Raw genomic sequence first — 56,771 nt, forward strand, 5'->3', positions numbered from 1 at the left:
CCAGATCGGTCACCGGCGCGCGGACATAGCGCGCCAATATCGGATCCCCGCGGGTCACGATGCTGAAGATTTCCTCGAGATTCAGGTCCCGCACGGTCTGCGCGTCGACGGCCAGGGCCGCCCGGCTGCCCGCAGGCCACAGGATGCTGCCGAATCGAGACATCGATGCCCCCTCGCTCATCGTCGGTGATCAGCCGCTTATATCACCTAACTCATTTGCTTTACGGGCATATTTACGGCATCTTTACGGGTAGGTGCGCCGGGAAGTCTGGTCGGCAAACCCGGCCCGCGCACGCGGGGCGGGTCGATCGACGTTGGGAGACACCGATGTTCACCACGCTTCGCGACGAAAACGGCGCCGCCCTCGATTACGTGACGATGGCGCTCGGCTGGGATCCGGTCCGCGCGGGCCGCTGGTTCGGCGCCCCCGGCAAAGACATCGACCTCAACGCATCGGCGCTGCTCTTCGCCGGCGATCAAATCGCCGATGTCGTCTACCACGAACAGTTGAGCTCGCGCGACGGCGCGGTGCGCCATCTCGGCGACAGCACGACCGGCGAGGGCAAGGGCGACAACGAGATCATCACCGTCGATCTGACCAGGATGACGCCCGAGATCACCGCCGCGGTCTTCATCGTGACCTGCTACACGGGCCAGACCTTCGAGCAGATCGAGAATGCGTTCTGCCGCCTGATCGACAGCGTGTCCGGCATCGAACTCGCCCGCTTCGACCTGAGCGCCGGTGGCTCGCACACCGGCCTGGTGATGTGCAAGGTCTACCGCAGCGACGGGGTGTGGCAGTTCGAATCGATCGGCGAGACGATGCGAGCGGAGCACCCCGCCGAAGCGGTACCGCTGGTGCGCGAGTTGCTCGCGACCAGGATCTAGCGATGTAGCGCGCGGAAGACGCGATACAGTTCGGCTTTGTCCTCGAAGCCGATACCCGGTGTGTCGGTGAGCCGGATCCGGCTGTGTTCGATCACGGCGGAGTCGGCGAAACCGCCGGTGGGTTGGAACTCACCGGGATAGGACTCGTTGCCGCCGAGCCCCAGGGCGGCGGCGATGTGCAGCGAGAACTGGTGCCCGCCATGGGGAATGCACCGCCGGGGCGACCAGCCGTGCGCGCGGAGCAGGTCCTGGATGCGCAGGTATTCGACCAGACCGTAGCCGAGCACCGGGTCGAACTGGAGGTAGTCCCGATCGGGTCGCATCCCCGCGTACCGGATGAGGTTGCGGGCGTCCGCGAGCGAGAAGAGGTTTTCCCCGGTCGCCAGCGGCTCCCGGTACTGCTCGGAAAGCCTTGCGTGCAAATCGAAGTCGAGTGGATCACCCGGCTCCTCGTACCAGAACAGACCGTAGGGCGCGAGGGCACGGCCGTACGCCAGCGCGGTGTCGAGATCGAATCGGCCGTTCGCGTCGACGGCCAGCCGCGACCCGTCGCCGTCGAGCACCTCGAGCACCGCCTCGACCCGCTTGACGTCGTCGGCCAGGCTCGCACCGCCGATCTTCATCTTCACCACGTCGTAACCCTGGTCCAGGAAGCCGCGCATCTCGTCTTGCAGCTGCGTCAGGCCCTTGCCCGGCGCGTAGTATCCGCCTGCGGCATAGACGAATACGTCCGCGTCCGGAGCACCGAGTCCGTAATGCCGGACTAGCCATTGATAGAGCGGTAGCCCGGCCAGTTTCGCGGCGAGATCGAACAGTGCCATGTCGATCACGCCGACGGCGACCGACCGTTCACCGTGGCCGCCCGGTTTCTCGTTGCGCAGCATCACCTCCCACGCCTTGGCCGGGTCGATCGCCTGTCCGTCGGCGGTGCGCAGGTCGTCCGGTTCGGCCCGCAGCAGACGGGGAATGATCCTGCGGCGCAGGATTTCGCCCGCGCTGTAGCGGCCGTTGGAATTGAATCCGTATCCGACGACCGGTTCGCCGTCCCGGATCACGTCGCTGACCACCGCGACGACAGAACAATCCATGGCGCTGAAATCGATGAACGCGTTGCTCATCGAAGAACTGATCGGTACGACACCCTCGTGGATGGCGACGATTCGGGGCATTACTTCTCTCCTACCGTAGTTTTCGGGCGCGACCACCCGATGGTGCGAGCGGCCAGTTCACGATCGAGGCCGCCCGGTTCCCAGCGGGCGATGACGACGGTCGCGACCGCGTTGCCGAGCACATTGGTGAGCGCTCTGATGAGCGAAAGGAAGCGATCGACCGAAAGGACCAGCGCCAGACCCGCGATCGGCACCAGGCTCGTCGCGGCGACCGTGTTCGCCAGCGTGATGAACGCCGAACCGCTGATCCCCGCAGTGCCTTTCGACAGCACCAGGAAGACGAGGAACAGACCGAGCTGATCGCCGAAGGTGAGCGGGATGCCGTAGACCTGGCCGATGAAGACCACGCAGATGGGGATGACCACCGCGACTCCGTCCAAGTTGAACGAGAATCCGGTCGGCACCACCAGACCCACCACGCTGCGCCGGCAGCCGACCTGTTCCAGCCGCTCCATCAGTTGCGGCAGCACCGCTTCCGAGGACGAGGTGCCGAGCACGACCGCGAGTTCCTTGCGCAACACCGTGATCAACCGGAGCAGCGAGAAACCGGCCAGCACCGAGACACCGCCGAGCACGACGACGATGAAGATCACCAAGGCCAGCGCCGACACCGCGACCAGCTTCATCAACGCGGTCAAGGTTTCCGGTCCGTACTTGCCCACCGTCGCCGCCACCGCGCCGAACGTGCCGATCGGGGCGAGCAGCATGATCATGCCGATCATCCGGAAGAAGACCTCGGTCAGTTTCACGCAGCCGTCCATGATGGGCCGGGAGATCTTGTCCGGCATGCGGATCAGTGCGATCGCGAACAGCACCGCGAAGATCAGCACCTGGATGATGCTGCCGGTGGCGAACGCGTTGACGGCGTTGTCCGGCACCATGTTCAGCAGAAAGGCGCCGAACGAGTTGTCCTTCTCCCCGCCCGCGACATAGCTGGACAGCTCGCTGGACGCGTGCGCGGGCGGTGCGACGCCCGCACCGGGCCGCAGTAGATTCACCGCCGCCAACCCGATCAGCATGCCGATCGTCGTGACGATCTCGAAGTAGATCAGCGCGCGGGCCGCGATCCTCCCGACCGCTTTCATGCCGCCGGTCGCGACGATCCCGGTGACCATCACCAGGAAGACGATCGGGGCGATGAGCATTTGGATCAGCGCGATGAACGCCTTCGCGATCGGCTGCATAGCTGCCGCCGCATCCGGCGTGACGATCCCGAAGATCGCCGCGACGATGGCCGCGACGAGCACCTGAAAACTGGTGTTGGTGGCCAGCCTGCGCCACCGCGGCGGACGCCCGGTCGATTCCGGCGCGGCCTCGATTGCCGTGTTGCTCATGGGAATCGCCGCGCATCACGGGACGCGGGTGGCACGCAGCGCGGCCCGGTCGACCGTCAGGCCGAGGCCGGGCCGATCCGGCACCGAAAGCCGGCCGTCGACCGGCTTCGGCGCGTCGGGGAACAGGAGTTCACCGACCTGGACCATGCCCAGGTGCCATTCGAGAATCCAGCCGTTCATCAGTCCGGCCAGGGTGTGCAGGTTGAACAGCGGCCAGCCGCCGCCGTGCGCGATCGGCAGGTTGTAGATCTGCGCCAGGTGCGCTGCCTTGCGCGCCTCGGTGAAACCGCCGCAGTAACAGACATTCGGTTGCAGGATGTCCACGGCCTGGCGCTCGACGAGTTCGCGCAGCCGCCACCGATGTCCCTCCATCTGCCCGGCGGCCAGCGGAATTCGGGTGTGCGCGCGCAGATCCGCCATGGCGCGGGCATCGTTCTGGTGCAGCGGTTCCTCGAACCAGGTCAGGTGCGCGTCTTCGACCGCGCGGCAAAGGTATCCGGCCTCGGCGGGGGTGAAAAGGTAGTTGGCGTCGATCATCAGGTCGATGTCGTCGCCGACGGCCGCGCGCACCGCGTTGATCCGTGCGGCGTCCTCGCGCCAGCCACCCTTGTCCACCGCCACCACGAGTTTCAGCGCGGTGAAACCTTGATCGAGTTGCAGTTGTGCTGCGGCGGTGAGTGTTTCGCGATCGTACTGCGGGAAGCCGAAGGTCACGTAGACCGGGACATCGGTGCGTGCGCCGCCGAGCAGGCTCGCGACCGAACGCCCCGCCGCCTTGCCTTTGATATCCCAGAGCGCGATGTCGAGCAGTGACAGGGCGCTGGACACCACGCCGGTCATGGCACGGGGATTGAGACTGCGCCACACCCGCTGATGGATCGCCTCCAGTTCACGCGGGTCCATATCGACCACGACCGGTAGGAAGTGTTGCTCCAGGGCCACGACCACGGCCCGGGACAGGAAGTGACCGGTCAGGGCCACCCCGGTCACCCCGTCATCGGTTTCGACCTCGCAGAAGACGAACTCGCGCTGTTCCTCGCGGCCGTAGCCCTGCACTCGCTCGGTCAGCAACGGCACCTCGATCGTGGTGGTGTGCACGCTGGCCCGGATGTCTTTGATTTTCATTCCGTCCTCCTTCAGTTCGCTCGGACGGTGCACCGAGTCTGCGCGCGCAAATCGTCAACTGTCAACGATTTGCAATTTGCGATCGGCTCTGCGAGACTGCCGTGTTGTTGTGTGTGCGGTGAGCGAAGGGGCCGGGTGACGATGCCGGAAGAGACGCAGGCGATATCGGCGCTGCAGCGCCGGGTGGCCGAACATCAGGCCAGTTCCCTGCTGCAGTTGATCGCCGACGAACTAGAGCAGATGATCATCACCGGCGCGCTCTCCGGCGGCGACCGGATCAACGAGTCGTCCCTCGCCGCGCGGCTCGGGGTCAGCCGCGGCCCGGTGCGCGAGGCACTGCGTCAGCTCGAATACGGCAAGCTGGTCGAATTCCGCACCAACCGAGGCATGTTCGTGCGCGAGGTCTCGGTGACCGAGGCCGCCCAGCTCTACGACATCCGGGCCAGCCTGTTCGGCCTGGCCGGCCGTTTGGCCGCCGAACAGGTCACCCCCGAGCAAGTGCGCGAGTTACGCACCAAAGTGGATCGGCTCCAAGCCGCCGTCCCCACTGTCGACGACTACTACCCCCGCAACGTCGACCTGCACCGCGCCCTCGTCGCCTTGTCCGGCAACCCCCGCCTCGTCAGCCTCTACGACGACGTCTCCAAAGAACTCCACCTGTTCCGCCGTCACGGCCTGGAAACCGACGCCGCCCGCCACCTCTCCAACGACCAACACGCCGCCATCCTCGACACCCTCGCCGCCGGCGACACCACCACCACCGCCCACCTGATGGAAGCCCACATCCTCTCCGGCAAAGACCGCATGCTCGCCGCCGTCCACAGCTAGGCCTGCTAGGGGCGCTGCTTCGGCGTGTTTCGCTGGGCGAGTCGGAGGGTCACAGACCTATCTGTCGCTTGGTTTCCTTGCGTTTGGGCTTGTTGGCTGGCTACCGAAGTTCGGCGAGCCCAGTTCGGTGTCCCTGCTGCGGGCATTATGTGGATGATGCTGAGCACGTTAGGTGGGGTTCCCGGCTTCAGGTGCAGGTCAGGTGCGTGGCGTCGTGTTCCGGCGTGGTCGTCTGGCTGTGGTGCTGTTCTCGAGCGGTTCTTGACGAGGGATCTGCGGTGTCGCGTGGGTGTCGTTGGGGCTCGGGGTGTTTGGCCGGAGTCGACTGGGGCGGGCGCGAACGGTGCCCACTCTTCAGCGATCTCTGGTGGCGCGCACCCGCAGTTGTGCGCGGGTGAATCCAGGCTCACAGACCTTCCGTCGCTTGGCCGACCGCTAAAGATCCACACCACTTCTCGGAATCCGCACCGCTTCTAGCAGCCCAGAAAGGGTGTAAATCCCGAGAGCTGGTGTAAATCCTGCCCAACCCCACCTATCTGTGGCTTGGTACAGACCAACCGGGCTGCTACCCGACCGCTCTCTTCGCCCGAGCCGCTCGAGACGCAACCACAGCCGGATGACCACGCCGGGACACGACCCCGCGCACCTGACCTGCGCCTACAGCCGGGTACGGCACACGACGCGCCCAGCACTATCCAGGTAACTCCCGCGGCAGGGACACCGAACTGGGCTCGTCACACTTCGGCAGCCAGCCAACAAGCCCAAACGCAAGGAACCCCAACCAAACTCGCCCACACCCCCTCAGGACTCGGCAAGGAGCAGATGCAGGGAGGCTGCGGCGGTGAGGAGGGCGTGGGAGCGGGAGGTGAGCGCGGCGTCGCGGGCGGCGAGCGCAGCGTGCACGTCGGCAGCGTCGTGGGCCCGGCGTAGTTCCGGAAGAACGTTGCGTAACTGCGGGATTCGATAGCCGGCGCGCCGGAGCTGGTGGACGATGCGCGCGTCACGGACCTGGCTCGGGGTGTAGCGGCGCGCGGTTCGGTCACGGTCGGGGACGACGAGACCTGCAGCGTCCCAATACCGTAGCGTCGACGCGCGGACGCCGAGTGCACCGGCCAGCTCCGACACCGTCATCGAATCGGAATCGCGCACGGCCGCAATCGGTTCGGCGGCGATATCGTCGGCGGCCGCTTTGGCGTGCGCGAGTTCGATGCGTTCGGTGTGCAGCCGGGCGTGTGCGGCGTCGAGCTGGGCGAGGGCTTCGGCGAAGGAACCGGTGTGCACAGTGCGGAGAACCTGTTTGGCCGCCACCGGCCCCGCGCCCGCGGCGAGTGCACGATAGGCCAGTGCGGCGTGCAGGTGCGCCTCGCGATAGATCCGATGCCCCGTCGGGGTGCGCTCGGCAGGCGGCAGCACACCGTCGCGTTCGAGATTGCGGATCTGCTGTACCGAGTACCCCGCCCGACGGGCGACGTCGACGGTGCGCATGACCGGCGAGTTGAGGTTTTTCACGCAGAACTCCTCGTTACTGCGACCCAGGTCCACACAAGCACTTCAATGAGACGCTCGAACCTATGACGATAGACGAGATCATCGACCTGCTCACCGACCTCGACGGCATCCTTGTCCTGGCCCCGGGTCCGGGCGACGGCACCCCGGAGATCGCCTGGGGCGACAAGTTCTTCTACTACTCCCCCGACGGCGTCGTCCCGACCAACACCCAGCCGTTCGCCACCGTCGTCACCAAGGACTATCCCGACGATCAGAATTCTCGCCTGAACCGCCCGAACGCCTTCCGCCTCAACATCTCCGTCGGTAAGGACACCTTCACCGAGACCCTCGGCTACCCGCCCCGCGAGGTGCCCGCCGACCTCGACTACAGCAGCACCGACATCTTCCTCCCACACCCCACCTACGCCGCCGCGGCCTGGATCTGCGTCGTCGATCCCGCTGCCCGGACCAGCGATTCGGCCCGCCGGTTCCTGCGCACCGCCTACGACCGCGCACGGTCCCGCTACGAGCGACGCCCAGCAACCGGATAGCTCGCCAGGTCAGCTCGCCGAACCGCCGTAGCCCGAACCGCCGTAGCGCAGAACGAAGCGGCGCAGGATCTGTTTGGGTGCGGTGATGGATTCCTGGTGGCCGAGGCGGGTGAGATAGTCGGCCTCATCCGGGTCGAAATAGCCTGCGTGGCGGTATATCTCGATGCGCAGGGCAAGGCCGTCGCCATCCAGTTCGGGGTGGAACTGGGTGGCATAGACATTGCGCCCGACACGGATCATCTGGACCGGGCAGTCGGCCGAACCGGCGAGCAGGACCGCCTCGGGCGGCACCGCCTGGCACGCCTCCTTGTGCCCGACGAAGGCCCGGAAGGTCTGCGGAATCCCTTGGAGCAGTATGTCTTCGCGGGCCTCGCCGGTCAGTTCGATGGTCTGCGCGCCCGCGGTCTCGCCGTAGTTCTCGGTGCTGACCGTGCCGCCCAGCACATCCGCGAGCACGCTGAGCCCGTAGCAGGCCCCGAGGTAGGGGAAGTCACGGCTGACCACCTCGGTGAGCAGCTTCTTCAACGCGGGCTCGAAGCGCCGTTGATAGTCGTACTTTTCGGCGTCGGAACTACCGACATTGCTGGGCCCACCGCCGACGATGACCGCGGCGTAGTCGTCGAGGGTGAGGTCGGGGAAGCCCTCCTCCATCCGCACGCGCACCACCGCACCGGCGTCGAGTTCACCGGCCCGCAGGATGGCGTGGTATTCGTCATCCGCGGCGGCCCGCTCGGGCCGCAGTTGCAGCAGCAGGAAAGGCTTGGCCATGCACCGATTGTGCAAGACCGGCGGCCGGAAGGGAGCCCCCCGGCTGTCGGCGTGTTCGGACCGGACGACGACTCCGGCGCAGCGGCACGGGTCAGGCCGGGACCGCCGCCGCGAAAGCGCCGCCGACGGACGGCCCGACTGGTAGACATGCCGATATGAGCAGCTACGTTGTGACCGAGCAGCGAGCTCGGATCGGGTATCTCACGCTGAACCGTCCCGATCAGCGGAACCCGTTGTCCGCCAACATGATGGCCGAGCTCACTGCCGCGTTGCGGGAATTCGGCGGCAGTAGCGAAGTCGCCGTGGTGGTGATCCGGGCGGCGGGCCGCGCCTTCTGCGCGGGTCACGATCTCGGCGAGCTGGTGGACCGTTCGCTCGACGACGAACGCGCCCTCTTCGCCGCCTGTATCGAATTGATGCAGACGATCCAGCAGATCCCGCAGCCGGTGCTCGCGTCCGTGCAAGGGCCCGCCGTCGCCGCCGGATGTCAGCTCGTCGCCACCTGCGATCTCGCCCTGGCCACTCCCGACGCCGTTTTCGGGACGCCCGGGGTTCGGATCGGCCTGTTCTGCTCGACGCCGATGGTCGCGGTGAGCCGGGCCATCGGCCGCAAACGAGCCATGCAACTGCTGCTGACCGGCGCCGTGATCGATGCGCCGACCGCCGCGGACTGGGGCCTGATCAACGACGTGGTCCCGGCCGACGCCCTGGCCGCGCGCACCACCGAACTCGCCGAGTCGATCGCGCAGGCCAGCCCGTCCACCCTGCGCATCGGCAAACAAGCCTTCTACCACCAGATCGACCTGCCGCAACCCCAGGCCTACGAGCAGATGGGCGAGGTGATGGCGACCAATGCCATGACCTGCGACGCGCAGGAGGGCATGCACGCGTTCCTCGAGAAGCGCACACCGGTCTGGCGCGGGTATTGAGCGCCGCTGCCGCCGCATGCCGTACCGTGCCCGCTGTCGACAACTGACAGTTGTGAAAGGACAGCCCGGGTGGAACTGGACCTCGGTGCGGTGCGCGCCTTCCTCGCGATCGCCGATCACCAGCATTTCGGCGACGCCGCGGACCAACTGAAACTGACCCAGCAGGCGATCTCCAAGCGCATCGCGAAACTCGAAGCGAGCCTGGGCACCACGCTGCTGCGACGCACCCGCACCGGGACCGGCCTGACCGAGGTCGGCGCGGCCTTCCTGCCCCAGGCCCGGGCCCTGCTCGCGCTCGCCGACCAGGCCACCGCGGCGGTGCGCGAACGGGAGCGCCCGCTGCGCGTGGACGTGCTCGGAACTCGGCTCGCGGCAACGGAATTGATCCGATCCTTCCATGCGGACCAGCCCGATTTCGAGATCGACATCATCACCTCCAGCGGTCTGCGCAGCGGATTACCCGCCCTCGTCAACGGCACGATCGATGTCGCGTTCGCCCGCGCGATCGGTCCGCTGGACCCCGTGATCACCCATATTCCCGCCTATTTCGAGCCGCTGCACATCCTCGTCGGCCGCAAGCACCCGCTCGCGACCCGCCGTCAGGTCCGCCTGCGCGAGCTGGCGGATTCGATCGCCCGGATGCCGAGCAACGTGCCGGGCAGCGAATGGGCCCGGTTCTACGACGATCTCGCCGGGGCTTTCGGCCTCACCATCGATACCACCGGCCCCGACTTCGGCTTGGATCATCTGCTCGACGACATCGCCCGCACCACGGACAGTTACGTGTTCACCGGCGAACGTCTGCGCGCCCCTTGGCATCCGGAGATCGTGCAGCTTCCCGTCGTCGATCCCGCACCCGGCTACCCCCATTCGATGCTGTGGCATCGCGACAACCATCGGCCCGCGCTGCGGCACCTCGCCGACTACGTCGCGGCCGGGTTCCGCCCCTTCGATCCGCGAACCCAGTGGCTGCCGCCGGCCGAAGCCGGCGGCGGACGCTGGGCCGACAACTGATGGTTGTCCCGCAACGCCTGTCGATTGTTTGACGCCCCGCACCCCCTCGGCTCGAATAGGGCGATCCGAACCCGGGTCGCAGCCTTGGAGGGCGTCTGTTGTCTTCGTTCGTTCACCTGCACGTGCACACCGAGTACTCGATGCTCGACGGCGCGGCGAAGATCAAGCCACTGTTCGACGAGGCGGACCGACTCGGCATGACCGCGGTGGGCATGACCGACCACGGCAACATGTTCGGCGCGGACGAGTTCTATCAGCACGCCACGAAAGTCGGCATCAAGCCGGTCATCGGCATCGAGGCCTATGTCGCGCCCGGCAGCAGACTGCACAAGAAGCCGGTGTTCTGGGGTCAGTCGGGCCAGCGCGGCGCCAACGGAGAAGGCATCGGCGGCGATGTCTCGGGCGGCGGCGCGTACACCCACATGACGATGCTCGCGCGCACCGCGCAGGGCCTGCGCAACCTGTTCGCGTTGTCCTCGCTGGCGAGCATGGAGGGCCACTACCGCAAACCGCGGATGGACCGCGAGCTGATCGCCCGGCACGCCGCCGGAATCATCGCCACGACCGGATGCCCCTCGGGCGAAGTGCAGACCCGGCTGCGCCTGGGACAGCACGCGGAGGCGCTGCAGGCCGCCGCCGACTATCGCGATATCTTCGGCAGGGACAGCTTTTTCGTGGAGTTGATGGATCACGGCCTGCCGATCGAGCGATCGGTGCGCGACGGACTCCTGGAGATCAGCCGCAAACTCGATCTACCGCCGCTGGCCACCAATGATTCGCACTACGTGCGTAAGGATCAGGCCGAGGCCCACGCCGCGCTGCTGTGCGTACAAGCCGGGAAGACCCTGAACGATCCGACCCGGTTCAAATTCGACGGCGACGGTTACCACCTGCGTTCGGCCGAAGAAATGCGCGCCTACTGGGACGTGCAGGTACCCGGCGCGGCGGACAACACCGTCGTGATCGCCGAGCGGGTCGAATCCTATGCCGAGGTGTGGCAACACCGAGATCGGATGCCGGTCTACGCGCCGCCTCCTGGCCACGAGGTGAACTCGTGGTTCCACGCGGAGGTCATGCGCGGTCTGGCCCGGCGATTACCCGGCGGGGTCACCGAGGAGTACCGGCACCGGGCGGAATTCGAGATCGGCATCATCGTCGAGAAGGGCTTTCCCGCGTACTTCCTGATCACCGCCGATCTGATGGAACACGCACGCGCCGAGGGCATTCGGGTGGGACCGGGCCGTGGTTCGGCGGCCGGATCGCTGGTGGCGTACGCGATGGGCATCACCAACCTCGATCCGATCGTGCACGGACTGCTGTTCGAACGGTTCCTGAATCCCGAGCGCATGTCCATGCCCGATATCGACATGGACTTCGATGATCGCCGGCGCGGCGAGATGGTGCGCTACGCGACCGAGAAGTACGGCGCCGACCGGGTGGCCCAGGTGATCACCTTCGGCAAGATCAAAACCAAAGCGGCCATCAAGGATTCGGCGCGCGTGCACTACGGCCAAGCCGGTTTCGCGATCGCGGACCGCATCTCCAAGGCCCTGCCGCCGCCGGTCGCCGCCAAAGATATTCCGCTGTCCGGTATCACCGATCCGGCGCACGAGCGCTACCCGGAGGCGGCGGAGGTGCGCGCGCTGCTCGACACCGATCGCGATGTCGCCACCATCATGGACACCGCGCGCGGCCTCGAGGGGCTGATCCGCAATGCGGGCGTGCACGCGTGCGCGGTGATCATGTCCGCGGAGCCGCTGCTGCACGTGGTGCCGCTGTGGCGGCGCGAGGACGGCGCGATGATCACCGGCTGGGACTACCCGTCCTGCGAGGCCGTCGGGCTGTTGAAGATGGACTTCCTCGGACTGCGCAATCTCACCGTGATCGGCGACGCGATCGACAACATCCGGGCCAATCGCGGCGAGACGGTCGATCTCGACACGCTGGGCGCCGACGACGCGAAAACCTATGCGCTGCTGGGCCGCGGCGAGAGCCTGGGTGTGTTCCAGCTCGACGGCGCCGCGATGCGCGATCTGCTCCGGCGGTTGATCCCCACCGGATTCGAGGACATCGTCGCGGTCAACGCGCTGTATCGGCCGGGACCGATGGCGATGAACACGCACAACAACTACGCCGACCGCAAGAACGACCGCCAACCGATCGTGCCGATCCATGCCGAACTCGCCGAGCCGCTGCGCGACATCCTCGCCGAAACCTATGGCCTGGTGGTGTATCAGGAGCAGATCATGCAGATCGCGCAGCGCGTCGCCGGATTCTCGATGGGCCGCGCGGACGTGCTGCGCCGGGCGATGGGCAAGAAGAAGCTCGACGTGCTGGAGAAGGAGTTCGAAGGCTTCCGAGCGGGCATGCGGGACAACGGATTCTCCGACGAGGCGGTGCAGGCTCTGTGGGATACCGTGCTTCCGTTCGCCGGGTACGCGTTCAACAAATCGCACGCGGCAGGCTACGCACTGGTCGGCTATTGGACGGCCTACCTCAAGGCCAACTATCCCGCCGAATACATGGCGGCACTGCTGACTTCGGTCGCCGACAACAAGGACAAGTCGGCCGTCTATCTGTCCGAGTGCCGTCAGCTCGGCATCAAGGTGCTGGCGCCGGACGTCAACGAGTCCTCGCTGCGGTTCGCCGCGGTCGGCACCGACATCCGGTTCGGGCTCGGCGGCGTCCGCAACGTGGGCGCCAATGTGGTCGAGTCGATCATCGAAACCCGCACGCAGAAAGGGCAATACGCGTCGTTCGCGGATTTCGTCGAGAAGTCCGAGCTGGTCTGCTGCAACAAGCGCGTGCTGGAATCGCTGATCAAGGCGGGTGCGTTCGATTCGTTCGGCCACCCCCGCAGGGCGCTCGCCGATATCCACGAGGACGCGGTGGACGCCGTCACCGGACTGAAGCGCCGGCAGGCGATGGGCCAGTTCGATCTGTTCGGCGATGGCGACGCAGAGTCCGAATCATCTTCTCCCCTGGCGCATCTGAGTTTCGACGCACCGGAATGGCCGCGCGACGAATTGCTCGGGCTGGAACGCGAAATGCTGGGCCTGTATGTCTCGGGCCACCCGCTCGACGGTGCCGATCACCTGCTGCGCAAGCACGCCCCGAAGCCGATCGCGGCGCTGCTCGCCAATCCGCCGCGGGACGGGACCGTCACCATCGCGGGCATGATCTCGGCGCTGGAGCGACGCGTCAACAAGAAGGGCGAGAGCTGGGCGATCGCGGTGATCGAGGACCTCGATGCCGCCGTGGAGGTGCTGTTCTTCCCGAAGAGCTACAGCGTGTTCGCCGCGGATCTGATGGTGGACGCGGTGGTGGTCGTCGAGGGACGGGTGAACTGGCGAGAGGACAAACTGGCGCTGTTCGGCGCGCACCTGGCCGCACTGGACGTGGCCCACCTGGACGAGCACCGGCGGCAGGCACCCCTGACGCTGGAGATCAACGCCCGCAACACCGATCGCGACAGCGTGCGGGAACTGAAGTCGGTACTGCTGGCCCATCCCGGCGGCACGCCGGTACATCTCGCGCTGTGCTACCGGCAGCGGCGGACCATGCTGGCGATCGACGACTATCCGGTCACCGTCAGCCCGGCGCTGCTCGGTGAGCTACGCGCGGTCCGGGGCGTCAAAGTCCTGACCTGAGCGCCGCGCACCGGCGGATCGGCGCGACAAGGTTCGACCAACGGTCCGAGATCTTCCCCTGCGCGGCGGCGTCGGCCATTCTCAGTCAGTTGAGACATCCGACGTTCGAACCCGTCCGGGGGTGGCGTGAACACGAGAAATGGTCACCGGCGGCTCCGGTCGGCGCAGAGCGCCGGATGGCATGTGACGCAAGAGGATTCGGTGACCGATGCACCGGTTCCGCAGATCACCGTGGTGCTGGCCGACCAGCACGCCGTGGTCCGTGCGGGTCTGCGTTCGATGCTGGCCACGGTCGCCGAATTCACCATTGTCGGGGAGGCGGCGACGGTCAGCGAACTGACCCGGCAGGCGCTGCGCGAGCGACCGGACGTGGTGGTGCTCGGCCTGCTGTTGTCACAGGAGCGCACCCACCGGGTGATCGCCGACATCCTGCGCTCCTGTCCGGGACTGGCGGTGCTGGTGTTCGGTATGGACGAGGACGACGGCGCCGTGCGGGCCGCGATCAACGCGGGCGCGCGCGGTTATGTCGACAAGTCGAGCACCGCGGAAGGCATCGTCCGGGCCGTGGCCGGCGCGGCCGCCGGATGGGCGGTGTTCAGCCCGGGTAGCGCGGCGGCGCTGGCGCGGATCACCGCGCAGCCGGCCACGGTGGAGGTCGTCGCGTTCGCCGATCTCACCGTCCGTGAACGCGAGGTGCTCGAGCTGGTCGCGGCCGGTCTGTCCAACGCGGCGATCGCGGGCCGGCTGCATCTGGCCTCCAAGACGGTGAGCAACTACCTGTCGGCGATCTTCCTCAAGCTCGGGGTGTGCGATCGCGCGAACGCGATCCTGCGCGCGCGGGAGGCCGGCTTCGGGGTCGCGCTCAGCTGAGCGCTATCGGTGCGTGCCGCAGGCTTTCCCTGGTCCGCCACAGCAATCCGAGCACCCGCTGCTCCGGCGGATGCCCGCAGCCGAGCAGCCTGTTGCAGTGCATGTGCACGAAACTGCGCACCAGTTCCGGTCGCGACCTGGTGAGTTCACCCCGGTCCGCGAGCAGGTCGAGCCGGGATACCGCTGCCTGCAGCAGAATTCGGCGACGATCCAGTATCTCGGCGACAGCGGAACCGCCTGGCTGACTCGCCAGCCAACGCCGATCGCCGAGCAGTGATCTGAATGTCGCATTCTCTCTTCGGTATTCGTCCGCGGTGGCGCGCCGCTCGAGCACGCCGTGCCGATACAGGTCGATGTGCTCGGCCTCGCTCAGGCCGAACGCGGTGACCAGGTCGTCCACCGTGACCATCCCCAGCAGCGTGCGGTCCAGCGTGACGATGCGCCGATCGACCAGCGCGAGCAGCTCCAGCACCGCCGCGCTGTCGGCGGCGAACAGGTCCTCGGCCACCGCGGTCCCCGCCGGGCCGCCGTAGCGTTCCACCTCCTGGTCGTAGGTGTCCACCGACACGCGGCGGCAGAACCCGTCGGCGACCAATCGCGCCCCCCAGCGCAACAGCGCGGGCGCCAGCCGATCGGTCAGCCGATCCGGGTCACCGTGCCAGCGGATCCGCAGGTGCGGGTCGGGATCGGTGTAGCGCAGGAAGAACCAGTTGTCGGCCGCACCGTCCGCGACGGCCTGCGCGCAGAAGTCCCGGATCTGCTGCGCGAGCAGATCCTCCTCGAACGTCGGCACGTGATACAGCTTGGCGAACAGCCAATCGCTGCCCGGCGGCCGCAACCGCGCCGCCGAGGTGGCCGACGGCGCCGAACGCGCCTGCCCGCGAACGGGTTCGGGTTCGATGGCGGTGCGCACCAGCGGCACCACCAGCTCACTGAGGTAGTGCCCGTCGGGGCCGGGCAGCCACGCGTGCCCGGGCCCGGGTAGTGCTTCCTCCAGATACAGCTTGCCACCGGGTGTCCGCCGGGCCTCGTCCCGGATCTGCTCGACCTGATCCGGGGCGTCCAGGTCGAGCAGCAGACGATGGTCTGCCATCGCAAGATACAGCTGGCGTGGTGGCTGCCAGCGCTGCCGCCACGCGGCGAAGGCGGCCGCGAACGAGGTCGCCGATTTCGGCGCCAGGTCGTCGGCGGGCAAACGCCACCGCGCCGGCGCCAGCACGACCCGGCCGGCCTGCACCCGCGGCAGAAACGGGAAACCGGTCGCCGGGCCCCAATCGAAGGTCATCGGCACCGGCCTGCCGTCCCGGTTGATCTCGTCGAGAAACCGCACCACCGCGGGCGCCACCTGGGCGTTGAGCATGTGCCCGGCACAGGTGACGACCTCCTGTCCGGTGCGCGGCCAGCGCACCACGAATCGCCCGTCCCGCAGCCCGACCACCAACTCGGACAACGGAATCACCCGCTCCGCCCGCGCACCGGGCGTGGTGTCGAAGGGCAATTCCCACTCGCGGGCCAGCGGGCGAATCGTGACATTCGCCAGCCGGCCGGGTCGCGGCAGATAGCTGACCTCGGCCCACAGCCGCCCGGGCCGGGCCCGCGCTTCGGCCGCCGCCGCCTCGTGCAACGCCTGTTCGGCCGACGGTCCGATCAGGTCGGCGAAGCGGCCGAGCACCCGGCCCGCGGTCGAGGCCCCGAGGTTGGGACCGACCACCAACTGGAACTCGCCCGCGTCCACCGCCGCCGCCGAATCCGCGATCACGAACAGCGAAAGATCGAGCGAGGCAGGCACTTTCGCCGGGTCGGCCGACTGTATCTCGAGTTTCGCGATGGTCGCGGCGTCGAGTTCGACGACGGACCTGCGCTCTCTGATCGCGTCGAGCGCCAGATCGGTCAGCGTGCGGTGGCGCACCTGCCGTCGCTCGTCGTCGGCCCCACCCTTTTCGGCCTTGCGCGGCGCGCCGAGTCCGATCTCGGGATCGAGCAGTTCGAGCAGCCCCACCTCCCGGTCCGGACCGTACCGCTCGATGAAAGCCGCTCGGTAACTGTCCAATTCGGCCGTTCCGGCCGGCCAGGAACTCAGCCGGATCGTCAGTTCGGCCGCACGGACGGCTTCGGTCGCGACCGCCGAATTCACCTGTCGCCCGGTGAACGGTCTGCTCATGTCGGTTTGGAACGGTCCCTTCGGCGTCGCCACCGCATGCACCGAATGTGCTCGATCCAGCAGCTTCGGGTACCCGGCGGCGGCCTGATCGTGGTCGAGCCGATCCCAGTCACCGAGCTGTTCGAGCAGCTCGCCGAGGGCGGTCGCGGCCGCGCCCGCGGCGGGTATCGCCGCGAGGCGCCGGGCGACATAGCCTGCCGGATCGGCAGCGGTGACCGGTGGCCGCAGATCCGTGAGCAAGAGGGTCTGTTCGCACAGCTGGTCCAGCAGACCGCGTACTCGGTCGGCGCCCGCGTCGAGTTCCCCAGCCAGTTCATCCACGAGATCGCCATAACGCGTCGGGATCCGCGCGCGTTCCAGCACCCGGCGGACCGGCGTGGTGGCGCGCAACGACATCGCGCGCCCCGATTCGGCAGCCTCGCCGATGGGGGTGCGCTCGCTGAGAAACACCCGATCCGCCTGCACGAAGGCGGCCGGGTTGGTGCACAGGCGCAGCTGCGCGCGGATCTCGTCGCGCTGCTCCAGGGTCTGCACGAAGTCGAGCAGCCAACCCATGTCCGGCCTGGTCCGCAGCACGGCGGGCGCGTCGGCCAGCTCGAGGTCGGTGGCCGGACCCCACCCCGCGAGACCGACTCCGGCGAACATGCCGAACGGGGTGGGCCGACTGGACATCCGGATGAGGTACCGCTGTAACTTCCCGGCCAGGCGCTGCCGCGCGCGAACGTCGGTGCAGGGACGTTCCAAAGCCCGCAGCAGCTCCGCGCCGCCCACCGCGAGCGCCCGCTGGACCCGGGGATCGGCGGGCACCAGCGTGCCGGGGGCGGTGCGGGCCGGCCACTCGGCGGCCGGGTCGGCACCGAGCGCGAGGTACTCCCCGAGGGGCAGCAGCGGGGTGCGGACCACCAGCCAGTCCAGTGGCCGATACATGTTCGAGCCGGTCGTCGTCATCTCATCTCCTCACGCCAGCAACAGCACTCGATCCCAGTCCGGCGCTGCGCCGGTGCTCGCCGCGAGCAGGGCGAGCGCGATCCCCGCGGCGCCGTCGAGCAGGCCGGGCCGATCCGCGGGCAGCTCGCCGGGGCAGCGGAAACCGAACCGGTGCGCCGGGTCGTACCCAGCGAGCAGCCGGTCGGTCAGTTCGACTGCGGCACGGGCGAATCGCGGATCGCCCGTATCGTGCGCGAAGCGCAGCGTGATCTGCAGCAGGCCCGCGACGCCGTGACAGAGGGCGGGTGCCGGGTCCGGCTCGGCCGTCGCCGCGAACCGGCTCGATGCCGCGACCATCGTGTCGACGGCGAGGGACCGCAGCTCGGCGTCGTCGATCGCGTTGCCCGCCAACCAGAGTGCGCGGGCAACGCCGGGCCCGCCGTAACACCAGGCATTGCGCGGTCGTGTCCCGACCGCGGCGGTACCCGGCAGCGGGATACCGGTCGGCCAGTTGGGTCCGTGCGCGTCGTCGGCGCGGTGCGCGGTCAGCCAGCGCCCGACCATCGCGATCGCTTCCCGCTGTCCGGCCACGGAAATGCCCGACAGCTCGGCCAGCGAGAGCAGCGCCAACGGTCCCGGCACGCCGTGGGCGAGACCGCAGTTCAGCACGCCACCGGGAAAAGACTCTGCCATCGGGGTTTTCGGCGCGATGCTCCAGGCCGGCGTGTGCCAGTTGGGGAGGTCGTTCTCCCAGCGGCACACCGCCACCAGACCGGTCAGCGCCGCCCGCAGCGCGGCGGTATAGGCGTTGCGCCGCAACAGGTATGCGCCCGTACCGGTGATACCGGAGACGAGATCGAACGATTCGAACGGCAGACCGTGCCGGGCGTGCGCCAGCACCGCCGCACGACTCGTCGCGTCACGCACGATGCCGCGGTCCAGCTCGGCGAGCAGGCGCTGATAGCGAGTGCCGTTGCGGGACAACAGCAGTGCGCTGAACGCCAAGCCGGTCAGCCCGTCGAACATGCCGGGCAGCCGGACCTCGGCGTCCGCCATCTCGCGCACGGCCGCCGTGAGGCAGCGGTGGGCGGCGCGATCCCAGTCGCGGCCGTCGAATCGGCTCAGCAGCACCGCGCATCCGGCGGCACCGGATGCGCCGTCGCGCAGCAGACCCGGCCGGCCCGGCAATGCAGGCAGGCTTTCCGGCGGCGCGAGGCGGCGCGCGACCGCCCGCGCCACCGTGACCGCCCGCTCCGCCGTCGCCGCGGACAGCACGCTCCGCCACGTCATCGTCGAGGCCCGGGTCAAGACAGCAGCAGGGTTCGGTCCCACGTCGGTGGGAGGTCGGTGGCGGCGGCCAGCAGCGCGAGCGCGACGCCCGCCGCACCGTCCAGCAGGCCGGGATCGTCTGCGGTGGGGCCGTTTTCAGCGAACGAGACATAGCCGTACCGCCGCTCCGGCTGGAACATCGAGAGCAGCTGAGCGGTCAAGACGGGCACCGCGGCGACACAGTCCGGATCCCCGGTGTCGGCGGCGAAACGCAAGGTGATCTGCAACAGACCGGCGACGCCGTGGCACAGGCCGGGCGACCCGTCGATCCGTCGCGCGTCCGGCGTGCGGCGGTACACCGCGCGCATGGTGGCCACCGCCAGCTCGCCGAGCTGCGGATCGGCCAGCGCCGCGCCCGCCGACCAGAGCGCTCGCGCCACGCCTGGACTGCCGTAGCACCACGCGTTGTGCGTGGGGCCGTAGGCGGTCGGCGTCGTGCCGGTCGAGTCCGGCAGCGCCACCCCGGTCGGCCAGTTCGGTCCCCACGCGTCGTCGCGGCGCTGCGCGGCCAACCAGTGCGCGACCCGTGCGACCGCCGCCCGCTGGCCGGAGACCGAGATACCCATCGACTCGGCGAGCGCCAACACCGCCAGTGGACCCGGGACACCGTGCGCCAGGCCGCAATTGAACACGCCGGTGGGATAGGCCCGCGCCATCGGGCTGTTCGGCACCACCGCGGCGGGCAGCGTGTGCCAGTTCGGGACACCATCGATGATGCCGCACAGAGCTGTCAATCCCGCCAGCACCTCGCACAGCGCGTCATCGATGCGCGGGCGTCCCGTGCGGCGCAACAGATAGGCGCCGGCACCGGCCAATCCGGCGATCACATCGAACGCCGCCGACGGCAGGCCGGTGGGCTGCGCGGCGATCGTCGCGCCGAGCGCGGCCGCCGCCCGGGCGATGACCTCGTCCAGGTCATCGAGCAGCCGTCGATAGCGGGTGCCGTCGCGGGACAACGCGTCAGCGGCGAAGGCCACCTCGCACAACCCGCCGAACAGGCCGAGCCGTCCGCGCTCGGCCCGTTCGGCGGTGCGCGCGGCAGCGGTCAGGCAGGCATGCGAATGCACCGCCCAACCGTGGTCCGGCCGCAGCCGGTCCAGCTGGTCGAACAACACGGCGCACCCCGCATTGCCCGACTCCGGCGCCGATGCCGTATCCCGCAGCCGCTTCCCGACTTCCACGGATACCGCGATCGCCGACGCCGCCAGGTCGGCGGGCACCAGGCTGCGCCACGGCCGCCCGGCCGGGTGGAGTTCATCGACGATCACCGACGCACGGTCCGCGTTCATTCCGGCGGTTCCTCTCAGTACTCGAAATCGACACCGGGCAGCGGACAACACCTGCTGCGGTCGGTCGGGCAGTGCACCGTGGTGGGCGGCGGATAGGCCGCCGTCGTCCCGTATTCCGGCACCGCACCGGAAAGCTCACCGAGCCGCACGTCGAGATCGAATTCGTCTACCGGGTAAGACATCTCGCCTCCTCGAAGTCAGCAGTCGGCCGTGCACCGCGGGCCGTGGTGCGTCGGACAGGTCGTACCGCAGGTCGGGCAGTGCGAATCGCTGCACCACTCGGCGTCGGTCGTTTTCGTCACCATCCCGGGCTCGACCACGCGAGTGGGGTCGCCGATGCGGATGTCGAGATCGAATTCGTCTACCGGCAGGGACATTTCGTTCTCCTCTGCGTCAGCAGTACTTGGTACAGCGCGGCGGATGCTCGGTATTGCAGGCGGAGCCGCAGGTCGCGCAATGCGAATCGGCACACGTCTCGAAATCCGAGGTTCGCGCGGCCATGGCCGGGTCGAGCAATCGGCTCGGGTCGCCGATCCGGATATCGAGATCGAAATCATCAACTGGTGCGGACATGGTTCCTTCTTTCAGCAAGTCCGTTCGGTGGTCTTGCACATCGGGTAACTACTGCAGTCGTCGGAGGGACAGGCCCCTTCCGCCGTGCGCATCACCATCGGCACAGCGTGCGGCGTCGGTGCCGGCACCTCGCCGAGGCGGATATCGAGATCGAATTCGTCTACCGGAGCGCTCATCTGGTTTCCTTTCGCGTCGGCCCGAGTACCGCCGTGGAATACACGCCTCTCACCGTGCGGCACGGGCATCCCTGGGCGACAGAGCAGGTGATCCCGGCGAGCCGGGACGATTTCCCGATCTTTCCCGGCCGCGACCTCTGCCGGACGGGAGCGCCGACGGGTGACCCTGGATCGGTGGTGCGACTACGGGGCGACGCGGCGAACACGGAGAACCGCATGGGCACAACCGAATCCGCGGTTGCCCCGCTGGTCGGCGTGGACGAGCTGAGCACACCGAGCTGGATGACGGTGGACAAGCAGGTGGCCGAGGCAGGGCTGGGGCGCACGCTGCTCGCCTTGCCCGCCGGCGCCCGCGTGGTGCTCGGCCTGGCCTGGCAGGCGTCCCGGCGCTGGACCCTGCTCACAGCGGTGCTCGCGGTGGCGAGCGGCGCAGCGACCGCGTTCGGGTTGCTGGCCACCGCCGATGTCCTGACCACCTTGCTCGCACAGGGGCCGACATCGCACCGGGTGTTGTCCGCGCTGCCCGCGGTCGGCGCGGTCGTCGCCGCGCTCTCGGCCCGCGCGCTCATCGAAAGCGGCACCGCCACAGCCGAAGCCCTGCTGAAGCCGCGGGTCGAACAGCGGGCGCGGGACCGGGCGCACACCGCCATCGCCCGCGTCGACCTGATCGCCTTCGAGGACAGCGAGTATGCCGACCTGGTCCGGCAGGGACTGCAACGCGGCATGGGCAGCATCGCCCGCTGCGTCGAGGCGATCACCGATCTGTCCGGCGCGTTCGTCCACGTGTGCGCGGCGGTAGGCACGGCCACGGTGCTGCATCCCGCGCTCGCCCCGCTGGTCCTGCTGGCGGTGCTGCCCGACGTGTGGGCCTCGGCCCGCGCCGCGAAGCTCTCCTATCAGTCGTATGTGCGCCTGGTGACCCGGCATCTGCGCACGGCGCTCGCGAGCGAACTGCTCTCCGATCGGGAGACCGCCGCCGAACTGCGCGCGTGTACCGCCGGCCCGGCCCTGCTCGGCGAGTATCGCCGGATCAGCACCCAGATCACCGCGGAGACCAGCCGGGTCGAACTGGCGAAGGCGCGGGTGCGGCTGGCCGGGCGCGCGATCGCCGGTCTCGGCACCGGCGCCGCCTACGCGGTACTCGGACTGCTGCTCTATCTCGACGCACTGCCCCTGGCGCTGGCCGGCACCGCGGTCGTCGCGATGCGGATGGCGACTACTGCCCTGTCGCAGACCATGATCGGCGTGAACAGCCTGTACGAGAACATCCTCTATCTCGACTTCTATTCGAACCTGCTGGAACAGACCGAGCGGCGCACGCGGCCGGCCTCGCACCGCATCGCCCCGGCCGACCCGCACGAAATCACCCTTCACGCGGTCTCCTTCACCTACCCGGGCCAGGACGAACCCGCGTTGCGGACGGTGGATCTGTCCATCAGGCGCGGCGAGGTCGTCGCCCTGGTCGGCGAGAACGGCTCGGGCAAAAGCACTTTGGCGCGTCTGATCACCGGCCTGTACCTACCGACGGCCGGGCGGGTGTGCTGGGACGGCGTCGACCTCGCCACCGTCGACGAACAGTCGATCTACCGCAATGTCGCGGTGGTCATGCAGGATCCGGCGCGCTGGCCGATGAGCGCGCGCGACAACATCCGCATCGGGCGGATCGAGCGCGCGAATCCGAAGGCGGCGCTAGGCGAAGCGGCGCGCAAGTCCGGCGCGGACGCGGTGATCGATGAATTACCTTCAGGCGAAGCGACCGTCCTTTCCCGGCGCTTCGCCAGGGGCCGGGATCTGTCCGGCGGTCAATGGCAGCGAATCAGTGTGGCGCGCGGTCTTTTTCGCGACGCGCCGGTGCTGGTGGCGGACGAGCCGACGGCGGCCATGGACGCGCGCGCCGAGCACGCGGTGTTCGAGTCCCTGCAGGAACTCAGCCGCGGCACCGGACGGGAGCCGGGCAACCGCACCACCATCCTGATCACGCACCGCCTGGCCAATATCCGGCACGCCGACAAGATCGTCGTGCTCGACCACGGCCGCGTCGCCGAGGTGGGGACGCACTGCGAACTCATGGCCGCGGACGGCGGCTACGCGCAACTGTTCGCCCTGCAAGCCGCCGCCTACCAGCTGGAACCGAGCACGCAGGCGGGGTAGTCGTTCCCCACGCGAAGCACCTGGGGCCGTGCTAGCTTCAGCACGTGTCTGTATTCAGTCGCCGTACCCCGTTGATTTCGGTGGCCGCACTGGGACTTGTCGCGGCGCTCACCGCATCCGCCTGCAGCTCGGATTCCGATTCCGCCGCGAAGAACGAGACGAGCTCTGCGTCGAGCGCGACGACGCAGGACAATACGAAACTCTTCCACGAGATCTACAAGCAGTTGGTGGAGACGGATACCTCGCATTCCACCGGCAGCACCACCGTGGCCGCGGAAGCGGTCGAGCGGCGGCTGCTCGACGCCGGATTCGCCGAGTCCGATATCCAGATCTTCGAGCCGGTCGCCCGCAAGGGCAACCTGGTGCTCCGTTTCACCGGTACCGGCCAGCGCAAACCGCTGCTACTGCTCGGGCACCTCGACGTGGTCGAGGCCAAGCGCGAGGACGGCTGGACCACCGATCCGTCCAAGCTCACGGAGGTGGACGGCTTCTACGCGGCGCGCGGCTCGATCGACGACAAGGCCATGGTCTCGGCGCTGGTATCCGGCCTGGTGCAGCTGAAGCGCGAGGGGTTCAAGCCGAATCGGGACATCGTGCTCGCGCTCACCGCGGACGAAGAGGCCGGTAAAGACAACGGCGCGAAATGGCTGATGGAGAACAAAGCCGACCTGATGAGCGCGGAGTACGGGCTCAACGAGGGCGGCCGGGCCTTGCTGGTCGACGGCAAACCCACCCTGCAGGGCGTGCAGGTGGCCGAAAAGACCTATGTGACCTACCAGGTCGAGGCCAAGGAGAACGGCGGGCACAGTTCGGTGCCGACGCCGGACAACGCCATCTACACCCTCGGCGCCGCGCTGAATCGCCTTGCCGCCTATCGGTTCCCGGCCTCGCTCAGCGACGCGACGCGGGACAATTTCGGCGCGCTGGCCGCCAGTCGCAGCGGGCCGGAAGCCGAGGACATGCGCGCGGTCGCCGCCGGCAACCCGAGTCCGGAGGCGATCGAACGGCTTTCAGCCCTGCCCGAGTACAACGCCCAGTTGCGGACCACCTGTGTGGCGACCATGCTCACCGCGGGCGAGGCGGAGAACGCGTTGCCGCAGAAGGCCAAAGCGACGGTCAACTGCCGGATCCTCCCGCAGGACAACCCCGACGACATCGACAAGCAGTTGCGCGCGGCGTTCGCCGACGGCGGCAAGCTGACCATCACCCGCAATCTCGATCCGGCGGGCGGCATCTCGCCGATCAACGGCGACGTGCTGGCCGCGGTCACCTCGCTGACCAAGGAACTGTTCCCTACCGCGGCCGTCAGCTCCTTCATGTCCACCGGCGCGACCGACAGCAAATACGCGCGGAGCAAAGGCATTCCGATGTACGGGGTGAGCGGGCTGTTCATGGTGCCCGCCGACGCCGGGCGGATTCACGGCATCAACGAACGCGCGCCGATCGCCGGGCTCGAGGCCAGCCGCGAGTTCCTCTATCGCCTGGTGAAACAGCTCGCCCAGTAGCTTCGACCGACAGCGTTATCCATGCTCGCCATCGCGGGACCGGCGATCGCCGCCGATTCGCTCTGGACCTTTCCGGTCGCCGTCCTGCTGATGTTCTTGCTGGACGCGATGTTTCGCGCGTTCCTGGCGGAGGTCGCGAGGCCGCTCGGGTATCGCACCGGCGAAACCTGGTCCACCCGGACTGTGCTGCTCAGCTCGGCCGGACATACTGTGCTGGCCGTGGCGCTCGCGGGCATCGTCGCGGTGAGCGGCGTCGGCGACCTGCCCGGCGCGGCGGTGCTCGGCGCGGTCCTCGGCCTCATCGCCGGGGTGCCGGTCGCGGTCTTCCTCGGGCGGGAAGCACGCGTGCCCCGGGCCATCGCCGCGCTGCACGGTGCGCACTGGATGCTGAAGCTGTTCATCGGCACCTACGCGGTGGCCGACGGCGTGTTACAGGCATTGCACTAGCCGCGGACTCGCGTCCTGCCGCCCTGAATTTTCCCGTACCGCCTCGGGATCGGCCGCCGGTCCCGGAATCGCGGTCAGGGTCCGTGCGACCGCGGGCCGAGTCGTCAGCTGGTCCTTTCGTCGTCGAGCGCGCGGGAACGCCCGCGCCGCTCCGGGTTTCGGTCAGGGGTGATATCCGGGTTGCACCCCTACCACCGCAGTATCAGCCCGGAATGGCGCTGCGGTGGGATTCGGGCGGGGCCGTTCGATTCCTACCTTCGAGGCATGGGCAACGTGGAAAACGATTCTCTCGCTGGTGAAGTCATGGGTCAGGCCGCGTCGTCGCGGTGGCGTCGGGGTATGGCCGCGTCCGTGGCGGCGCTCGCCGCACTCGGGTTGGTCGGGGCCGCGGCGGGCAGCGCGACGGCCGCGCCCGCCACCGCATGCCTGTGGGCCGGGACGGATTACGCGCAAGGTAGGGCTGTGACGGCCGGCGGCCGGATCTTCACCTGTGCGGCCGATCGCGGAACGCCGGTCTGGGTGCGCGGCGCAGTGTCCGGCGCGCCGAGCACCGTCGCGAATCCCGGTTCGCGCACCCGCCCCACCGGCACGTTCAGCCTCGGTGCGCAGCAACCGGGCACCGAATACAACGACTACTGCGTGGGCAGTCAGCTGATCGACGGCAGCGAGGCGGTGTATCAGGTGGTCGCGGACGGGGCGGGCACGCTGCGCTGGCAAGCGGCCGGGCCGATCAGCCAGTGGATGTTCGCCCCCGGGACCGGACCGGTGCCGACCACCCGCTCGGCCGGCCTCTGCCCGGCCGAGCCGGTGCTCTGGCCGCCGAACTAAGCTCCTGCTCCTATGGCCCTCAGCGCAACCCTGCACAACTTCACCGTCCAACTGGCCGACGTCGATCGCGACGTCTACCAGGAACTGGACCTGCGGTTGGCGCGGCATCCGTCCGAAACCGCGGAGTTCATGCTCACCCGGCTGCTGGCCTACTGCCTCGAATACCAGGAGGGCATCGCGTTCAGCGACGGTGGCGTGTCCTCCACCGACGAACCCGCGGTGCTGGTGCGCGACCTCACCGGCCGGCTCCTCGCCTGGATCGAGGTCGGCGCACCGGACGCCGAACGGCTGCACCGCGGCAGCAAGGCGGCCGAACGCACCGCCGTCTACACCCATCGCGATCCGGCGAAGGTGCTCGCACAGCTCGCCGGAAAACGCATCCACCGCGCCGCGGAGATCCCGCTCTACAGCTTCGACCGGGACTTCATCGACACGGCCGTCGCCGCCGTCGAACGCCGCAACACCGTCACCCTGTCGGTCACCGAACGCTCGCTCTATCTCGACCTGAACGGCACCGGATTCAGCACGTCGGTCGAGGAACACTCCATCGGGCAGCCCTAGCGCCGCCTTGCCCGATAAGCGGCGACCGCGTTGCGGTTGCCGCACGCAGTACTGCAGTAGCGCCGGGATCGATTGCGGGACAGATCGAGCACGATGCCCTCGCACGCGCTGTCGGCACAGAGCGAGAGCCTGCTCAGCTCGTCGGAGCGGATCAGGTCGATCATCGCCATCGCGGTCTCGACAGCGATGCGCACGGGCAGCGGCGCGTCCGGCGAGACGGCGTGGATGTGATAGTCGAACCCGTCGTGGCGCACCAGTTGCGGCGTCGCCCGATGCTTGGCGAGGGTCTCGTTGACCAACCGCACCGCGGTGTCCCGATCGCTGGTCAGCAGCGTACGCAGCGGGGCGCGTTGCGCGCGCACCGCCGCGAGCTCGGCGGCGTCGCCGGTCCGCACGCCGGTGTACACGTGCCTGACGAAAAACTCTTCCAGCTGGGCGATTTCGGTCAGCGTATCGGGTTCTTCGGCCGAATTGACCAGCTCGACCGCGGCCAGCAGCGACGCCTCGGTGTCATGAGCAAAAGTCATGTTGACATCTTACACACACCGCCTTAGCGTCATTACCCATGACGACCATTGCTCATGACAGTGCCGTTCAGCGGCGTGTGCGATCCGGGCTGCTCTTCGCGCTGCTGTCCGCGTCGTCGTTCGGCCTCTCCGGCTCCCTGGCGCGCGGCTTGATGAACGCCGGCTGGAGCGCCGCGTCGGTGGTGGCGGTCCGGGTGCTCATCGCCGCCGTCGTCTTGCTGCCGATCGCCCTCGTCCAGCTGCGCGGCGACTGGCAGCTGCTGCGCCGCAACGCATCCCTGATCATCACCTACGGTCTGCTGGCCGTGGCGGGCACGCAGCTGGCCTACTTCAACGCGGTCGCCGAGATGGAAGTCGGGGTGGCGCTGCTCATCGAATACACCGCCCCGATCGCGGTGGTCGGCTGGCTCTGGCTGCGCCATCGGCAGCGTCCCGGCGTCGCCACCGTCGCGGGCGGTCTGCTCGGCATCATCGGCCTCGCCCTCGTGATCGATCTGCGGTCCGGACTGTCCACCAGCTGGGTCGGCATCGCCTGGGCGCTGGCCGCCATGATCGGCGCCGCCGCGTACTTCGTGCTCTCGGCGCAGGGCGAGGGCACGCTGCCGGGCACCGTGCTGGCGGCAGGCGCGCTGCTCATCGGCGGGCTCACGCTGCTCGCCGCGGGCGCGATCGGGCTCGTCCCGCTGCACGCCACCACGAATCCCGTTGTCTTCCAGGACTTCACCGCATCACCGTGGCCGGTGCTGCTGATCCTGGGCACGGTGACCGCGGCGCTGGCCTACGTCTCCGGCATCGTCGCCACCCGCCTGCTCGGCTCCCGGCTGGCCTCGTTCGTCGCTCTGTTCGAGGTGCTCGCCGCGCTGGCCTTCGCCTGGGTGCTGCTCGGCGAGGCGCCCCGGGCGATCCAATTGCTCGGCGGCGTCCTGATTCTCACCGGCGTGGTGGTCGTGCGCCGCGGCGAGCTGACCGATGCGGCCCGCACCCCGGCCGTCGACGCCGTGCCGAGCGAGGTGGCGGCGGAACACCGCTGATCCGAACGGCCGGGATCACCGTCGGCGATCCCGGCCGGGCCGGTCAGGAGACGGTGCAATTCTTCTGCGCGTCGGTGCGCACCTTGCGACCGGTGAACTCCTCCAGAATCGAGATGTTCTCCGGGGCATAGTTCTTCGCGGTGATCTTGTCCGCGTCCGGGCTGCCGAGTTTGCCGGTGTAGGGCGCGGACTTCTCCAACCAGTAAGCGGTGCGCAGGAATTGGGTCAGCACCAGCTCACGCACCTTGGGTTCGTTCTTGATCTTCGCCCAGTAGTCCGGGTGCTTGTCCTTGGCGACACGCAGGTACAACAGCAGGTACCGCAGGTTGGTCGCGGCGATGTCGCGGGCATTGCTCGCGCCGATCCCCTTGATGTACTCCTGCACCACGGTGACCGCGGGCAGACCGGTCAGCCCCGCGTTCAACTCGGCGAGGACGCCTTGCAGGTGATAGTCGCCCTGCTGCCGGTCGCGCAGGTAGATGCCGTCCATGTCGTCGCTGAGCTTGTCCTTGATCAGCGGCAGGATCTCCTTGCGCGGGAAGCCGCCGTGCAGCGGAATGTCCAGGATCTGCTGGGTGGCGTTGACCCACGACGCGGTGCGCACATCCCACACGGTGCGCGCTCCGTCCAGATCCCACATGTGGGTCTCCTCGTGGATCGCCACCATCATCGATTCCGCGAACGCCTCGAAACTACTGGTGTCCACGAACTGATTCCAGTACTTGTCCTTGGCCTGAGCGATCGCGAGTTTCTCCCCGCTCGGCCAGCGCCGCTTGTACATGGCCTGCAGCGTCGGCATCCAATTGGACCGATTGAAGCGAGCTTTCAGGTCGCTGATATCGGCTTGCGGCTGCGACGGCTCCTCATAACAGTAGGGCGCGGCCGGGGCCGATTCGGGAAGACCGGACAGGGGCGTCGCGACGGCCAGTGAACCGGGTCCGAGGGCGAGGACGAGGCAGGCGGCGACGATGGGCACAGAGAGTTTGCGGTTCACAGGGACCCCACTTCGGAGGAGCCGCGCGGCGGGCGCGACGGCGGCGGGATACAGCGCGAACGGCCGGCACGGCTGCGCGGCAATGGATTTGCCGTTTCACACGGTGTGGGGAGCCGACTCGCGCTGCGGCGAGGTCACTCGAGCTCGAATGTATTCGAGACAATATGTCGCGCAAACGAAGCAGTCGACGGCGCGACTCACCCGGCCGCGACCCGCGCGCCCGGCAGAAGTGAGCGTGATTATGAAATAGCCTGTGCGCCAGTGGAACTGAGAGCGCAACCGGACGAGGAGTGGCGTGTCCCCACTCCTCCCCAGTTCGACCGCGCCGGTGCAGCGACCGCTGCGCACGCTTCGATCAGTAAGCGATGAACAGGATCTCGTCGCGCGAGTACTCGTGCCCCGGATGATTCGCGGCGAGGTGGGCCTGGGTCTTCTCGACGAGATCGTCCTCGTCCACGCCGACGATCGCCTCGCCGCACGGGCAGTTCAGGTTCCGCTTCATGAGCTGTCCTTCCTTTTCGAAACGAAGTCTAGGCGCTCGGCGCGATCATTCCCGTAAAAGGTCGATGACCTTGGTTTCGTCGAGCTCGCCGTGGCCCGCCTCGACGAGCCGCCCGAACAGGTCGTAGGCGGCGTGCCCCAGCGCGGCGGGCGCGTGCACGGCCTCGGCCAGTTCCACCCCGATCCGGGTGTCCTTGCACCGCAGCGCGGCCGTGAACGCGATATCGCGGTCGTGCACGCCGTCCAGCATCAACCGGCTGACCCGCGTCACCGTCGGACTCGCCGCGACGCTCAGCGCGAGGGTGTCGACCACCGTCGTCAGGTCGAGTCCGCTGAGTTCGGCGATCCGCAGCGCCTCCGCGGTCGCCGCGATCTGCACCGAGCCCAGCAGGTTCTGCACCAGCTTGTACGCGGTGCCCGCGCCGACATCACCGAAGTGAACGATGCTGTCGCACAACGGTTCCAGCAGCGGGCGCACCGCGTCGAGATCCGCGGGCGCGGCCCCGATCAGCAGGCGCAACGCTCCGGCCGCCGCGGCCGTGGGCAGCCCGGTGACCGGCGAGTCGATGTACCGGAAGCCCTGGGCCGCGGCCTGTTTCGCGAGCTCGAGCACCCAGGGCCGGGACAGGGTCGAGCACTCGATCGCGAATCGGCCGGGCGCGCCCGCCGCCGCGAGGGCACCCTCCGCGCCGAGCCACACCGCGTGCGAGGCGGCATCGTCGGCGACCATCGCGAAGACGGCGTCGGCCTGCTCGGCCGCCGCCCGCGGTGTCTGTGCCCGGACCGCGCCCGCGGCCACCAGGTCCGCGACCTTCGCCGCCGATCTGTTGAACACCGCGACGTCGTGCCCGGCGGCGATCAGCCGCGCCGCCATCCCCGTGCCCATCCGGCCGGTCCCCAGAAAAGCAATCTTCGCCATTGCCGCGACCCTACCTGCACAGGATCTCCACGAAGTGCGCTTCCGAGCTCCACACCGGCTGTTTAGGTTTGCCGGAACAACGGGTTCGCCACTGCGGGGGCGCGCTCGACGAGTATGGAGGTCGGCAGGTGGATGTGCACGAGTTCTCGCGGTGGACAACCGAATTCGAGGCGAAGGCAGTGGCCAGGGCCGCGCTCGGCGATCCGGCGTGGGCGAGCGGAGCGCGGCTGCATCCGGCTGTCGCGCGCAGTGTGCAGCGCTTCCAGGTCGGCGAGAGCGGCGACGGCGCGAATCTCATCGCCAAGGCCGAGCGCGCGGGCGATCCGGAGTACGCCGCGGCGGTACGACTGTTCATCGCCGAGGAGATCAATCACGCGCGGATGCTGGGATTGCTGCTGCGGGCCGGCGGCTGGCGGACTATCGGAAGCCATTGGAGCGACCTGGTTTTCGTGCGACTACGCCGCATGCTCGGGCTGCGGCTGGAATTGACCGTGCTGATGGTCGCGGAGATCGTCGCGCTGCGCTATTACCGCGCGTTGCGCGACGGCACCGACGATCCGCTGACCACACAGGTCGCCGGATTGATCCTGAACGACGAGCTCCGGCACGTGCCGTTCCACTGCCAGCGCCTGCGCGTCGCGTTCGCCACGACCACGCCCGGCGCGCGCCGGGTGATCGTGGCGCTGTGGTGGCTGTTCCTGGTCGGCTCGACGGTGGTGGTCGCCGCGGACCACGGACCCGCGCTGGCCCGGCTCGGCGTCGGCCGCATCGAATTCGTGCGCGACGTCCTGCGGCTGTTCGACACCATCGCGCCCACCGCCCTGTCCGCGCGACCGCAACCGACCGTGGTCGGCGGTCCGTCCGTGGGCTGAATCGCGCCTGGCGCGCGGGCATGGAATCGAGCGCGGCTGCGTTATATAAGGCCGAGCGCGGCTGCGTTGCACAAGGCCGAACGCTGCTGCGTTGCACAAGGCACGGTTGCGCAGTGCGCCAGCGCCGCCCGGAGTGACCTGCATCATGGTGCCGAGCATCGGAACCCGGCGTAGTTTCGTTAATTAGCGAAATATCGAAGGATGGTGCGCGTGCTGGACGAATGCAAGGCGCTGGCGAACGAGACCCGGCTGCGGGTGCTGGAGTGGCTCAAGGAGCCCGACGTGCACTTCCCCGGACGGGCCTGCGACACCGCCGAACTCGGCGTCTGCGCGGGCCTGATCCAGCAGAAGGCCGGCACCTCGGCCTCGACCATCTCGACACACCTGGCGATCCTGCAGCGCGCGGGGTTCGTCACCGGCACCCGGCGCGGTCAATGGATCTACTACCGCCGCGACGACGCCCGCATCCGGGCCTTCACCGCACAACTGCAGCGCGTTCTCTGATCTCGAAAGGCGGCGTCCCTATGCCCATCGCCCTGTCCATCCTCGACCTGGCATCGATCGCGCCCGGCCAGACCGCGCGCGACAGCTTCGCCAACAGTGTCGCGCTGGCGCAGGCCGCCGAACGCAGCGGCTATCGCCGCGTCTGGTACGCGGAGCACCACAACATGGGATCCATCGCGTCGAGCGCGACCAGCGTGCTCATCGGCCATGTCGCCGAACACACCGCGACCATCCGGCTCGGCGCGGGCGGCATCATGCTGCCCAACCATTCCCCGCTGGTGATCGCCGAACAGTTCGGCACGCTGGAGACGCTGTTCCCCGGCCGGATCGATCTCGGGCTGGGCCGCGCGCCCGGCAGCGATCAGAAGACGATGTACGCGCTGCGCCGCGATCCGTCGTCGGCGGACTCCTTCCCGCAGGACGTGCTGGAGTTGCAGGGCTACCTGACCGGAAACACCCGGGTGCCGGGCGTGCGCGCCGTACCGCGCGCGGAAGGTGTTGTGCCGCTGTACATCCTGGGTTCGTCACTGTTCGGCGCGCAGCTCGCCGGACAGCTCGGCCTGCCGTACGCGTTCGCGTCGCACTTCGCGCCCGACGCGCTGCACCAGGCTGTTTCGGTCTACCGCGACGTGTTCCGTCCGTCCGAGCAGTTGGCCGAGCCGTACGTGATGGCCGGGGTCAACGTGTTCGCCGCCGCGGACGCCGACGACGCGGCGCAGCAGAAGACCGTCGCCTACCGGGCGCGCGCCCGGATGATGATCAAGCGGGGCGCGGCGGGCGCCGACTTCTCCGACGCGGACATCGACGCGTTCCTCGCCTCGCCCAACGGCGGGCAACTCACCGCGATGACGAAGTACACCGCGGTCGGCACGCCCGCCGAGGTCCGGGCCTACCTGGACGATTTCGCCGCGTCCATCGACGCCGACGAACTCATCACCGCCCATCACGCCACCGGCCTCGCCGACCGGGTGCGCTCGGTCGAGCTGACCGCGGCCGCCATGGCCGGTGCGCCCGCGGTCGGCTGACCGGAGTTCCCTGCCGTACAACGACTCCGGCCGGTACCCCAGGGACAGGGGTACCGGCCGGAACTCGTTCGACCGCGGTTACTGCGTGGCAGCCGCCCGCTTCGGCAGCTTCCAGCCCGGACGGGGGAAGTGGCAGGTGTAGCCGTTCGGGTACTTCTGCAAGTAGTCCTGGTGGTCGGCCTCGGCCTCCCAGAACTCACTCGCCGGGGTCACCTCGGTGACGACCTTGCCCGGCCACAGGCCCGACGCGTCGACGTCGGCGATGGTGTCCAGCGCGACGCGCTTCTGCTCGTCGTCCAGGTAGAAGATCGCCGAGCGGTAGCTGCTGCCGATGTCGTTGCCCTGCCGGTCCTTCGTCGTCGGATCATGGATCTGGAAGAGGAACTCCAACAGCGCCCGGTAATCGGTCTGCGCCGGGTCGTAGACGATCTCCACGGCCTCCGCGTGACCCGGGTGATTGCGATAGGTCGGGTGGTCGTTGCTGCCGCCGGTGTAGCCGACGCGCGTCGACACCACCCCGGGCTGCCTGCGGATCAATTCCTGCATGCCCCAGAAGCAGCCGCCGGCCAGAATCGCCTTTCGCGTGTCGCTCACGCGTCCTCCTTCGTGAAAAGTGCCTTGTACTGTCCGTACCCTTGCGCCTCGAGGTCGTCGAGGTGGATGAACCGCAGTGCCGCCGAGTTGATGCAGTACCGGAGGCCGCCTGCGGCGCGCGGGCCGTCCTTGAACACATGCCCGAGATGGCTGTCGCCATGCGCCGAGCGGGCCTCGGTCCGGATCATCAGATGACTGAAGTCCCGTTTCTCGACCACGTTCGCGGCATCGATCGGCTTGGTGAAGCTCGGCCAGCCGGAGCCGCTGTCGAACTTGTCGACCGAGGCGAACAGCGGCTCGCCCGACACCACGTCCACATAGATCCCCGGCTCGTGGTTGTCCCAGTACTCGCCGGTGAACGCGCGCTCGGTCCCGTTCTCCTGGGTGACGTGGTACTGCTCCGGCGACAGCGCGGAGACCGCCGCAGGGTTCCGGTTGTATTCCTGTGCCACATGACCTCCTCATATCGGCTTCCCGTACAACGAACGGTCCGATCCGGAAAGTCCCCGTGCAGCCGGGCGTCACACTTCGGTCATTATTCGCCGGAACGCGGCCGTGCGACACCCCCGGCACCCGATCGACGTGCGCTCTTCGAGCAATCCGGAGAAAACCACCCGGCCAAGACTGGAATGATTCATACTTCTGAACATATCCACAACTTCGGGGTGTCTCGTGCGCGAGACCCGCAGCCCGAGGCATCGCGAAAGGAATATCCGTGCCCGAAGAACACCCGCCCATCGCCGAGGCGAACACGGAACCCGCCGCAGGCGGTTGCCCGGTGGCCGGTCGTCTCAAGTACCCGGCCGAGGGCGGTGGCAACCGTGACTGGTGGCCGAACCAGCTCAACCTGAAGATCCTGCAGAAGAACCCGGCTGTCGCCAACCCGATGGACCCGGACTTCGACTACGCCGCGGAGTTCGCGACCCTCGACCTGGCCGAGGTGAAGCGCGATATCGAAGCGGTGATGACCACCTCGCAGGACTGGTGGCCGGCCGATTTCGGGCACTACGGGCCGTTCTTCATCCGGATGGCCTGGCACTCGGCGGGCACCTACCGGGTCAGCGACGGACGCGGCGGCGCGGGCGCGGGCATGCAGCGGTTCGCGCCGCTGAACAGCTGGCCCGACAACGCGAGCCTGGACAAGGCCCGCCGTCTGCTGTGGCCGGTGAAGCAGAAGTACGGCAAGAAGCTCTCGTGGGCGGACCTGATCGTCTACGCCGGCAACGTCGCGCTGGAGTCGATGGGCTTCGAGACCTTCGGGTTCGGCGGCGGCCGGGTCGATCAGTGGGAGCCGGAGGAGGACGTCTACTGGGGTCCCGAGCACACCTGGCTCGGCGGCGACGGCCGCTACAGCGGCCACCGCGATCTCGAAAAGCCGCTGGCCGCAGTGCAAATGGGTCTGATCTACGTGAATCCGGAAGGCCCCAACGGTAATCCGGATCCGCTCGCGGCCGCCATCGATATCCGCGAGACGTTCGCCCGGATGGCGATGAACGACATCGAGACCGCGGCACTGATCGTCGGCGGGCACACCTTCGGCAAGGCGCACGGCGCGGGCCCGGCCGAGCACGTCGGTCCCGAACCGGAGGCCGCACCACTGGAAGAGCAGGGCCTGGGCTGGCAGAGCTCGTTCGGCACCGGCGCGGGCAAGGACGCGATCACCAGCGGTCTCGAGGTCACCTGGACGCCGACCCCGATCGCCTGGGACAACAGCTTCCTGGAGACGCTCTACGGTTACGAGTGGGAGTTGACCAAGAGCCCGGCGGGCGCGCACCAGTGGATTCCCAAGGACGGCGGCGGCGCGGGCCTGGTGCCCGACGCGCACGACCCGGCGAAGACCCAGCAGCCGGGCATGCTGACCACCGACCTCTCGATGCGCTTCGACCCGAGCTACGAGCGGATCACCCGCCGCTGGCTCGAACACCCCGAGGAACTGGCGCAGGAGTTCGCCAAGGCCTGGTTCAAACTCACCCACCGCGACATGGGACCGGTCGTGCGCTACCTCGGTCCGCTGGTGCCGCAGGAGACGCTGCTGTGGCAGGACCCGATTCCGGCCGTCACCCACGACCTGATCGGCGCGGCCGATATCGCCGCGCTCAAGAGCCAGATCCTGGCCTCGGGCCTGACTGTCGCACAGCTCGTTTCGACCGCCTGGTCGGCGGCGGCGTCGTTCCGCGGCAGTGACAAGCGCGGCGGCGCGAACGGCGGACGCATCCGGCTGCAGCCGCAACGTGGCTGGGAGGTCAACGAACCCGACCAGCTCACGCTGGTGCTGCCGGTGCTCGAGGGCATCCAGGAGTCGTTCAACGCGGCCCAGACCGGCAACACCCGGGTGTCGTTCGCCGATTTGGTGGTGCTGGCCGGTTCGGCAGCGGTCGAGCAGGCGGCCGAGAGCGCGGGCTACAAGCTCGAGGTGCCGTTCACGCCGGGACGCACCGACGCCACGCAGGAGCAGACCGACGTGGAGTCCTTCGCCGCGATGGAACCCGCGGCCGACGGCTTCCGCAACTACCTGGGCAAGGGCAATCGGTTGCCTGCCGAGTATCTGCTCATCGATCGGGCGAACCTGCTGACCCTCAGCGCGCCCGAGATGACGGTCCTCGTGGGCGGACTGCGCGTGCTCGGCGCGAACCACGGACAGTCCGCGGCGGGCGTGTTCACCGCGAACCCGGGTGTGCTGAGCAACGATTTCTTCGTGCATCTGCTCGACATGGGCACCCGGTGGGCGCCGGCGGGCGACGAGGGCAGCTACGACGGCACCGATCGCGACAGCGGCGCGGTGCGCTGGACCGGCAGCCGGGTCGATCTGGTCTTCGGCTCGAACTCGCAACTGCGCGCGCTCGCCGAGGTCTACGCCACCGACGACGCGAAGGAGAAGTTCGCGCGCGACTTCATCGCCGCCTGGGTGAAGGTGATGAACCTGGATCGCTTCGAGCTGTCCTGACCCGGTGCGCTGACCGGCACACCGGACAGCGACCACTCCCCCGCAGCCCTGCACGCCGACCCGGTGTGCGGGGCTGCGGGCGCGGTGGAAACTCAGAGACCCTCGTCGATCGGGTATCGGATGGCGACCGCGGCTCGGTCGCCCAGCCCGTAGTTCATCACGAGATCGTCGGCGACCTGGATCAGCACGTCACGGCCCTCGACCGCGGCGACCAGATCCATCGGCAGCTGCGACAGCCCGTGCACGGCGCCGATCAGGTTGCCCGCGACCGCGCCGGTGGAGTCGGAGTCGCCGGAGTGGTTGACCGAAAGCAGCAGTGCCGCACGCGGATCGCCCGTCTTGGCCGCATGCAACGCACAATAGACCGCGATCGCCAGACATTCCTCGGCGATCCAACCCGCGCCCACGGTTTCGAGTTGTTCGGCGGTGGCGGGAGTTTCGGCCGCCTCGATGGCGCGTTCCAGCGCGCCGACGGTTTCCGCGGCCTTCGGGAACTCCGCCAGCTGAGCAAGGGTCTGCTGCAGGGCGATCGGCAATTCGATACCGCTCACCACCCGGTCGATCAGCGCCGCGAACGCACCCGCGGCGAAGTAGCCGGTGGGATGGCCGTGGGTCAGCTGGGCCGCTTGGGCGGCGAGCGAAAACGCGCGCTCCGAACCCATTCCGGCCAAGCCGAACGGCGCGGAGCGCATGACCGTGCCACAGCCCTTCGACTCGGGATTCACCGGACCGGACTCGCCCAGCGGGCTCGGCGCGATGTACCCGCGGGCCTGCTTGCCGAGCCCCGACATGCACGCGTTCCCCGGCGCACGCACCGCGTACAGGAAGGGCAGGCTCGCCAGCCAGCCGTCGGGGTGCGCCGCCGGTTCCTCCTGCCGCTGGGTCTGCAACCAGCGCAGGTAGGACCGGCGCAGCGCGGGCAGCGCGTCCACGCCGGGCGTCGCGCGCAGCAGTCCCTCCGCGGTGAACAACGTCATCTGGGTGTCGTCGGTGATCTGCTGCGCCTCGTCGCGGACATACGCGGGCAGAAAACCGGTCACGCCGTCGGAGCCGTGCTGTGCCCGGATCTGTTCGAGCCGCAGGAATTCGATGGGCCAGCCGAGCGCGTCACCGACGGCGCCACCGAGTAACGAGCCGCGCACCCGATCGAAGATCGTCGCGTAATCCCCCACCACAGTCCCTCCCGATCCGGATGAACATGCCCGCCACCACTGTTCGACGGATCATACCCAGTGGCGTTTCACCGTGTCCCGGGCTCGGCGAATCCGCTGTTCAGCGCGGGTCCACACCGGAGAAGTCGCGGCGAGCGCCGTGGTTGCGGTCGGCACAGCTGCCGAGGGCGTGGTCGGGATGCAGCCCGAAGTACTGCCGGCGGGTGCGGGTGCTCCAGCTGCGGGCGGCGGTCGAGCGGGTCTTGTAGAAGTTCAGCGTGTAGCCGCCCGTGTAGAGGCGCAGCAGCATGTACCCGCCCGGATACTCCTTCACCGCAGCGACTTCGAGGAATTCGACACCGGTCCCGGCATCCGGGCGGTTCACCCGGTTGCGATGCGTGTGGCCGCTGTGCTGCATGAACACTCCCGGTGCGGCGCGGTAGACGGCCTGCAGCGCACCGGCATTGGCGCGGTCGAGCACGAACCCCGGGCCACCCGGGTTGCTCACCGCCGCATGCGAAGTCACCGGGTGGTGGCCGAAAACCACGGTGGGACAGTCCGGGTCGGCGAACAGGATGTCGCGGAGCCGATCGAGCTGCGGCGCCACGATGGTGCCACCGGACCCGCGCAGCCGGGTGGTGTCCAGCCCGATCAGGCGCAGGCCGCCCAGTCGATACTCGACCAGCTGTTGCCGGGCGTGAAACACGTTGCCCCAGTGGTCGGTTCGTACTCCGCGCCGCTCCTGCGGCTTGTCGTGATTGCCCCGGCAGACGAAGTAGTCCGCGCCGAGCACACCCCAGGAATCCAACCGGGCCCGGACTCCCCGCGACTGCTCGAGGGTGCCGCTGTCGGTGAGGTCACCCGCCAGGATCAGGTGATCGGCCGCGCGGTCGGGCCTGCGCACGTCGTCGAGCAGGGCATCGAGCATGACCTCCGGATACCGGCCGGTGTCGTGGCGCAGGCCGGTGGGCAACCCGCTGAGCACGAGACCGCTGACCTGCTCGCCGTAGTGCACGTCGTTGGCCAGCGCGAGGGTGCGCAGCAGCCGGCCCGGGGGCGGCGGCGCGGTGGTGAAAACACCGGTGGATTCCGGGGTTCCGGACTGGCGGGTCACCAGCGTCCGGGCCGGTCCGGCGCGGTGGCCGTTCGAGTACGCCTCGAACCGGTAGCCGCGTCCCGGCTCCAGTCCGGTCACCTCGGCATAGTGATAGGGAGTCGGCGTCGCGTCGAGGTAGCGGGTGCGCGGCCGGCCCCGCCCGTCCACCGGGGCCAGCCGTACCTCGGTGTCGGCGGGGACGGGGCGCAGCCGACCGGCGCCGTCGCGCCTGCGGGTGGTCCAGGTGAGGATCACCGAGTCCGCGGTGACCGTCACCACCTCCAGGTCCGACGCGACGATCGAATCACGGTGCCTGCGTACCGAATCCGTGCGCCGGGCGGCGGGCCGCAGATAGATCGGGGTCCGCACGGACACCGTCGCCGCGCCGACTGCCACATTCGCCAGCCAGGCGGTCCGAAGTCGCGGGTCGAGCATGGGGTCTCCGTCTGCTGCGCATCGGTTACAGCCGAACGATATAACCGCGAGTTGAACGTTCCGGACTGCGCAGTTGACGAGTCGGCCTCCAGTACTTGGCCATTCGACACGCACAGCGATTGACATGCGGTCGAGCCTGGTTTAGTGTCCTAGCTCACATCAATTGGAAACTTTCCTAATAGTTCATCCGGGCGTCGCCGCCGGATCCGGAATGGGGTGTATCGCATGACCTATCCCCGACACCCCCTCGCCGGGACGCCGAGCCTGCTGCGCGCGATCAACGACCGGGCCGCCCTGGAGTTGCTGCTCGACAACGGCCCGCTCTCGCGCACCCAGATCGGCACGCTGACGGGGTTGTCCAAACCGACCGCCTCCCAACTGCTCGGCCGCCTGGAGGCCGCCGGACTGGTCGTGCCGGTGGGCACCGCGGCGGGTGGGCCGGGCCCGAACGCGCAGCTCTACCAAGTGAATCCAGCCGCGGCATACGTGGCAGGGGTCGACGTCACCAACACCGCGATCCGACTGGCGGTCGCCGACATCACCGGCGCCACCCTGGCCGAGCACGAGGTCAGCACCAAGGGCTGGCAGGCCGCGCAGACGCTCACCAAGGTGGCCGAGGCCGTCGCCGAGACGATCGGACTGGCCGGACTCGCCGCGGGCGCGGTGCGCGAGGTGGTGATCGGGATCGGCGGCGCGCTCGACCCCGCCACCGGCAAGCTGCGCTACGCCACCCACCTGCCGGGCTGGCACTCCCCCAGGCTCGTCGCCGAACTTGCAGCCGCGATCGGCACCACGGTCTCGATCGAGAACGACGTGAACCTCGCCGCCATGGCCGAGCAGGCGCACGGCGCAGCGCAGGGGTGCGAGGATTTCGCGCTGCTCTGGACCGGCGAGGGCGTCGGCGCGGCGATCGTGATCGCCGGTCGGCTGCATCGCGGTTTCCACAGCGGCGCAGGCGAAGTCGGCTACATGCCGCTGCCCGGCGCACCGGTGGTGCACGATGTCCGCCGGAAGAACTCGGGCGGATTCCAGAAACTCGCCGGGGCGCCCGGCGTGCTGGCGCTCGCCCGCCGGCACGGACTCACGGCGCCGACCGCCGCACTGGTCGTGGCCGAGGCGCTGGAGACGCCGGACGCCGGCGACGCCTTCTTGCGCGAGCTCGCCGACCGGCTCGCGCTCGGCCTCGCCAGCATCGTCTCGGTCGTCGACCCGGAGGTGCTGATCCTGGCCGGCGCGATGCCGAGCGCGGGCGGCGAACGGTTGCGCGCACTCGTACAGGACGCACTCGACGAACTCACTATGCCGCGCACCGAGGTGCGCTCCAGCACCGTGCCGGGCTCGCCGGTGCTGCACGGAGCGCTCCAGCGCGCCTTGGCCACTACGAGAGACGCCGTCTTCTCGACTCATTGATCGACGCCAGGAGTACCGCCCCATGCGTAGAACAACACTCGCAGCGCTCACCGCATGCACCACCGTCGCCCTGCTGGTCAGCGCCTGTACCGGCACCAATTCCGGTGGCGGCGACGATGGTTCGGCCGAGGGCAAGGACGTGACCATCACTTTCTGGCACGGCTGGAGCCAGGACAACGAGGTGCAGGCCATCGAGGCCAACGTCGCCGCGTTCGAGAAACTGCACCCCAACATCGACGTGAAGGTGGTCGGCAACATCGCCGACGACAAGAGCGAACAGGCGCTGCGGGCGGGCGGCCCGGAGGCGCCGGATGTGGTGTCCTCCTTCACCACCGACCAGGTCGGCAAGTTCTGTTCGGCGAAGGTGTGGGCCGACCTCACACCGTTCCTGCGCAAGGACGACATCGACCCGGTGGCCACCTTCCCGGCGACAATGCTCGAATACACCCGCTTCCAAGGCAATCAGTGCGCGTTGCCGCTGCTCGGTGACACCTACGGCCTGTTCTACAACAAGACCGCCTTCGCCGCCGCCGGTATCACCGCGCCACCCAAGACGTTCAGCGAGTTCGAGGCCGCCGCCGTGAAATTGACCATCCCCGAAGGGGATACCTTCCGGCAGCTCGGCTTCATGCCGAACTATCACGGCTACGAGACCTCGGTGATGCACTACCTGGGCCAGTACGGCGCGGACTACTTCGGCCCCGACGGCAAGTCCAATATCGCCACCGATCCCCGGGTGGCCGCGATGTTCGAGTGGCAGAAACGGATGATCGCGGCACTCGGCGGCTTCGACAAGCTGGAGAAGTACCGCACCGGTTTCGGGGACGAGTTCAGCGCCAACAACCCCTTCCACACCGGCCAGGTGGCGATGTCCTTCGACGGCGAGTGGCGGACCGCCTCGCTCGCCGTCGACCCGGTGAGCTTCGAGTGGGCCACCGCGCCCTTCCCGGTCCCCGACGATCAAGCCGCCACCTACGGGCGCGGCTATCAGACCGGCACCATCATCGGCGTCGCCAATTCCAGCCGAAAGCAAACCGCTGCCTGGCAATTGGTCAAGTTCCTGACCACCGACACGGACGCGGTGGTCAACTTCGCCAACGCCATCCACAACGTGCCCAGCACCCTTGCCGCGCTCAGCTCGCCCCAACTGAAGGTCGACGCCAACTTCCAGACCTTTCTCGACATCGCGAAGAACCCGCACTCGTCCACCACCCCGTCGAGCATCAACGGTGGCGCGTACCAGCTTTCGCTGCGCAACTTCGGTTACGAGTACGAGGCGGGCAAACAGCCCGACCTGCGCGCGGGCTTGACCGCCACCGCGAAGGAGATCGACGAGGCGATCGACCAGGCGAAGTGACCGGGCGATGGCACTCCGGCACCGGACCGTCCCCGCGGCGCTGAAACGCAAGCGCCGCAGGGACACTGTCCGCACCCTCGCGTTCCTGTCCCCCGCGTTGATCGGCTTCGCCTGCTTCTTCGCCTACCCGCTGCTGTCCACGGTCTACTTCTCGTTCATGCGGTACGACGGCTTCGCCGCGCCGACCTTCGCGGGCCTGAAGAACTGGAACTACGTCCTGGACAAGTACCCGTACTTCTGGAAAGGGCTCGGCAACACGCTGTGGCTGATCGTGGTGATGGTCTCGCTGCGTGTGGTTTTCGGGCTCGGGATCGGCCTGCTGGTCACCAAGCTCAAGACCGGGGCGGGGTTGCTGCGCACGGTGCTCTACCTGCCGTATCTGGCACCGCCGGTGGCCGCGACGATGGCGTTCGCGTTCCTGCTCAACCCCGGCACCGGACCGGTCAACCACCTGCTCGGGAGTATCGGCCTGCCGCAACCGGGTTGGTTCACCGATCCCACCTGGTCCAAACCCGCGCTGACCATGCTCGCGCTGTGGGGCATCGGCGATCTGATGGTCATCTTCACCGCCGCACTGCTCGACGTCTCCCGCGAGCAGTACGAGGCGGCGGAACTGGACGGCGCGGGGCCGTGGCACCGGTTCCGGTACGTCACCCTGCCCAACATCACGCCGATCATCCTGTTCGCGGTGGTGACCGGGGTGATCCAGACCATGCAGTACTACACCCAGGCCATCGTCGCCGGGAAGGTGGCCAGCGGCAAGATCGGCAGCGCCGGTGAGCCGTTCGAGCCCGGCTACCCGCACGGCTCCACCTGGACGCTGCCGCAGATGGTCTACAACCTGGGGTTCCAGCGCTTCGACATCGGCTCGGCGTGCGTGGTCGCGGTGATCCTGTTCGGCCTGTCGATGGCCTTCACCTCGCTGCTGTTGCGGCGCAGATCCGGCTTCCTGCAGGAGGACTGAGCGATGACCATGACCACGACGCTGCCGGTGCCCGTGCGCGCCGATCCGATCGAGGCCAGGGGCGCACGTCGCAAAGGCGTCCTGAACTGGGTGGCGCTGCACTCGCTCGCGATCGCCGTCGCGCTGCTGTTCATCCTGCCGTTCGTGTTCGTCTTCCTCACCTCGGTGATGACGGATCGGCAGGCCCTCACCTCGGATCTGTGGCCCGCGCAGTGGCAGTGGCGCAACTACGTCGAGGTGTGGCAGACGCCCGGCTTCCTCGGCTGGTGGCGCAACACCCTGCTGTACGCCGGGGCAGGCACCGCGCTGACCCTGCTGTCCAGCATTCCGGCGGCCTACGCGCTGGCGAAATTCCGGTTCCGCGGCCGCAATCTGGCGTTGATGGCGGTCATCTCGATGATGATGCTGCCCCCGCAGGTCACCGTCATCCCGATGTATCTGGTGTGGTCCAAGCAGTTTCATCTCACCGGCTCGCTGTGGCCGCTGATCATTCCGCTGGCCTTCGGCGAGGCGTTCTCGATATTCCTGCTGCGCCAGTTCCTGCTGACCATTCCCGACGACTATCTCGAGGCCGCGCGGATCGACGGCTGCGGCGAACTACGCATTCTGTTGCGTATCGTGCTGCCGATGGCGCGGCCCGCCATCGCGGCCGTCACGCTGTTCCAGTTCTTCTATTGCTGGAACGACTATTTCGGTCCGCAGATCTATGCCAGCGAGAACCCCGGCGCGTGGACGCTCAGTTATGGACTGGAGTCCTTCAAGGCCGCACACCACACCAATTGGAATCTCACCATGGCCGCCACCGTACTGGTGATGGCGCCGGTGATCATCATCTTCTTCTTCGCGCAGAAGGCTTTCATCGAAGGCGTGACACTGACAGGGGTGAAAGGCTGATGCCCGCACTGAAATTGGCCGTCGTCGGCGGCGGTTCCACCTACACACCCGAGCTGATCGACGGGTTCGCGCGGCTGCGCGACACCCTGCCGATCGACGAGATCGTGTTGATCGACCCGGCGGCGCAACGGCTGGCGCTGATCGCCGGACTGGCCCGCCGGATGTTCGAGAAACAGGGCAATCCGGTGCGGGTGTCCACCGCCTCGTCCGTCGCGGCAGGCGCCGACGGTGCCGATGCCGTGCTGCTCCAGCTGCGCGTCGGCGGACAGGCCGCCCGCAACGAAGACGAGACCTGGCCGCTCGAATGCGGTTGTGTCGGACAGGAAACCACCGGCGCGGGCGGTCTGGCCAAGGCGCTGCGCACGGTTCCGGTGGTGCTCGAACTCGCCGAACAGATTCGCCGGGCCAACCCGGACGCCTGGATCATCGATTTCACCAACCCGGTCGGGATCGTCACCCGGGCGTTGCAGACCGCCGGGCACAAGGCGGTCGGCCTGTGCAACGTGGCCATCGATTTCCAGCGAAAGTTCGCCCGGCACTTGGGCGTCGAGCCGGAGCTGGTCCAGCTCGACCACGTCGGCCTCAATCACCTCACCTGGGAGCGCGGCGTCACCGTGCTCGACAGTCCCGGCGCGGCAACAGGTTACGAAGCGCTACCCAAGCTGCTCGCCGATTTCGGCGCCGACATCGCGGCCGATACCCGGCTGCCGGTCGAGCTGCTGCGGCACCTCGGCGTCGTTCCGTCGTACTACCTGCGGTACTTCTATCAGCACGACACGGTCGTCGAGGAGTTGCGCGCGAAGGGTTCCCGGGCCGCCGAGGTGGCCGAGCTGGAACGGCAGTTGCTCACCATGTACGCCGACCCGGCGTTGGACACCAAACCCGAACTGCTCGGAAAACGCGGTGGCGCTTTCTATTCCGAGGCCGCGGTGCAGCTGATCGCCGCGCTGCTCGGCACCGGCGCGGCCGCGGGCGTGCAAGTGGTCAACACCCGCAACGACGGCACCCTCCCGTCGCTGCCCGACGACGCGGTGATCGAGGTGCCCGCGCGGGTGGACGCGGCAGGCGTCCGTCCACTACCGCAGCCGCCACTCGACCCGCGCTTCGGCGGACTGATCGCGCACGTCACCGCGTACGAACAACTGGCGTTGCGGGCCGCCGTCGAAGGCGGGCGCGAACTCGTCTTCGACGCGCTGCTGGCCCATCCGCTGGTCGGCCAGTTCGAACTGGCCGACCAGCTCACCGACCGGCTGATCGCGCACAACCGCGCGCACCTGAGCTGGGCGTGACCATGCCGACCAACACCGTGCATTGCTGGCGGGGGAAGCGTTTGATGAAACTCCCACAGAACGAGCAGGTTCCGGGCGTCCTCGCGATCGACGCGGGCAACAGCAAGACCGACGTCGCCCTGGTCGCGCTCGACGGAACGGTCCTGGCCGCGGCCCGCGGCGGCGGCTATCAGCCCTATCGGGACGGGGCCGAGCAGGCGATCGCGGGGCTCACTCCGCTGGTCGACGCGGTGGCCGAACAGGCCGGGCTCACCCGCGCGCGGGTGCTCACCACCCGGGTGAGCGCCTGCATGGCCAATGTCGATCTGCCCATCGAGGAGCGACGCTTCCACGCCGCCATCGCGGGCCGGCCGTGGGGGCTCTCGGTGGGCGTCGCCAACGACACCTTCGGCCTGCTGCGGGCCGGTACCGACGGTCCGTGCGGCGTCGCGGTGGTCTGCGGCGCCGGAATCAACTGCGCCGGACTGCGACCGGACGGCCGGACCGCGCGCTTCCCGGCGCTCGGCGTGCTCACCGGAGACTGGGGTGGTGGCGGCGGAATGGCCGCCGCCGCAATGTGGTACGCCGCGCGGGCCGAGGACGGCCGGGGCGAGCCGACGGCGCTGTCCGCCGCCATCGGCGCGTATTTCGGGATGACCGGGGCCAACGCGGTCGCCGAGGCGATCCACCTCGGCCAGCTGGCCGAACACCGGCTACACGAGCTGGTCCGGGTGCTGTTCGCCACCGCGGAAGCGGGCGACCCGACCGCGCTGCGGCTGATCGATCGGCAAGCCGACGAGATCACCCGCCTCGCGCTCGTCGCCCTGCGCAAGCTCGAACTGCTCGACGAGCCGACGCCCGTGGTACTCGGCGGTGGTGTGCTGGCCGCGCGGCAACCGTTGCTGATCGACAACGTCCGGGCTCGGCTGGCCGCCGCCGCGCCGCTGGCGGAACCTCGAATCGTGGTCGCCCCACCGGTTCTCGGTGCGGCGCTGCTCGGGCTGGACCATCTCGCGGCGAGCCCGGCGGCACAGCGGCGGCTCCGCGCTGCATATCCGGCTGCGCAGGAGCCGCCGGAGGGCCGGTCCGGGTTCGCCAGCGAGATGGGTCAGTTGGCCTGAGCCGTTACCGGCCGATCTGCAGATCGACGCAGGAGTAGAAAGCGTTCGGCGTATCGGCGATATTCCATACGCTGCGCAGCTTCTGCTTACCGGTGAAACTGCCGAGATTCACCGTGTGCGTTTCGGTCGCACCCGGCGGCCGATTGTTGCCACTGATGTCGGCGACCTTGGTGTTCCCGATCCAGTACTCGTAGTTCGTGGTCCGGTGCCGGGCGGTGAAGGTCCAGGTGAAGGTCACCGTGCTGCCGACCTGGTGGACCTTCCACGGCTTGCTGTCGTCGTCGAGGTCGGCCCAGCGCCGGTCACCGGCGCTGCAATTGCGCTGTCCCTTGGGGCCCTCGACGCTCTGCGGCTCCCATTTGATGGGACCGCAGGGCAATTGGTTCTGCGCGCACTGCGCCTGCCGGCTGGCCGGCGAGGAAATATAGCCGTGCGCGTTGGCGGGCCCCGCGGGCAGCACGGCGACGACGAACGGTGCCAGACCTGCCGCCGTGACGATGGACAGCATTCTTCTGTTGAACATGGGTGACTCCCTGTGCCCGGAATGGGCAATAGTCGGCCGAATATTCGGCTCGATGCGGTAGGTATTCGAACCTTAAAGCGCCGCCATATAATTGGTCGAGTGCACAGGAGTGGGGAGGCAACTGGGGACCGTAAATAACGAAATAGACTCGAGCCGAACGGTATTCACCGCGATTCAGCCGAAGATCATTTCCGTTTCATTGCTCATCATGCAATAGCGAATTTCGATCTTCCGGCACTCGGAATAGATCGCGATGTCGCAAGGTTCGTCGTAGGGAAGTCCGCCGACCGAAAGGATCCCCGATGGCGAAGATGACCAGCGATGAACGCGAGAAGTTCCTGGCCGAGTTGCACGTGGGGGTGATCGCGATCGAACGCGCCGATCGCGCGCCGCTCGCGGTACCGATCTGGTACGGCTACGAGCCGGGCGGCGAGGTGAAGATCTGGACCGACAACGGCTCGGTGAAAGAGCGCCTGATCCGGGCCGCGGGGCGGTTCTCGCTGACCGCGCAGGTGGAGCAGCCGCCGTACCGGTACGTCACCGTGGAGGGCACGGTGACCAGCATCGAGCGCGCCACCGTGGACGACGTGCTGGCCATCGCCGTGCGCTACCTCGGCCCCGACGAGGGCAAGGCCTTCGCCGAGCAGAACCTCTCCGAATCCTCGCTGCTGGTCAGCCTGCGCCCGGAGAAGTGGCTGAGCACGGACTACGCCAAGGAGTAGCGCATCCGCGGCAACCACACGAGCCGTGTCGATGTCAATCAACTGTCCCGGTGGGTGCACCTGCCCGGGCAGTTGATTGACAGCAAATGTCGCGACTGCCAACGTATCCAGGGACCGCGAGGTCCTGATCCGGTGGGCCCCGGCGTTGTCGAGCGGAGCGTGCTGATGGGTTTTCTCGAGCCCGACCTGCCAGTGGTCGATCTGCCGGAATGGCGTAAAGGCACACGCGCCGAACGGATTCGGCCGATGGCCCGGCATTGGGCCGAAGTGGGTTTCGGCACTCCGGTCGCACTGCACCTGTTCTACGTCGGCAAGATCTGCCTCTATCTCCTCGGCGGCTGGCTGATCGCGCTCGCCACCGCGGGCATCGACGGATTCACCGCGGTGGGCGACTGGTGGTCGGAGCCGATCGTCTTCCAGAAGGTGGTGCTCTACACCCTCTTGTTCGAGGTGGTCGGCCTCGGTTGCGGGTTCGGACCGCTGAACAACAGATACTTCCCGCCGCTCGGCTCGATCCTGTATTGGTTGCGGCCCAAAACGATTCGGCTGCCACCATGGCCGGGCCGCGTGCCGCTGACCAAGGGCACCGATCGCACGGTCATCGATATCGCGCTGTATGCGGCACTGCTGGTGGCGATTTCGGTCGCGCTGTGCTCCGACGGCACCGGACCCGTGCCGGAGTTGAGCACCTCCATAGGGTTGCTGCCGGTATGGGAGATCGCGGTGATCCTCGGACTGCTCGCCGCAATCGGGTTGCGCGACAAGGTGATATTCCTGGCGGCCCGCGGCGAGGTGTACGGAACGCTGACGGTCACCTTCCTGTTCACGGCCGCCGATCCGATCGTCGCCGCGAAGGTGGTGTTCGTGGTGATCTGGATGGGCGCCGCGACCTCGAAGCTGAACAAGCACTTTCCGTTCGTGGTGTCCACGATGATGTCGAACAGCCCGGTATTCCGGCGCAAATCGCTCAAACGCCGGTTCTTCGAGGACTTCCCGGACGATCTGCGGCCGGGCCGCCTCTCCCGGCTGTTCGCGCACGGCGGCACCGTCGTCGAGATGAGTGTGCCGGTGGTGCTGTTCTTTTCACACGGCGGTCCGGTGACGGCGGTGGCCGCAATCCTCATGATCGGGTTCCATCTGTCCATTTTGACGGCGGTGCCGATGGGCGTGCCGCTGGAGTGGAACGTCTTCATGATCTTCGGGGTGCTGGTGCTGTTCGTGGCGCACGCCGATCTCGGCCTGGCCGCGCTCACCCAGCCGGCGCCGGTGGCGGTGCTGTTCCTGGTGATCGCGGGCATCGTCGTCGCCGGAAACCTGTTCCCGCGCAAGATTTCCTTCCTGCCCGGCATGCGGTACTACGCGGGCAACTGGGACACCACGATGTGGTGCGTCAAGCCGTCCGCGGCGGCGAAGATCAGCCGGCACATCGTCGCGATCGCCGCCATGCCGCAGGCCCAACTGGAACGGTTCTACGGGAAGGACCGCGCGGAGATCCCCCTGTACATGGGATATGCCTTCCGCGCCATGAACACCCACGGACGCGCGCTGTTCACGCTGGTGCATCGGGCGATGCCCGCCGGGCACGAGGCCGACTACGTCCTCACCGACGGCGAACGGATCGCCAGCACCGCCCTCGGCTGGAACTTCGGCGACGGGCACCTGCACAACGAGCAACTCATCGCCGCGCTGCAGCAGCGCTGCCACTTCGAGCCCGGCGAGGTCCGCGTGGTGCTGCTGGACGCGCAGCCGATCCACCGGGGCACCCAGGCCTATCGGCTCGTCGACGCCGCCACCGGCGAGTTCGAGCACGGCGTGGTCCACGTCGCCGATATGGTCACCCGCCAGCCCTGGGCCGACGACGTGCCGGTACAGGTCGGGCCGGGAAAGTGAACTCGGCGAACGATTATGGCCGGCGTGCGGCAAGATCGAAGGCATGACTCCCGGACCGTTCCTGCCCGAGAGCGTCGACGAATTCCGCGTCCTCGCCCGCACCCGGTTGCGTCGGTTCGTCCGGACCGAGGTACCCGACGAGCCGGGTCTGCGTCGCGCCGCGGTACTGCTGTGTGTGGTCGGGCAGGCCGACGGCTCCCCCGCGGTGATCGTCATCCGGCGGGCCTATCAGGGACGCAACGCGGGACAGTGGGGGCTGCCCGGCGGCCGGATCGATCCGGGCGAGACCGCCGAACAGGCCGTCCTGCGGGAACTGCACGAAGAACTCGGCATGACGGCCGCGTCCACCGATCTGGTCGGCCTGCTCGACGACTTCCCCGCCTCGTCCGGCTTCGTGATCACGCCGTTCATCGCGGCGCTGCCCGACGCCGCCGAACTGACCCCGAACCCGAGTGAGGTGCACTCGGTGCACCTGGTGCGCCTCGACCGGCTCGCCGCCGACGACGTGCCGCACTGGGTGTCGCGGCAGCAGGCGGTCCCGCAACCGGAACTGCGCGACGAACCCGAGCCGGTCGCCGCCCCCGACGATGTGCGCCTGCTGCAGATGCGGCTGGGGGCCGATATGACGATCCACGCGCCCACCGGCGCGCTGCTCTGGCAGTTCCGCGAGATCATCCTGCTCGGGCGGGACCACGACAGTGCCCGCGTCTCCCATTTCACCCAACCCGACTGGACCCAGCACTAGTGGACGTGCCGGACATGGCATGCTCGGTGCCCATACCCGATCAGGAGGCCTGGTGACCATCTTCCGCACCATCGTCGGCGTGCAACTACTGCTGATCGAGAACGGGCGGGTACTGCTCGCGCGCCGGCGCAACACCGGGTTCGCCGACGGGCAGTGGAACGCCCCGGGCGGCAAGCTCGACGAGGGCGAGGATCTGCTCACCGCCATCATCCGCGAGGCCGACGAGGAGATCGGCGTCCAGGTCGAGCGGGACGACGTCGATCTGGTCGCCTCGATCCACATCCAGCATCCGCCCGGCCAGACCCGGATCGTGTTCGTCTTCCGCGCGCAGGCCTGGTCCGGCGAACCTTACAACCGCGAACCCGACTCCTGCTCGGAGCTGCGCTGGTTCCCCCTCGACGAACTCCCCGACAACACCATCCAGAGCACCCGCGCCGGCCTGGACCTCTACCGCCGTGGCGAACACTTCGGCGTCTACGGCTGGCCCGAACCCTCCCTCATCGGCGACTCTCGCTGACGCCCCGGTTCGGGCGTTCGGGAGAGGGCGTTGGGCCACCAGATTTTGGGGCCGACGATGCTGAAAAGGGCTGGGATCACCACGGTTCGGACCAGGAAGGTGTCGAGCAGGATGCCCAGGCCGACGATGATGCCCAGTTGGGTGAGGATGATCAGCGGCAGGACGCCCAGGACGCAGAAGACGGCGGCCAGGACGATGCCCGCGCTGGTGATGACCGAGCCGGTGGCGGCGACCGCGCGGACGATGCCCTGGGTGCTGCCGTGCTCGGGTGTCTCTTCCTGCGCCCGGGTGACCAGGAAGATGGTGTAGTCGATGCCGAGGGCCACGAGGAACAGGAAGGCGTACAGCGGCGCACTGGTGTCGAGCGCCGGAAAACCCAAGAGGTGCAGGCTGATCCACGCCCCGAGACCCAGCGCGGCCAATGCGCTCAACACCGAGACGCCCACCAGCAGCACCGCGGCGGGCACCGCCCGCAACAGGGCCAGCAGGATCACCGACACGATGGCCAGGATCGTCGGAATCACCACGCGCTGATCGTGTTCGGCGGCCGTGCGGGTGTCCAGCCCCTCCGCGTCGCCACCGCCGACGAGCGCGCCGGGCACGTCGGCCAGCTCACCGCGCATCGCCTCGATGGTCGAGAAGGCTTGCGGTGAACCGGGTTCGGCGTTCAGCACGACCGAGAAACGGGTCAGGCCGGTCGGCGATGTCCCGGTCGGCCGCGCGTCGGTGACCCCGGGCACGGCGCGCAGTGTCTGTTCCACCGCGGCAGCCGCATCGCTGCGGGCGAGCACGGTGGTCGGATTCGCCGCCCCGGCCGGGAAGTGCGCGGCGAGGGTGTCGAATCCCTCGACGGATTCGGCGCGGACGCGGAACTGATCAGTCTGGGAAAGCCCTACGTCGGCACCGATCAGCCCCGCCGCGCACGCGCCGAGCGCGACCAGCGCCGCACCCGCCACCAGCACCGGCCTGCGCACCACCCGCGCCGCGATCGCATGCCAGATCCCCGTTTCCGCCGCAACCCGGTCGTCGGCGCGGGGCACGAACGGCCAGAACACATTCCGTCCGCACAGCGCGAGCGCGGCGGGCAGCGCGACGAGCACGAACAGCAGGGCGACCAGCAGTCCGGCCGCCGCACCCACGCCCAGACTGCGCGTATTGGGCAGCGAGGCGAACAACAGGGTCAGCAGCGCGGCGACGACGGTGACGTTGCTGGCCAGGATCGCGGGCCCGGCGTGGCGCACCGCATGCCGGAGCGCGGTCCGATGATCGGGATGCCGATGCAATTCGTCGCGGTAGCGCGAAACCAGCAGCAGCGCATAGTTCGTCCCGGCGCCGAAGACCAGCACGCTGGTGATGCCGGAGGTCGAACCGTCGAAGGACAGCCCGGTCCAGCGCGCCAGTCCGGTGCCGACCGCGGCGGCGACCCGGTCCGCCGAGCCGACGACGAGCAACGGCACCAGCCAAAGCACAGGTGAGCGATAGGTGGCGATGAGCAGCAACGCGACCACCGCCGCAGTCACCGCGAGCAGGGTGATGTTGGCACCGGCAAAGGAATCGGCGATATCGCCACCGAACGCGGGACCACCGGTCACCTGGATGCGCAGCTCGGCCGGCTGCCAGTCCTTGACCTCGTCACGCAGTGCGCCGATGCGATCGGTGAGCGCGAAGCCGCTCAGCTTCGAGTCGACGGGCAGCCGCCCGATCGCGGCTTTCCGGTCGGGCGCGACGAGTGGTTGCCCGAGCTTCCCGGACAGCCACGCCAGATCTCCGGGGCGCAGTTCCGCGCCGTCGGTGCGGGTCACGACGACGACCGCGGGGGCTGTTCCCGCGTCCGGAAACTGGGTGAGCAGTTCTTTGACGCGGGCCGATTCCGCGCTGCCGGGCAACGAGTTCGGGGCCTGCCCAGCGGCGTCGTTGTCACCGATCCCGGCGATCACGCCGAACGACACGGCAACGAGCGCGAGCAACAGCAGCCATGATTTGCCGGCGGTGACGACGGCCGCGAACCGATCCCACATGCGCATCACCACACGATGGCAGAACCGCGCCCGGCGCGCTCGCTACCCACGCGAGCGGGTGGGCATGATCACCGCTGCGCGCGGGGTTCGAGGGCCAGCAGCCGGTCGAGCTGGGTGGCCACCCGATCCAGCGGGGTGACCGTGCGACCCGCGATCGCCATGATGACCGCGCCCTCGATCGCGGCGACGGCCATGGTCGCCAGCGACGCGGCGGGTTCGTCCGCGATGCCCTCGGCGGCCAGCTGATCGGTGAGCAGGCCCTCCCACGCGGCGAAGGATTCGGCCGCGATGGCCGGGGCCGCGGGTACTTCCGATCCGGCCAGTGCCGCGGCGACGACCGGGCAGCCCGCGGTGAAGTCCGAGGTGACGAGCAGTTCCTTCCACATCTTCACGAACGCGGCGAGCCGGACGGACGCGCTGCCCTTGCCCGCGGTCGCGGCGATACCGGCCGCCATGATCTTGCCCGCCGCCCGGGTGGCTTCCTCGACCAGTTCTTGTTTCCCGCGCGGGAAGTTCTGATAGATCGAGCGGCGCGCGGTGTTGCTGTAGGTCACCAGTTCGGTGATCCCGGTGCCCGCGACTCCGCGGCGTCTGATCAAGTCGATCGTGCCGGCGATCAGCCGCTCGCGTGGACGGATGGTCACCGCGGACCTCCTGATCTCTTCTGGGTTCCAGCTCCGATACCCAGCCTAGGACATGTCCGGCGGTATCCGAGGGCCTTGCGGTAGTACGACCATACTACTACCGTGATGGCTATTACACCCAGTTACGGCTACCAAAGGACCGCCCATGCCCGCCACCGTGACTCTGTCCGATCAACTCACCCTGCCGTGCGGCCAGGTGCTGCCCAACCGGCTGATGAAATCGGCACTCAGCGAGGGCCTGGCCGATCCGGGCGGCAGTCCCGGCCAGCGCCTCGAACGCCTCTACACCCGCTGGGGCACAGGCGGTTTCGGGCTGGTCGTGACGGGCAACGTAATGGTCGATCGCGGGCATCTGGGTGAGCCGGGCAACGTGGTGATCGACGACGACCGTGACCTGGACGGCCTGAGCCGCTGGGCGAAGGCCACCAAAGACGGCGGGGCGCCCATCTGGATGCAGCTCAATCATCCGGGCAGACAGGCGAATCCACTGGCCACCCGCACCCGGCCGGTGGCGCCGTCGGCGATCGCACCGAAGATCCCCGGCATGCCGACGCCGCGCGCGCTCACCGACGCCGAGATCGAGGCGATCATCGACCGCTACGCCACCACCGCGCAGGTCGCGGAGACCGCAGGCTTCGACGGCGTCCAGATCCACGGCGCGCATGGCTATCTCGTCTCACAGTTCCTCTCACCCCTGGCCAACCAGCGCACCGATCGCTGGGGTGGCGATGCCGAGCGGCGACGCCGGTTCGTGCTCGAGGTGGTGCGGCGCATCCGGTCCGCGGTGAGCCCGGGTTTCGCGGTCGGTATCAAGCTGAACTCGGCGGACTTTCAGCGCGGCGGCTTCACCGAGGACGAGTCGCGGGCGGTGGTCGAGCAATTGGCGCATGAACACCTGGACCTCATCGAGATCAGCGGCGGCAGTTACGAATCCCCGGCGATGATGGGGCGCAACGACACTCGCTCCGACAGTACCCGCGCCCGCGAGGCCTACTTCCTCGACTACGCGCAGACTGTGCGCACCGCGGCGGCCGGCGTGCCGATCGCGGTCACCGGCGGTTTCCGTTCCCGGTCGGTCATGGTGGCGGCGCTCGCGGCCGCGGACTGCGACGTGATCGGGCTCGGCCGCCCCACCTGCCTGACCCCGGACGCGGCCACCGGACTGATCACCGAACGCGACGATCGACTGCGCACGGTGCCGATCGGGGTGCGCGGCCGGCTCGCCAAGGTCGGTAGCCTGCGCTCCTTCGACGGCGCCCTGGACCTGCAGTGGCACACCGACCAACTGCACCTGCTCGGCGCGGGCAACGACCCCGACCCGGCCAGGCCGTGGTGGAAGACCACCGTCACGATGTTGAGCCGCAACGGGCTCGACGCCTTCCGCAGCAAGCGCGGCTGAGCCAGGCCGGACGCCCGGCACGAACCTGACAATACGCGGCGGCTGTTAACCGGCCTGCGTAGCCATGTTCACACCGTGTTTACGATGTCCGAATGCTTATCCACGACCCGCAACGAGCTTCGCCCGATACCGAGCAGCTCGCGCCGCGCCGGCTGCGACCGGCGCTGGTCTGGTGCGCGCTGGCCGCCGCGACGCTCGTGCTGGTCCTCGGCCAGGTCGTGGCCGTGCACATCAACGCGCTGGGCCCGCTGACCAGTCTGGCGTGGGACTACGTCGGCAGGCCGAAATCGGCGACCACACCGTGGGCCGGTTTCCTGCTCGCGCTCGTCGGCGTCACGACCCGGGTCCGGCTCAACGCGCTCGCCGCGGCGGTCGGCATCGATGTGGTGTTCGTGCTCATCCGGGCGGTCGAGGGCCGCGCGTTCACGGTGGGCAACGGCCCGACCATTGTGCTCACCGCGCTCGCGGTCATCGCCGCCTGGCGGTGGACCGGCGCGACGCGACAGGTCGCCCTGCGCACCATCGCGCTCGGCGCGCTGCTCATCCTCGCGACCAAGGTCGGCGAGATCTGGCTGGACGTCACCGCGTGGGCCTGCCCGCAGGTGCTCGATCCCTATGTGCAACTTGCGGATCGGGCGCTCGGCAGCCCGTCCTGGTTGGTCGGCCACGCCCTCGAGGTGGCGGGCCCGATCCCGCTCGGCATCGTGCGCTGGGTGTACTTCGAACTGCCCGCCGCGGCCATCGTCGTCGCCATCTGGCAGTTGCGCGGAGTGACCACCGGCGCGTGGCCGCGGCACCATCTGGTGCGTACGTTCTTGGCGCTCGGGTTGATCGGGCCGATCTTCTATGTGGTGTTCCCCGTCGTCGGCCCGATCCTCGCATTCGGATCCTGGGGCCACGGCCTGGAATTGGCGAACGTCTGGCCCGATGTCGTGCCGCCGGTGCCCGCTTCGGTCGGGTCCATGCCGTTCGACGGGATCACGCCGCGCAACTGCATGCCGTCACTGCACACGGCGTGGGCGCTGTCGCTGTTCATCCATTCGCGCCGCGGCCCGCGCTGGCTGCGCTGGGGCGGCACCTTCTGGCTGGTGTGCACGCTGATCGCGACCCTGGGCCTCGGCGCGCACTACGGCATCGATCTGATCGTCGGTGCGACGCTGTGCCTGACCATCGAATCGGTACTGCGCGAACCGGATCGCGGCTGGGACCGGTACCGCGTCCGCATGGTGGCGCTGGGCGTCGGCACCTTCACCATGCTCCTGCTGTGCATCCGCTACCTGGCCCTGCCGATGGCGACGCATCCGGTCCCGTTCGGCCTGGCCGTGCTCGCCGCGTTCGCCGCGGTGGTGTACACGTTCTACACGACCTGGTTCGCCGGCGATCGAGAACAGTTGGCGGACAACGTTATTCGCTGAGCCCGGCACGCTCGGCGCGGTATTCCCGCGCCGAGCGCAAGGCCTCAGTCGCAGACCGCGCCGAACGACGCCGACCCGACCAGCTTCGAGTACTTGGCGAGCACACCGCGGGTATAGCGGGGCGGCAACGGTTCCCACCCGACCTGGCGTTGTTCGAGGTCCGCGGCGTCGACCAGCAGATCGAGCGTGCCCGCGCCGACGTCGAGGCGGATCTGATCCCCGTCCCGGACGTACGCGATCGGCCCGCCGTCCACTGCTTCCGGCGCGACGTGGCCCACACACAAACCGGTGGTACCGCCGGAGAATCGGCCGTCGGTGAGCAGCAGCACGTCTTTGCCGAGCCCCGCGCCTTTGATCGCGGCGGTGATGGCGAGCATCTCGCGCATGCCCGGCCCGCCCTTGGGCCCCTCGTAGCGGATGACCACCACATCGCCCGCGGTGATCGTGCCGTCCTCGAGCGCGTCCATCGCCGCCCGCTCCCGGTCGAAAACCCTTGCGGTGCCGGTGAACACGTCGGAGTCGAAACCCGCCGACTTCACCACGGCGCCGCCGGGCGCGAGCGAGCCGTGCAGGATGGTGATGCCGCCGGTCGGGTGGATCGGGGCGCGCATCGCCCGCACCACCTTGCCGTCCGGGTCCGGCGGCGCGATCTCGGCCAGGTTCTGCGCCACGGTCCGGCCGGTCACGGTGAGGCAATCCCCGTGCAGCAGACCGGCATCCAGCAACGCCT

General features: G+C 68.4%; 54 protein-coding genes (2 of these 54 running past the window's edge). 29 read left to right on the forward strand and 25 right to left on the reverse strand.

What is annotated here, in order from left to right; translation table 11 throughout:
• On the reverse strand, positions 1-163 hold the start of the coding sequence (locus NVU01S_RS19290; protein WP_043666632.1) for a MutS-related protein. 1,358 nt of this gene lie to the left of the window's left edge; 163 of the gene's 1,521 nt are visible here — the first part of the coding sequence; the start codon lies at positions 161-163; the stop codon falls past the left edge of the window.
• A gap of 164 nt (positions 164-327) precedes the next feature.
• Here NVU01S_RS19290 and NVU01S_RS19295 point away from each other — a divergent pair, with 164 nt between their 5' ends.
• Positions 328-888 carry a TerD family protein gene (locus tag NVU01S_RS19295; RefSeq protein ID WP_043666634.1) on the forward strand — a complete coding sequence of 187 codons (561 nt, stop codon included), beginning with the start codon at positions 328-330 and terminating at the stop codon, positions 886-888.
• Here the strand turns inward: NVU01S_RS19295 and NVU01S_RS19300 are convergent.
• From NVU01S_RS19300 to NVU01S_RS19310, 3 genes are read right to left on the reverse strand one after another with little or no spacing between them, the layout of a single operon-like run.
• Complete coding sequence (locus NVU01S_RS19300) at positions 885-2,057, reverse strand: mandelate racemase/muconate lactonizing enzyme family protein (RefSeq protein ID WP_043666637.1); 1,173 nt, start codon at positions 2,055-2,057, stop codon at positions 885-887. The genes NVU01S_RS19295 and NVU01S_RS19300 overlap by 4 nt on opposite strands.
• Positions 2,057-3,391 carry a cation:dicarboxylate symporter family transporter gene (locus tag NVU01S_RS19305; protein ID WP_052280340.1) on the reverse strand — a complete coding sequence of 445 codons (1,335 nt, stop codon included), beginning with the start codon at positions 3,389-3,391 and terminating at the stop codon, positions 2,057-2,059. Before NVU01S_RS19305 ends, NVU01S_RS19300 begins: the two co-directional genes overlap by 1 nt.
• Before the next feature lie 15 nt (positions 3,392-3,406).
• Positions 3,407-4,516 carry a mandelate racemase/muconate lactonizing enzyme family protein gene (locus tag NVU01S_RS19310; protein ID WP_043666837.1) on the reverse strand — a complete coding sequence of 370 codons (1,110 nt, stop codon included), beginning with the start codon at positions 4,514-4,516 and terminating at the stop codon, positions 3,407-3,409.
• A gap of 141 nt (positions 4,517-4,657) precedes the next feature.
• On the opposite strand from NVU01S_RS19310, the gene NVU01S_RS19315 reads away from it, so the two are divergent.
• Positions 4,658-5,344, forward strand: coding sequence for an FCD domain-containing protein (locus NVU01S_RS19315; RefSeq protein WP_052280353.1), 687 nt, complete (start codon positions 4,658-4,660; stop codon positions 5,342-5,344).
• 801 nt (positions 5,345-6,145) lie between these two features.
• Here the strand turns inward: NVU01S_RS19315 and NVU01S_RS19320 are convergent.
• On the reverse strand, positions 6,146-6,853 hold the full coding sequence (locus NVU01S_RS19320) for a MerR family transcriptional regulator (RefSeq protein ID WP_043666843.1): 708 nt from the start codon (positions 6,851-6,853) through the stop codon (positions 6,146-6,148).
• A gap of 62 nt (positions 6,854-6,915) precedes the next feature.
• On the opposite strand from NVU01S_RS19320, the gene NVU01S_RS19325 reads away from it, so the two are divergent.
• Entirely contained in the window at positions 6,916-7,383 is a 468-nt protein-coding gene (locus NVU01S_RS19325; protein WP_043666639.1) for a DUF6194 family protein, read from the forward strand.
• 9 nt (positions 7,384-7,392) lie between these two features.
• Here the strand turns inward: NVU01S_RS19325 and NVU01S_RS19330 are convergent, their stop codons facing one another.
• Positions 7,393-8,151: a glutamine amidotransferase gene (locus tag NVU01S_RS19330; RefSeq protein ID WP_043666640.1), complete on the reverse strand. Its 759-nt coding sequence runs from the start codon at positions 8,149-8,151 to the stop codon at positions 7,393-7,395.
• Between the two features lie 155 nt (positions 8,152-8,306).
• Here NVU01S_RS19330 and NVU01S_RS19335 point away from each other — a divergent pair, with 155 nt between their 5' ends.
• The 4 genes from NVU01S_RS19335 to NVU01S_RS19350 all read left to right on the forward strand — a co-directional run bounded on the left by NVU01S_RS19335 (position 8,307) and on the right by NVU01S_RS19350 (position 14,614).
• On the forward strand, positions 8,307-9,080 hold the full coding sequence (locus NVU01S_RS19335; RefSeq protein ID WP_043666641.1) for an enoyl-CoA hydratase: 774 nt from the start codon (positions 8,307-8,309) through the stop codon (positions 9,078-9,080).
• A 69-nt stretch (positions 9,081-9,149) separates the two neighbouring features.
• Positions 9,150-10,094, forward strand: a complete 945-nt coding sequence (locus tag NVU01S_RS19340; RefSeq protein ID WP_043666644.1) for a LysR family transcriptional regulator — start codon at positions 9,150-9,152, stop codon at positions 10,092-10,094.
• A 95-nt stretch (positions 10,095-10,189) separates the two neighbouring features.
• Positions 10,190-13,744, forward strand: a complete 3,555-nt coding sequence (gene dnaE / locus NVU01S_RS19345; protein ID WP_209444773.1) for a DNA polymerase III subunit alpha — start codon at positions 10,190-10,192, stop codon at positions 13,742-13,744.
• Between the two features lie 201 nt (positions 13,745-13,945).
• Entirely contained in the window at positions 13,946-14,614 is a 669-nt protein-coding gene (locus NVU01S_RS19350; protein ID WP_043666846.1) for a response regulator transcription factor, read from the forward strand.
• Here NVU01S_RS19350 and NVU01S_RS19355 read toward each other — a convergent pair.
• Genes NVU01S_RS19355 through NVU01S_RS43445 form a run of 7 tightly spaced genes read right to left on the reverse strand, consistent with a single transcriptional unit; the run spans position 14,607 to position 21,069 of the window.
• Complete coding sequence (locus tag NVU01S_RS19355) at positions 14,607-17,723, reverse strand: lantibiotic dehydratase (protein WP_043666648.1); 3,117 nt, start codon at positions 17,721-17,723, stop codon at positions 14,607-14,609. The genes NVU01S_RS19350 and NVU01S_RS19355 overlap by 8 nt on opposite strands.
• A 9-nt stretch (positions 17,724-17,732) precedes the next feature.
• Positions 17,733-18,992 (reverse strand): lanthionine synthetase C family protein, encoded by a 1,260-nt coding sequence (locus tag NVU01S_RS19360; RefSeq protein ID WP_052280342.1) that lies wholly within the window; start codon positions 18,990-18,992, stop codon positions 17,733-17,735.
• A gap of 14 nt (positions 18,993-19,006) precedes the next feature.
• The gene (locus tag NVU01S_RS19365; protein WP_043666650.1) at positions 19,007-20,320 is read right to left on the reverse strand and encodes a lanthionine synthetase C family protein; all 1,314 of its coding nucleotides are present in this window, start codon (positions 20,318-20,320) and stop codon (positions 19,007-19,009) included.
• Between the two features lie 14 nt (positions 20,321-20,334).
• Positions 20,335-20,502: a hypothetical protein gene (locus NVU01S_RS43435; protein WP_156161479.1), complete on the reverse strand. Its 168-nt coding sequence runs from the start codon at positions 20,500-20,502 to the stop codon at positions 20,335-20,337.
• A 15-nt stretch (positions 20,503-20,517) separates the two neighbouring features.
• Positions 20,518-20,697, reverse strand: coding sequence for an FDLD family class I lanthipeptide (locus NVU01S_RS19370; protein WP_043666652.1), 180 nt, complete (start codon positions 20,695-20,697; stop codon positions 20,518-20,520).
• A 16-nt stretch (positions 20,698-20,713) separates the two neighbouring features.
• On the reverse strand, positions 20,714-20,893 hold the full coding sequence (locus NVU01S_RS43440; protein ID WP_041562616.1) for a hypothetical protein: 180 nt from the start codon (positions 20,891-20,893) through the stop codon (positions 20,714-20,716).
• A gap of 11 nt (positions 20,894-20,904) precedes the next feature.
• Positions 20,905-21,069: a hypothetical protein gene (locus NVU01S_RS43445; RefSeq protein WP_156161480.1), complete on the reverse strand. Its 165-nt coding sequence runs from the start codon at positions 21,067-21,069 to the stop codon at positions 20,905-20,907.
• A gap of 33 nt (positions 21,070-21,102) precedes the next feature.
• Between NVU01S_RS43445 and NVU01S_RS19375 the strand changes: the two genes are divergently transcribed.
• The 5 genes from NVU01S_RS19375 to NVU01S_RS19395 all read left to right on the forward strand — a co-directional run bounded on the left by NVU01S_RS19375 (position 21,103) and on the right by NVU01S_RS19395 (position 26,561).
• Positions 21,103-23,220, forward strand: a complete 2,118-nt coding sequence (locus NVU01S_RS19375) for an ABC transporter ATP-binding protein (RefSeq protein ID WP_244467153.1) — start codon at positions 21,103-21,105, stop codon at positions 23,218-23,220.
• Between the two features lie 44 nt (positions 23,221-23,264).
• The gene (locus tag NVU01S_RS19380; RefSeq protein WP_244467154.1) at positions 23,265-24,725 is read left to right on the forward strand and encodes a M20/M25/M40 family metallo-hydrolase; all 1,461 of its coding nucleotides are present in this window, start codon (positions 23,265-23,267) and stop codon (positions 24,723-24,725) included.
• A gap of 21 nt (positions 24,726-24,746) precedes the next feature.
• Entirely contained in the window at positions 24,747-25,172 is a 426-nt protein-coding gene (locus tag NVU01S_RS19385) for a hypothetical protein (protein WP_043666654.1), read from the forward strand.
• A 339-nt stretch (positions 25,173-25,511) separates the two neighbouring features.
• The gene (locus NVU01S_RS19390; RefSeq protein ID WP_156161481.1) at positions 25,512-26,000 is read left to right on the forward strand and encodes a hypothetical protein; all 489 of its coding nucleotides are present in this window, start codon (positions 25,512-25,514) and stop codon (positions 25,998-26,000) included.
• 12 nt (positions 26,001-26,012) lie between these two features.
• Positions 26,013-26,561 carry a YaeQ family protein gene (locus NVU01S_RS19395; protein ID WP_043666658.1) on the forward strand — a complete coding sequence of 183 codons (549 nt, stop codon included), beginning with the start codon at positions 26,013-26,015 and terminating at the stop codon, positions 26,559-26,561.
• Here NVU01S_RS19395 and NVU01S_RS19400 read toward each other — a convergent pair.
• Positions 26,558-27,088, reverse strand: coding sequence for a CGNR zinc finger domain-containing protein (locus tag NVU01S_RS19400; protein WP_043666660.1), 531 nt, complete (start codon positions 27,086-27,088; stop codon positions 26,558-26,560). The two genes, NVU01S_RS19395 and NVU01S_RS19400, sit on opposite strands and share 4 nt — an antisense overlap.
• Before the next feature lie 38 nt (positions 27,089-27,126).
• On the opposite strand from NVU01S_RS19400, the gene NVU01S_RS19405 reads away from it, so the two are divergent.
• Positions 27,127-28,119, forward strand: coding sequence for an EamA family transporter (locus tag NVU01S_RS19405; RefSeq protein WP_043666663.1), 993 nt, complete (start codon positions 27,127-27,129; stop codon positions 28,117-28,119).
• 43 nt (positions 28,120-28,162) lie between these two features.
• Here the strand turns inward: NVU01S_RS19405 and NVU01S_RS19410 are convergent, their stop codons facing one another.
• The 3 genes from NVU01S_RS19410 to NVU01S_RS19415 all read right to left on the reverse strand — a co-directional run bounded on the left by NVU01S_RS19410 (position 28,163) and on the right by NVU01S_RS19415 (position 30,533).
• A complete protein-coding gene (locus tag NVU01S_RS19410) occupies positions 28,163-29,113 on the reverse strand; it encodes a hypothetical protein (RefSeq protein WP_209444770.1) in 951 nt (316 codons plus the stop codon).
• A 355-nt stretch (positions 29,114-29,468) separates the two neighbouring features.
• Positions 29,469-29,615 (reverse strand): hypothetical protein, encoded by a 147-nt coding sequence (locus tag NVU01S_RS42105; RefSeq protein WP_014983729.1) that lies wholly within the window; start codon positions 29,613-29,615, stop codon positions 29,469-29,471.
• Between the two features lie 45 nt (positions 29,616-29,660).
• Positions 29,661-30,533, reverse strand: coding sequence for an NAD(P)-dependent oxidoreductase (locus NVU01S_RS19415; RefSeq protein ID WP_043666666.1), 873 nt, complete (start codon positions 30,531-30,533; stop codon positions 29,661-29,663).
• Between the two features lie 128 nt (positions 30,534-30,661).
• Here NVU01S_RS19415 and NVU01S_RS19420 point away from each other — a divergent pair, with 128 nt between their 5' ends.
• The 3 genes from NVU01S_RS19420 to NVU01S_RS19430 all read left to right on the forward strand — a co-directional run bounded on the left by NVU01S_RS19420 (position 30,662) and on the right by NVU01S_RS19430 (position 32,934).
• The gene (locus tag NVU01S_RS19420) at positions 30,662-31,405 is read left to right on the forward strand and encodes a ferritin-like domain-containing protein (RefSeq protein ID WP_043666668.1); all 744 of its coding nucleotides are present in this window, start codon (positions 30,662-30,664) and stop codon (positions 31,403-31,405) included.
• A 201-nt stretch (positions 31,406-31,606) separates the two neighbouring features.
• The gene (locus NVU01S_RS19425) at positions 31,607-31,909 is read left to right on the forward strand and encodes an ArsR/SmtB family transcription factor (RefSeq protein WP_043666671.1); all 303 of its coding nucleotides are present in this window, start codon (positions 31,607-31,609) and stop codon (positions 31,907-31,909) included.
• Between the two features lie 20 nt (positions 31,910-31,929).
• On the forward strand, positions 31,930-32,934 hold the full coding sequence (locus tag NVU01S_RS19430) for an LLM class flavin-dependent oxidoreductase (RefSeq protein WP_043666674.1): 1,005 nt from the start codon (positions 31,930-31,932) through the stop codon (positions 32,932-32,934).
• Between the two features lie 78 nt (positions 32,935-33,012).
• On the opposite strand, the gene msrA is transcribed toward NVU01S_RS19430, so the two are convergent.
• Positions 33,013-33,528: a peptide-methionine (S)-S-oxide reductase MsrA gene (gene msrA, locus NVU01S_RS19435; protein ID WP_014983724.1), complete on the reverse strand. Its 516-nt coding sequence runs from the start codon at positions 33,526-33,528 to the stop codon at positions 33,013-33,015.
• Entirely contained in the window at positions 33,525-33,980 is a 456-nt protein-coding gene (gene msrB / locus NVU01S_RS19440) for a peptide-methionine (R)-S-oxide reductase MsrB (protein ID WP_014983723.1), read from the reverse strand. Before msrB ends, msrA begins: the two co-directional genes overlap by 4 nt.
• Before the next feature lie 263 nt (positions 33,981-34,243).
• On the opposite strand from msrB, the gene katG reads away from it, so the two are divergent.
• A complete protein-coding gene (gene katG, locus NVU01S_RS19445) occupies positions 34,244-36,472 on the forward strand; it encodes a catalase/peroxidase HPI (RefSeq protein WP_052280343.1) in 2,229 nt (742 codons plus the stop codon).
• Positions 36,473-36,564: 92 nt separating this feature from the next.
• Here the strand turns inward: katG and NVU01S_RS19450 are convergent, their stop codons facing one another.
• Both NVU01S_RS19450 and NVU01S_RS19455 read right to left on the reverse strand, forming a co-directional pair.
• Positions 36,565-37,647 (reverse strand): ADP-ribosylglycohydrolase family protein, encoded by a 1,083-nt coding sequence (locus NVU01S_RS19450; RefSeq protein WP_244467155.1) that lies wholly within the window; start codon positions 37,645-37,647, stop codon positions 36,565-36,567.
• Positions 37,648-37,744: 97 nt separating this feature from the next.
• The gene (locus NVU01S_RS19455) at positions 37,745-39,154 is read right to left on the reverse strand and encodes a metallophosphoesterase (RefSeq protein WP_043666681.1); all 1,410 of its coding nucleotides are present in this window, start codon (positions 39,152-39,154) and stop codon (positions 37,745-37,747) included.
• Positions 39,155-39,379: 225 nt separating this feature from the next.
• On the opposite strand from NVU01S_RS19455, the gene NVU01S_RS19460 reads away from it, so the two are divergent.
• Genes NVU01S_RS19460 through NVU01S_RS19485 form a run of 6 tightly spaced genes read left to right on the forward strand, consistent with a single transcriptional unit; the run spans position 39,380 to position 46,168 of the window.
• Positions 39,380-40,564 carry an ROK family transcriptional regulator gene (locus NVU01S_RS19460; protein ID WP_043666684.1) on the forward strand — a complete coding sequence of 395 codons (1,185 nt, stop codon included), beginning with the start codon at positions 39,380-39,382 and terminating at the stop codon, positions 40,562-40,564.
• Positions 40,565-40,586: 22 nt separating this feature from the next.
• Positions 40,587-41,921, forward strand: coding sequence for an extracellular solute-binding protein (locus NVU01S_RS19465; RefSeq protein ID WP_043666686.1), 1,335 nt, complete (start codon positions 40,587-40,589; stop codon positions 41,919-41,921).
• A gap of 7 nt (positions 41,922-41,928) precedes the next feature.
• On the forward strand, positions 41,929-42,885 hold the full coding sequence (locus NVU01S_RS19470; protein WP_052280344.1) for a carbohydrate ABC transporter permease: 957 nt from the start codon (positions 41,929-41,931) through the stop codon (positions 42,883-42,885).
• Positions 42,886-42,888: 3 nt separating this feature from the next.
• Positions 42,889-43,779, forward strand: coding sequence for a carbohydrate ABC transporter permease (locus NVU01S_RS19475; RefSeq protein WP_043666689.1), 891 nt, complete (start codon positions 42,889-42,891; stop codon positions 43,777-43,779).
• The gene (locus NVU01S_RS19480) at positions 43,779-45,068 is read left to right on the forward strand and encodes a 6-phospho-beta-glucosidase (protein WP_156161483.1); all 1,290 of its coding nucleotides are present in this window, start codon (positions 43,779-43,781) and stop codon (positions 45,066-45,068) included. Before NVU01S_RS19475 ends, NVU01S_RS19480 begins: the two co-directional genes overlap by 1 nt.
• A 44-nt stretch (positions 45,069-45,112) precedes the next feature.
• A complete protein-coding gene (locus NVU01S_RS19485) occupies positions 45,113-46,168 on the forward strand; it encodes an N-acetylglucosamine kinase (protein ID WP_052280356.1) in 1,056 nt (351 codons plus the stop codon).
• Positions 46,169-46,172: 4 nt separating this feature from the next.
• On the opposite strand, the gene NVU01S_RS19490 is transcribed toward NVU01S_RS19485, so the two are convergent.
• Entirely contained in the window at positions 46,173-46,691 is a 519-nt protein-coding gene (locus tag NVU01S_RS19490) for a lytic polysaccharide monooxygenase auxiliary activity family 9 protein (protein ID WP_029893104.1), read from the reverse strand.
• Between the two features lie 302 nt (positions 46,692-46,993).
• Between NVU01S_RS19490 and NVU01S_RS19495 the strand changes: the two genes are divergently transcribed.
• From NVU01S_RS19495 to NVU01S_RS19510, 4 genes are all read left to right on the forward strand, one after another.
• Complete coding sequence (locus NVU01S_RS19495; protein ID WP_172595785.1) at positions 46,994-47,413, forward strand: pyridoxamine 5'-phosphate oxidase family protein; 420 nt, start codon at positions 46,994-46,996, stop codon at positions 47,411-47,413.
• Positions 47,414-47,578: 165 nt separating this feature from the next.
• Positions 47,579-49,303 carry a DUF3556 domain-containing protein gene (locus NVU01S_RS19500; protein WP_043666694.1) on the forward strand — a complete coding sequence of 575 codons (1,725 nt, stop codon included), beginning with the start codon at positions 47,579-47,581 and terminating at the stop codon, positions 49,301-49,303.
• A 43-nt stretch (positions 49,304-49,346) separates the two neighbouring features.
• Positions 49,347-50,048 carry an NUDIX hydrolase gene (locus NVU01S_RS19505; protein WP_043666696.1) on the forward strand — a complete coding sequence of 234 codons (702 nt, stop codon included), beginning with the start codon at positions 49,347-49,349 and terminating at the stop codon, positions 50,046-50,048.
• A gap of 52 nt (positions 50,049-50,100) precedes the next feature.
• Positions 50,101-50,565, forward strand: a complete 465-nt coding sequence (locus NVU01S_RS19510; RefSeq protein WP_043666699.1) for an NUDIX hydrolase — start codon at positions 50,101-50,103, stop codon at positions 50,563-50,565.
• Here NVU01S_RS19510 and NVU01S_RS19515 read toward each other — a convergent pair.
• Positions 50,523-52,589, reverse strand: a complete 2,067-nt coding sequence (locus NVU01S_RS19515; RefSeq protein WP_156161484.1) for an MMPL family transporter — start codon at positions 52,587-52,589, stop codon at positions 50,523-50,525. The two genes, NVU01S_RS19510 and NVU01S_RS19515, sit on opposite strands and share 43 nt — an antisense overlap.
• Positions 52,590-52,651: 62 nt before the next feature.
• A complete protein-coding gene (locus NVU01S_RS19520; RefSeq protein WP_052280345.1) occupies positions 52,652-53,227 on the reverse strand; it encodes a TetR/AcrR family transcriptional regulator in 576 nt (191 codons plus the stop codon).
• 145 nt (positions 53,228-53,372) lie between these two features.
• On the opposite strand from NVU01S_RS19520, the gene NVU01S_RS19525 reads away from it, so the two are divergent.
• Entirely contained in the window at positions 53,373-54,626 is a 1,254-nt protein-coding gene (locus NVU01S_RS19525) for an NADH:flavin oxidoreductase/NADH oxidase family protein (RefSeq protein WP_043666701.1), read from the forward strand.
• Between the two features lie 92 nt (positions 54,627-54,718).
• Entirely contained in the window at positions 54,719-56,041 is a 1,323-nt protein-coding gene (locus NVU01S_RS19530; protein WP_052280346.1) for a phosphatase PAP2 family protein, read from the forward strand.
• A gap of 44 nt (positions 56,042-56,085) precedes the next feature.
• Here the strand turns inward: NVU01S_RS19530 and ilvD are convergent, their stop codons facing one another.
• Positions 56,086-56,771 carry the 3' portion of a dihydroxy-acid dehydratase gene (ilvD, locus tag NVU01S_RS19535; protein ID WP_043666703.1) on the reverse strand. Its footprint extends 1,021 nt past the window's final position, so 686 of the gene's 1,707 nt are visible here — the last part of the coding sequence; its start codon lies off the right edge, out of view; its stop codon occupies positions 56,086-56,088.

The organism is Nocardia vulneris (assembly GCF_001613425.1).
GTDB lineage: Bacteria > Actinomycetota > Actinomycetes > Mycobacteriales > Mycobacteriaceae > Nocardia > Nocardia vulneris.

Bases quoted from the DNA above. Each gene is read 5' to 3' on its own strand.
- NVU01S_RS19295 (WP_043666634.1), top strand. From the start codon at position 328: ATGTTCACCACGCTTCGCGACGAAAACGGCGCCGCCCTCGATTACGTG.
- NVU01S_RS19300 (WP_043666637.1), bottom strand. From the start codon at position 2,057: ATGCCCCGAATCGTCGCCATCCACGAGGGTGTCGTACCGATCAGTTCT.
- NVU01S_RS19305 (WP_052280340.1), bottom strand. From the start codon at position 3,391: ATGAGCAACACGGCAATCGAGGCCGCGCCGGAATCGACCGGGCGTCCG.
- NVU01S_RS19310 (WP_043666837.1), bottom strand. From the start codon at position 4,516: ATGAAAATCAAAGACATCCGGGCCAGCGTGCACACCACCACGATCGAG.
- NVU01S_RS19315 (WP_052280353.1), top strand. From the start codon at position 4,658: ATGCCGGAAGAGACGCAGGCGATATCGGCGCTGCAGCGCCGGGTGGCC.
- NVU01S_RS19325 (WP_043666639.1), top strand. From the start codon at position 6,916: ATGACGATAGACGAGATCATCGACCTGCTCACCGACCTCGACGGCATC.
- NVU01S_RS19330 (WP_043666640.1), bottom strand. From the start codon at position 8,151: ATGGCCAAGCCTTTCCTGCTGCTGCAACTGCGGCCCGAGCGGGCCGCC.
- NVU01S_RS19335 (WP_043666641.1), top strand. From the start codon at position 8,307: ATGAGCAGCTACGTTGTGACCGAGCAGCGAGCTCGGATCGGGTATCTC.
- NVU01S_RS19355 (WP_043666648.1), bottom strand. From the start codon at position 17,723: ATGACGACGACCGGCTCGAACATGTATCGGCCACTGGACTGGCTGGTG.
- NVU01S_RS19360 (WP_052280342.1), bottom strand. From the start codon at position 18,992: ATGACGTGGCGGAGCGTGCTGTCCGCGGCGACGGCGGAGCGGGCGGTC.
- NVU01S_RS19365 (WP_043666650.1), bottom strand. From the start codon at position 20,320: ATGAACGCGGACCGTGCGTCGGTGATCGTCGATGAACTCCACCCGGCC.
- NVU01S_RS43435 (WP_156161479.1), bottom strand. From the start codon at position 20,502: ATGTCTTACCCGGTAGACGAATTCGATCTCGACGTGCGGCTCGGTGAG.
- NVU01S_RS19370 (WP_043666652.1), bottom strand. From the start codon at position 20,697: ATGTCCCTGCCGGTAGACGAATTCGATCTCGACATCCGCATCGGCGAC.
- NVU01S_RS43440 (WP_041562616.1), bottom strand. From the start codon at position 20,893: ATGTCCGCACCAGTTGATGATTTCGATCTCGATATCCGGATCGGCGAC.
- NVU01S_RS43445 (WP_156161480.1), bottom strand. From the start codon at position 21,069: ATGAGCGCTCCGGTAGACGAATTCGATCTCGATATCCGCCTCGGCGAG.
- NVU01S_RS19385 (WP_043666654.1), top strand. From the start codon at position 24,747: ATGCTCGCCATCGCGGGACCGGCGATCGCCGCCGATTCGCTCTGGACC.
- NVU01S_RS19390 (WP_156161481.1), top strand. From the start codon at position 25,512: ATGGCCGCGTCCGTGGCGGCGCTCGCCGCACTCGGGTTGGTCGGGGCC.
- NVU01S_RS19395 (WP_043666658.1), top strand. From the start codon at position 26,013: ATGGCCCTCAGCGCAACCCTGCACAACTTCACCGTCCAACTGGCCGAC.
- NVU01S_RS19400 (WP_043666660.1), bottom strand. From the start codon at position 27,088: ATGACTTTTGCTCATGACACCGAGGCGTCGCTGCTGGCCGCGGTCGAG.
- NVU01S_RS19405 (WP_043666663.1), top strand. From the start codon at position 27,127: ATGACGACCATTGCTCATGACAGTGCCGTTCAGCGGCGTGTGCGATCC.
- NVU01S_RS42105 (WP_014983729.1), bottom strand. From the start codon at position 29,615: ATGAAGCGGAACCTGAACTGCCCGTGCGGCGAGGCGATCGTCGGCGTG.
- NVU01S_RS19415 (WP_043666666.1), bottom strand. From the start codon at position 30,533: ATGGCGAAGATTGCTTTTCTGGGGACCGGCCGGATGGGCACGGGGATG.
- NVU01S_RS19425 (WP_043666671.1), top strand. From the start codon at position 31,607: ATGGTGCGCGTGCTGGACGAATGCAAGGCGCTGGCGAACGAGACCCGG.
- NVU01S_RS19430 (WP_043666674.1), top strand. From the start codon at position 31,930: ATGCCCATCGCCCTGTCCATCCTCGACCTGGCATCGATCGCGCCCGGC.
- NVU01S_RS19455 (WP_043666681.1), bottom strand. From the start codon at position 39,154: ATGCTCGACCCGCGACTTCGGACCGCCTGGCTGGCGAATGTGGCAGTC.
- NVU01S_RS19460 (WP_043666684.1), top strand. From the start codon at position 39,380: ATGACCTATCCCCGACACCCCCTCGCCGGGACGCCGAGCCTGCTGCGC.
- NVU01S_RS19465 (WP_043666686.1), top strand. From the start codon at position 40,587: ATGCGTAGAACAACACTCGCAGCGCTCACCGCATGCACCACCGTCGCC.
- NVU01S_RS19470 (WP_052280344.1), top strand. From the start codon at position 41,929: ATGGCACTCCGGCACCGGACCGTCCCCGCGGCGCTGAAACGCAAGCGC.
- NVU01S_RS19475 (WP_043666689.1), top strand. From the start codon at position 42,889: ATGACCATGACCACGACGCTGCCGGTGCCCGTGCGCGCCGATCCGATC.
- NVU01S_RS19480 (WP_156161483.1), top strand. From the start codon at position 43,779: ATGCCCGCACTGAAATTGGCCGTCGTCGGCGGCGGTTCCACCTACACA.
- NVU01S_RS19485 (WP_052280356.1), top strand. From the start codon at position 45,113: ATGAAACTCCCACAGAACGAGCAGGTTCCGGGCGTCCTCGCGATCGAC.
- NVU01S_RS19490 (WP_029893104.1), bottom strand. From the start codon at position 46,691: ATGTTCAACAGAAGAATGCTGTCCATCGTCACGGCGGCAGGTCTGGCA.
- NVU01S_RS19495 (WP_172595785.1), top strand. From the start codon at position 46,994: ATGGCGAAGATGACCAGCGATGAACGCGAGAAGTTCCTGGCCGAGTTG.
- NVU01S_RS19500 (WP_043666694.1), top strand. From the start codon at position 47,579: ATGGGTTTTCTCGAGCCCGACCTGCCAGTGGTCGATCTGCCGGAATGG.
- NVU01S_RS19505 (WP_043666696.1), top strand. From the start codon at position 49,347: ATGACTCCCGGACCGTTCCTGCCCGAGAGCGTCGACGAATTCCGCGTC.
- NVU01S_RS19515 (WP_156161484.1), bottom strand. From the start codon at position 52,589: ATGCGCATGTGGGATCGGTTCGCGGCCGTCGTCACCGCCGGCAAATCA.
- NVU01S_RS19525 (WP_043666701.1), top strand. From the start codon at position 53,373: ATGCCCGCCACCGTGACTCTGTCCGATCAACTCACCCTGCCGTGCGGC.
- NVU01S_RS19530 (WP_052280346.1), top strand. From the start codon at position 54,719: ATGCTTATCCACGACCCGCAACGAGCTTCGCCCGATACCGAGCAGCTC.